Here is a 56,514-nt window from a genome sequence, read left to right as displayed (position 1 = left end):
TCCCGAGTGTTGTTCACTCGTTCGGGTGGCGGGGTGGATGTTGCACGCCTCCCTCCCCGGGGCGCTGGAAGGGTCGAAGGCTCCCACCGGGGTGGAAGGTGCTCGGTCCGTGCGTACCGGAGGTACCAGTCGTCACCTCGGCCAGCTGGGCGATGAAACTGGGCGGACGAAAGCAAGGATGCGAGCACCGGTGCAGAACAGGCGGCCTCGGGGCGGCAGCAGGAGCGGGACCGGGAAGAGCCGGACGAACCCTGCCGGGGACACGGGCGCGCCCGGTTCGCCGGAGTCCGGCCCCCTCCCGGCGTCCGGCCCCCCGCAGTCCGGTCCCGTCGGTCCCGGCTCCGGTGCCGACGCCGGGCCCGCCCCCGTCGGCAAGAAGGGCCGGGCCAAGCGGGTCCGCAACCGCCTGGTCGCCTCCGTCGCCGCCGTCGGGGTCCTCGTCCTCGCGGCCGGGGCCCCGTCCCTGCTCACCGCCTCCGACGAGCTGACCAGTACCCAGCGCCTCCTCGACCTCGCCGAGCTCAACAAGCAGACCGTCGCCCTCGCCCACTCCCTGGCCGACGAGCGCGACGACGTCACCGCCCGCAAGGCCGCCCGGGGCGCGAAGAGCCGCGACAAGGGAGGCGCGGCCGGCGCGGCCGGTGCGAACACCTCCCGCGTCGACCGCCAAGTCGCCGAGATCACCGCGCTGGGCGCGGCCGGCACCGAGCTCCCCGCGAGCCTGCGCGCCGCCCTCGGCAAGGTCTCCGGCCTGCGCGCGGACGCCGCGGACCCCGCGGTGGCGCCGCTCGCGCTGCACCGCTCCTACACCGCCGCCCTCGACGAGCTGCGCTCCCTCGCCCGCGACCTGGCACGCCGGACCCCGCCCCGCGCGGGCGGCTCCGGCACCGCCCCGGCCGCCCTGGGCAACGCCGTCGAGCAGGCCGCCGCCACCCGCGGTCTCCTCCTCGCCGCCCTCTCCGTGCCGCGCGGTGAGGGCGCCGGCACGGTGGACCCCGTCACCGGGCTCCCGGTGCGGGCGGAGAGCAGTGACGCCAAGCGGACGCGCGACGGGCTCTCCGCCGCCGCCCAGCAGGCCCGCCACCGCGAGCAGGCCGCCCTCGCCGACTTCGCGCTGGCCGCGCCCGCCGAGGACCGCGACTCGGTGTCCGCCACCGTCACCGGGCCCGAGGTCACCGCCGCCGAGCGCTACCTCAAGGCCCTCACCGACGAGCCCACCTTCTCCGCCGCCGACCGCAGGCTCGGCGCCGAGCAGGTCGGGGCCGCGCTCACGGCCCGTGTCGACCGGATGCGCGGCGCCGAGGCGGCCCTGGCCTCCGCGCAGGCCGGGAACCTCGCCGCCCTGCGCGACGACGACGTCACCGCCATGGAGTGGCGGGTCGGACTGCTCGCCGCCCTCTTCCTGCTGGCCGTCGGCATCTCCACCGCCGTCGCCCGCACCCTCACCCAGCCCCTCGCGGTGCTGCGGCTCGGCGCGGCCCGGCTGGCCGGCGACCCCCGGTCCGAGGAGCCGGTGCGCTACACCGGCCGCAACGACGAGTTCGCCCAGGCCGTCCGGTCCCTCAACACCCTGCACGGCAAGTACGTGGAGCTGGCCGCCCGCACCGAGGAACTCGCGGGCGACCGCGGCCACCTGATCGGCCAGCGCGAGTCCCTCGACGCCCAGCGCCGCACCCTCGCCGTGGAGAACAGCCGGCTCGCCGCCGAACAGGCCGAGCTGCTGGCCCGGGCCCAGGACACCACCGCACGCCTGGAAGAGCTGCGCTCCACCGTCCACTCCTCGTTCGTCAAGCTCTCGCTGCGCACGCTCGGCATCGTCGAACGCCAGCTCGCCGTGATCGAGACCCTGGAGGAGCGCGAGCAGGACCCCGACCGCCTCGCCACCCTCTTCAAGCTCGACCACATGGCGACCGTGATACGCCGCCACGGCGAGAACCTCCTGGTCCTCGCGGGCACCGACCACGGCGTCGCCCACACCGGGCCCGTGCCGCTCGTGGACGTGCTGCGCGCCGCGATCAGCGAGATCGAGCGGTACGAGCGGGTCACCCTCCAGGCCCTGCCGCCGCACGCCCAGGTCGCCGGGTACGTCGCCGACGACCTCAGCCACCTCCTCGCCGAACTCCTGGAGAACGGCACCTCGTTCTCGCCGCCCGACGCCCACGTCAAGCTCTCCGGCTGGCTGCTGGAGAGCGGCGAGGTCATGCTCTCCGTGCAGGACGAGGGCATCGGCATGACGCCCGAGCGCCTCGCCGACCTCAACGACCGCCTCGCCGACCCCGCGACGTACACCCCGCACGACGACAGCGACGGCCTCGGCCTCCAGGTCGCCGCCCTGCTCGCGGCCCGGCACGGCGTCCGTATCGAGGTCCGCGCGCAGGACCGGGGCGGCGTCACCGCCGTCGTCGTCCTGCCCAGGGCGCTCCTCCCGGCGGGGCCGCCCGCCGTGCCGGCCGGGACCGAGACCCCGCACGCGCTGCCGGGTTCCGTCGCCGAGGCCAACTCCAACGTCCTGCCCGGCCGGGGCGCCGGGCGCGCCCCGGACCAGGACCCGCTGATAGCCGTCGCGGAGAAGGCCGTCCAGGACGCGCAGGCCGTGCCCGAGGAGCGCGAGCCCGAAGAGGCGGAAGCCGCGGAGCCCGAGGCCGCGGAGCCCGAGCCCGAGTCCGAGCCCGCGGAGCGTGAGCCGCAGGCCGTCGGGGAAACCCCCGAGCAGGACCAGCCCACCCGCGAGTTCCGCCTGCCCGGCCCCGCCCCGGAGCCCGGGCCGCAGCCGCAGCCGCGTTCCGAGGCGGAGCCCGCCCCGTCGCCCCTGACCGCCAAGGGCCTCCCCAAGCGCACCCCCAAGTTCGTCAAGCCGACGACCCCCGCCGCGCCCCCGCGCGCCGGCGGCGTCGACGCCGAGGCCCTGCGCCGTCGCCTGGGCGGATTCCAGCGCGGCGCGCTCAGCGGCCGGCGCGACGTCGAGGCGGAGATCGCCAACAGTGATAACAACGGGACGCAAGGGGTAGGCGGGGCACCCGGGGAACCCCATGCCCGGTCCGCGACCGACCACCGGACCACCGGGCACGACCAGACCGACACCGAGGGGGACACCGTCGAGGAGGCACGCAGTTGACCGCGCCGATCACATACGGGCTGAGCACCGAAGCCCGTAATCTGCACTGGCTGTTGAGCAATCTGGTCGAGGAGGTGCCCGGCCTCGTCTCGGTCGCCGTCGTGTCCTCCGACGGACTGCTCCTGCTGTCCTCGGACCCCGACCACATGCTCCCGGACACCACGCCGCGCCTGGTCAGCCCCAAGGGCTCCACCGCGGACCTCGCCACCATCGTCTCCGGCCTGGGCTCCCTCACCGTCGGGGCGGCCGGCCTGATGGAGGGCGGCGGAGTCAAGCAGACGATGGTCGCCATGGAGTACGGCAGCCTGTTCGTGATGTCGATCAGCGACGGCTCGCTGCTCGGCGTGCACGCGGCGCCCGACTGCGACATGGGCGTCGTCGCGTACCACATGGCGCTCTTCGTGGGCCGTGCCGGACACGTCCTGACCCCCGAACTCCGCAGCGAGCTGCGCCAGTCGCTGGAGAGTGCCGACCGATGAGCAAACCCGCAGCGCCCGCGCACCGGCTTCCGATACGCGGCGAGGGCCGCCGTCCCGCGCGCGTGCGCCCGTACTCCCTGACCGGGGGCCGGACGCGCTTCACGCACGCGCTCCTGGTGGAGACCTTCGTGGCGGCCCTCGAAGCACCCCCGCAGAGGCCGGAGCTGCTGGGACGCCGCTCGACGGGCCGGGTCGGCCCCGAGATGCAGGCCATCGTGGAGCTCTGCCGCCGGATGCGGACCGTCGCGGAGATCGCCGCCCTGCTGAAGATGCCGCTGGGTGTGGTCCGGGTCCTGCTCAGCGACCTGGCCGACCAGGGAAAGATCCGCGTGTACGGAACCGGCCACGGAGCCGGACGCCCCGATCGCGCACTGCTGGAAAGGGTCCTGGATGGGCTCCGTCGCCTCTGAGGCACCAATCGTCACCGAGCAGCCCGCTGCCGAACCCGCCGTGCCCGCGTGGCAGTTGGACCGCACCCGGGCCCCCACCGCCGTGAAGGTCGTGGTCGCGGGCGGCTTCGGCGTGGGCAAGACCACCTTCGTCGGCTCGGTCTCCGAGATCACCCCCCTGAAGACCGAGGCGGTCATGACGACCGCGAGCGAGGACACCGACGACCTGTCCGGCACCCCGGACAAGACGACCACCACGGTCGCCATGGACTTCGGCCGCGTCACCCTCGACGACGACCTCGTCCTGTACGTGTTCGGCACGCCCGGCCAGCAGCGGTTCTGGTTCATGTGGGACGACCTGGCGCGCGGCGCGATCGGCGCCGTCGTGCTCGCCGACACCCGCCGCCTCACCGACTGCTTCCCCGCGCTCGACTACTTCGAGAGCTGCGGCCTTCCCTACCTCGTGGCCGTCAACCACTTCGAGGGCACCGACCGCTACGCGAGCGAGGACGTCCGGGAGGCGCTCAGCGTGCCCCCGCACGTGCCCGTCCTGGTGATGGACGCCCGCAGCCGGGTCTCGGTCGTGGAGACCCTCCTCGGCCTGGTCGGCCACGCCCTCGACGCCACCCCCGCCTAATTCCAGCTTCTTCTTGAGAGAGCCACCCACCCCATGCGGAAGATCCTCATAGTCGGCGCCGGCCAGTCCGGTCTCCAGCTCGCCCTCGGCCTCCAGGCGAAGGGCTACGAAGTCACCCTGATGTCGAACCGGACCTCCGACGAGATCCGCTCCGGCAAGGTCATGTCGACGCAGTGCATGTTCCACACCGCCCTGACGCACGAGCGCGACCTCCGGCTCAACTTCTGGGAGTCCCAGGCCCCCCGCATCGAGGGCCTCGGCGTCTCCGTCGCCGCCCCCGACGGTTCCCCGAGCTCTCAGCTGCGTTCGAGCAGGGGATACCCCACCCGGGCCGTCGACTGGGTGGGCAAGCTCGACGGATACGCCCAGTCCATCGACCAGCGCGTGAAGATGGCCGGCTGGATGGACACCTTCGCCCAGCGCGGCGGGCAGCTCGTCATCCACGGCGCCGCCGTCTCCGACCTGGACTTCTTCTCCCGTACGTACGACCTGGTCCTGGTGGCTGCGGGCAAGGGCGAACTGGTCCAGCTCTTCGGCCGCGACGCCTCCCGCTCCCCGTACGACGCCCCGCAGCGCGCGCTGGCCGTCGCCTACGTGCACGGCCTGGGCCCGCGCCCCGAGCATCCCGAGTTCGACGCGGTGCGCTGCAACCTGGTCCCCGGCGTCGGCGAGCTCTTCGTCATGCCGACCCTGACCGTCTCGGGCCGCGCCGACATCCTCTTCTGGGAGGGCGTCCCCGGCGGCCCGGTCGACGCCTTCAAGGGTGTCAAGGACCCGGCCGACCACCTCTCCCTCACCCTGGAGCTGATGGAGAAGTTCCTGCCCTGGGAGTACGCCCGCGCCACCAAGGTCGAGCTGACCGACGCCAACGGCACCCTCGCCGGCCGCTACGCGCCCACCGTCCGCCACCCGGTCGGCCGCCTCCCCGGCGGCGGCGCGGTCCTGGGCGTCGCGGACGTCGTCGTCGCCAACGACCCGATCACCGGCCAGGGCTCCAACTCGGCGTCCAAGTGCGCCGCCGCCTACCTCGACTCGATCGTCGCCCACGGCGAGGCGGAGTTCGACGAGACCTGGATGCAGCAGACCTTCGACCGCTACTGGGACACCGCCCAGCACGTCACCAAGTGGACCAACGCCATGCTGGGCGTCCCGCCGGAGCACGTCCTGAACCTCATCGGCGCGGCCGGACAGCTCCAGCCCGTCGCCGACCGCTTCGCCAACGGCTTCAACGACCCGTCCGACTTCGAGAACTTCTTCTACGAGCCGGAGAAGACGAACGCGTATCTGGCGTCGGTCTCCGGCTGAGCATTCACGGGGCGCGCTTCACCGTGCGTCCGGTGCGTGCGCCGCCGAGTACCCGGCGTCCGATTCGTTTCCCTCCACCGTGTGTCCCGCCGGCAGGTCCGGCGGGGTGTAGGAGGGGAGGGAGGCGAGCGCCGGGTCGGGGCGGACCGCCCCCAGGACCGGGTTCGAGGCGATCGGCGACACCTTCACGTGCGCACCGGGCCGCGGGGCCTGTACGACCTGCCCGTTGCCGAGGTAGATCGCCACATGGGTGGCCTTCGGGAAGTAGACCACCAGGTCGCCGGGGCGCAGCGCGGACAGCGGGACGCGCGGCAGGTGCTTCCACTGGTCCTGGCTGGTGCGCGGGATGGTCCGCCCCGCCGCCGCCCACGCCTGCTGGGTGAGCCCGGAGCAGTCGAAGGACGCCGGCCCCTCCGCGCCCCACACGTACGGCTTCCCGAGCTGCCGGACGGCGTAGTCGAGCGCCCGGGCCCCCTCCCGCGAGGGGGTGCGCGAGGCCCGCACCCCGCCGGGGCCGAGGGCCCCGGACCCGATGAGGGCCCGCTGGGCCCGTTCGGTCGTACGGTTCTCCAGCGCGGCCAGCGAGGCGAGGTCGTCGGCGGTGAGGTCCGCGAGGAGGGCCTCGACCTGCTTGAGCCGGGCCCGCACGGTGTCCCGCTCCTTCTTCTGCCGCGCGGCCAGGGTCTGCTGGGCGTCCAGCGCGGCCCGTGCCCTCGTGGCCAGGTCGTCGGCGCGCTTCTCGTCGCTCTGCAGCCGCGCCACCTTCACCGCCCGGGACGCCGCCGCCCTGCGCAGGGCGTGCCCCCGCATGAGCGCGTGCTCGGGGTCGGAGGAGGTCAGGAGGTGGACGAAGGAGGAGTACGCATGGTCGCCGCGCCCCTTGTACTGCTCCCGGGCGAGCATCCCGGCGGCCCGCCTGCCGTCGGCCAGACCGGCCCGTACCGTACCCAACTCCTTCGTCACGCGGGCCAGTTCCGCCTTCCGGAGTCCGAGCTTCTCCTCCGTGGCGTTGAAGGCCTCGGACGCCTCCTCGGCCTGCCGGTAGAGCCGCTGGAGGTCGGTGAGGAGCTGCCCGACACCCCCGGGGTCGCCGGGTGCGGCCAAGGCGCTCCCGGTCGTCGCCAGTACCGTCGTCGCCACTGCCAGTGCCACCGCGGTCGCGATCCTCGACACACCATCACCTCCGGTACGCAGCCGGGAGGTCGACCCGGCTCCAGGCGATGGTGCGCCGTCTCACCCCGGTCGACCCGGCGGGTGGGCCCCGCGGCGCAGCGCGGTCACTCGTACCGGGCGAAGTCCGGCCGCCGTCGGCGTGGCGACTGGACGCGCCGGACGTGCCCGGCGCACCGGACGCGCCGGACTCAGGGCGCGGGCTTGGTCCACGGCCACTTCGGCGACCAGGGGGCGCGCCCCTCGGGGACGTACACGTACTTCCAGCCCCGCTGGAGGCCGAGCCGCTTGCCGTACCCGGCGGCCTGCCGCTCGTACGCGTGCACCGTGGGCGGGCCGTCCTCGGACGGCACCGGCACCTCGTACCACTTGGGCGGGTTGCCGGTGGGGCCGGTCAGGACGTCGAGGGCCTGCCCGTCCAGGGGGCCGCCGACGAAGGGGGTCTTCTCGCTTCTCACCCCACCAGTGTCACAGCAGGTGGACGGCTCCGGAGAGCACCGGTGCCACCCGGCGGGCCAGCACCCCGGCCGCCCCGTCGGAGGACTCCAGGGCGAGGGCCGCACGGGTGACGTCCGCGGTCTGGGGGTCGGTGGCGGCGGTGACGGCGAGCAGGGCGACGAAGTGGTCGACCATCCAGTCCCGCAGCTCGGGCAGCGGCGGTTGCTTGCCCTCGTCGAGCCAGATCAGCGAGGCGGCCTCGACGGCGGAGATCCAGGTGCGCACCGTCATCCGCAGCCGGGGGCCCGCGGTGTCGGTCACGCCCAGGTGCAGCAGGATCTGCTCGGCGGCCTCGCGGCGCACCCCGTCGACGGTGGCGGAGGTGCGGGAGGTCTCGACGACGCTGCCGCCCTGCAGGAGGGCGCTGAACCCGGTGTCGTGGGTGTCCACGAAGCCCAGGTAGCGGTCGAGGGCGCTGGCCAGGCGGCGGGTGAGCGGGCCGGTCTGCGGTTCGGCGAAGCACAGTTTGAGCTCGTCGGCCGCCGAGCCGAGCGCCACCTCGTACAACTGGACCTTCCCGCCGGGGAAGTAGCGGTAGACCAGCGGCCGCGACACCCCGGCGGCCTCGGCCACGTCGTCGAGGGAGACGTCCTCGGGGGCGCGGTGGGCGAACAGGGACAGTGCCGCGTCGATGAGCTGGAGACGGCGCTGTTCGACGCTGAGGCGGCGGTAGGCGGGGCTGGACGCGGCGGTGGTCATGCCGGGAAGCGTAATCGGGCGTCCGCGGGCCGCGGGCGGATTCCTCAGCCGTCCCGGTCGCCCGCCGGCAGTCCCAGGCCGCAGGCGCCGGTTTCGGAGACGCCGTCCGGGCCGGTCAGCCGCACGGTGGCCAGGCCCGCCCGGTCCCGGCTGTAGGCGGCCGTGCAGATCAACTGGCGCAGTGCCGTCCCGTCGAGCCCGGCGGGCGAGAAGGGGAGCGTCAGCGCGATCTCGTCGGAGGTGGCGCTCTCGCGGAGTTCGACGCGGCCGGCGGTCCGGGGCAGGGCCGTGCCGAGGCCGGCCGCCCGCTCGGCCTTCGACGGGCCGCCGAGCAGCGCGGACATCACCCGCTCCGTCGACGCGGGACGGGACCTGAAGCCGTTGTCGGCGTCCGCGTGCGTCCCCAGGGGGCGGGCCGCGGGAGCCAGCGCGCCGTGCGGCAGCCGGAAGAACAGCAGCGCGTCGACGCTCGCGTCGGAGAGGTAGTCCACGGTGGCCGGTCCGCCCGCCTCGATGACGTCGGTCTCCCGGATGCCGCACCCGGTGAGCACCAGGGCGGCCAGCGGCCCCGCGGCCCGGGCCCAGCGGCGTCCGCGTCCGTGCCTCATGCCGGGTCCCCCTCCGTGAACAGCGGTATCTCCACGGTGAAGACGGCGCCCCCCTCCGGCCGGTTGCCCGCGCGGATCTTTCCGCCGTGCAGCCGGACGTTCTCCACGGCGATCGCCAGCCCCAGCCCGCTGCCCGCCGAACGGGTCCGGGCGGCGTCCGCCTTGTAGAAGCGGTCGAAGATGTGCGGCAGCACGTCCGCGTCGATGCCGGGACCGCTGTCGGCGACCTCGGTGACCAGCACCGGCGTCCCGTCGGAGCCCGTCTCGCTGCGCAGCCGTACGGTGACGGGCGCGGCGCCGTGCCGCAGCGCGTTGCCGACGAGGTTGGCGACGACGACGTCGAAACGGCGCGGGTCGAGCCGCACCCGGATGCCCGCGGGCAGTTCGGCGTGGATCCGGGCGTCCGTCCAGTGCCGGTTGGCCAGCGACTTGCGGACGGCCTCGGCCGCGTCGAGTTCGTCGGTGTTCAGCTCGGCGGCGCGCGCGTCGAAGCGGGAGATCTCGATCAGGTCCTCCACCAGGACGGCGAGCTTCCCGGTCTCGGCGCTGATCAGCCGCACCGCCCTGGCGGTGTCGCTGTCCAGGTGGTCGGCGTCCTCGTCGAGGACCTCGGTCACCGCGAGCATGCCGGCGAGCGGGGTGCGCAGCTCGTGCGAGACGTCGGAGGCGAACCTGCGGGCGCGGGCCTCGGCCCGGCGCAGTTCCCGCACCGAGTGCTCCAGGTTGGCGGCGGACTCGTTGAAGGTGTGGGCGAGGTCGGCCAGTTCGTCCCTGCCGCGCACCTCGATACGGGTGTCGAGCTTGCCGCTGCCCATGCCGAGGGCGCCCCGGTGCAGCTCGCGCACCGGGCGCAGCACGCTGCGGGCGGCCAGCAGTCCGGGCAGCAGGGCGACGGCCAGGCCCGGCAGGGCGCCGTCGCGGGCGGCGGCCAGGAGGGCCTCCACGTTGATCTGCTCGTCGCTCATCCGCATCACCGCGTACACGACGAGTCCGGTGGGCAGTGCCCGCTCCGGGCCGGTCCTGAAGACGGTCGGCATGGCGATGGTCAGGTACGGCACCCCGTCCTTGACGACCCGTTCGAAGCTGCCGCGCGGGTTGGCGAGGGCGGCCCGGCGCAGCCCGGGGGTGATGACGCCGGAGACGGGGCTGGTGCCGGAGGAGGCGCGGAGCGTGCCGTACTCGGCGAAGACGATCCAGGGACGCGGTTTGCCCCGGCGGGCGATGTCGCGCAGGTTCGACTCCAGGTTCCCGGCCTGGGTCGGGACGTAGAAGCCGCTCAGCGTGACCTGCTCACGGAACGAGGCGACGGCCGTGTCCTGCGCGGTCTTCAGCAGGGCGGTCCGCGCCTCCCGGTAGGTCAGGGCGGCCGTGGTCCCCGCACTCACGGCCGCGACCAGCAGGAACGCCAGTACCAGCCGGGTGCGCAGGCCGAACGCCCGCACCCGGCGGGCGGGTTCCCCGCGGCGGCGCACCCGGGGTCTGCCGCTCACAGCGGCCCGAAGCGGTAGCCGAAACCGCGCAGGGTCTGGACGTAACGGGGTGCGCCGCTGTCGTCCTCGATCTTGTGGCGCAGGCGGCGCACGCACGCGTCGACCAGGCGCGCGTCGGCGTGGTAGCTGTGCTCCCAGACGTGCTCCAGGAGTTGCTGGCGGCTGAAGACCTGGTCGGGGGCGGCCGTCAGGTGCAGCAGGAGCTTCAGCTCGGAGGGGGCCAGCGCGATCCGCTGCCCGGCCTTGGTGACGGTCAGCCCGGCCCGGTCGACGGTGAGGTCGCCGTGGGTCTCGACGGCCGGCCGGTCGGTGACGTTGACCTCGATGCGGCGCAGGACGGCCCGGATGCGGGCCTCGATCACGTCCGGGCGGGCGGGCTTGACGATGTAGTCGTCGGCCCCGGCCTCCAGGCCCACGATCATGTCGAAGTCGTCGCCGCGCGCGGTGAGCATGATGATGGGCAGCTGGCTGTCCTGGCGGACCCGGCGGCAGACCTGGACGCCGTTCATGCCGGGCAGCATCAGGTCGAGCAGCAGCAGGTCGGGGCGGAAGTCGGCCAGCGCGGCGAGCCCGGCCTCCCCGGTGGCGGCCGACCGTACGTCGTGGCCGCGGCGGCGCAGGCCGAGTTCGACGCCCTCCCGCACGGCGGGGTCGTCCTCGATGAGCAGTACGCGGGGCATCGGCGGGTTCTCCGTGTTCTCGGGGTTCTCCGGGTTCTCCGGGTTCTCAGGGTTCTCCGGGGCGTCAGCGCCGGGTGCGGCGGCGGCGCGGAACCGCCCGACGACGTGCACCGGCCAGCAGGGAGTCGAGCTCGGCCAGCCGCAACGGCCTGGCCAGCAGCGCGAAGACCAGCACGACGACGGCGGCGCCGGCGGCGCCCGCGACCGCGGCGCCCGCCGGGCCCGCCCGGACCGTCGTGAGGTACGCCAGCGCGGTGGCGGGCACGGCGGCGGCCAGCAGCCGCGCGCACGCCCCGGCGGCAGTCGAGCGCCACGCCCCGGCCGTGCCGAGGCGACGGCTCAGCACCAGCCCCGTCACCAGCCAGCCCACGAACAGGGCGAGGGAGTACGCCGCCGCCATCCCGGTGACCGCCCAGCGGGCGGGCAGCACCTGGAACGCGGTGAAGGACAGACTCGCGTTGAGGACCACGATCACCAGGTTGAGCAGGAACGGCGTCCTGGTGTCGCCGAGCGCGTAGAAGGTCCGCGACAGCACGTACTGCCCCGACATGGCGAGGAGTCCAGGCGCGAACGCCATCAGGATCGCGGCCATGGCGGCGGTGTCGCCCGCGCTCGTCCTGCCGTGGCCGTAGACCAGCGACATGATCGGCTGCGCGAGGGCGAACAGCGCACAGGCCGCCGGGACGACGACGGCGGAGGAGGACCGCAGCGCGTGCGAGACGTCCCGCCGCAGCGCCGCGTGGTCCCGGTCGGCGGCCGCCGCGCTCATCCGCGGCATCAGCGCGGTCAGCAGGGAGACCGTCACGATGCCGTGCGGGACGACCCACAGGACGTAGGCGTTGTTGTACGCGCCGTACCCAGGGCCGCCTTCGAGGCCCGCGGTGGTGGCGAGCCGGGTGGTGACCCAGAACGCGGCCTGGTTGGCCAGGACGAGCAGCACCAGCCAGCCCGCCGCGCGCAGCGGGCGGGTCAGCCCGCTGCCCCGCCAGTCGAACCGGGGCCGCCAGCGGAACCGGGCGGCGCGCAGCGCGGGCAGCAGCGCGAGGGCCTGGACGGCGATCCCGGCGGTGGTGCCCCAGCCCAGCAGCGCGGTCCCGGACGGGGTGAGGGTGCCGGAGCCGTCCAGCGACAGGCCCAGGAACAGGCCGAACACCCCGATGACGACGACGTTGTTCAGGACCGGCGCCCACATCATCGCGCCGAACCGGCCGCGCGCGTTGAGCACCTGCCCCAGCAGCGTGAAGACGCCCAGGAAGAAGATCTGCGGCAGGCAGTAGCGGGCGAAGGCGGTCGTCATCGTCGCCTGCTCGCCGGTGTAGTCGGTGTAGACGCCGATGATCGCGGGCGCCGCCCACACCCCGCCCGCGGTGATCACCAGCAGGGCCAGGACGCAGAGCGTGATGAGCCGGTCGGTGTACGCGGCCCCGCCGTCGGTGTGCTCCTTCGCGGCCCTGACCAGCTCCGGCACGAAGACGGCGTTCAGCGCGCCGCCGAGCAGCAGCATGTAGACGATGGTGGGCAGCGCGTTGCCGACCGCGTAGCCGTCGGGGACGGCCCCGATGGTGCCGATCGCGGCGGCGATCACGGCGGACCGCACGAAGCCGGTGGCCCGGGACACCAGGGAGCCCGCCGCCATCACGGCGCTGCTGCGGGCGGTGGACGCCGGCGCGGGGGAGCGCGGCCCGGGGGCGGCGGGCCCGGCGGGCGCGGGCCGGCGGCCGGCCTGTGCGGCGGCGGCCTCCGGGGCGGCCTCGGGGGGAAGCGCCTGGTGCGCGGAGGTGCTCACCGGCGGTTCAGGTACGCCTGGAAGGCGCGGTGCAGCGTCCGGTTGGTCGTGCCGCCCAAGGCCTTCTCCCATTCCCCCAACGTCTCGACGACCTGTCCTCCGGTGCCGAGCTTCCACCGCAGGAGGCCGTACGAACGTTCGCCTGGGTCGAGAGTGGAGGGTACCCCGCGCATGTCGTACACGTCGGCGCCGGTCGCGTGGGCGTCCAGCAGCAGGTGCCACTGGAGGGCGTTGGACGGGCGGACCTCGCGGCGGTGGTCGGCGGAGGCGCCGGTCTGGTACCAGGTCCTGCGTCCTGCGGTGATCAGCGTGTGCGCGGCGAGGATCTCCCCCCGGTGCCGGGCCAGGTACAGCTTCATCCGGCCCGGCTCCTCGGCGTTGAGCGCCGCGAACTGCCGCTCGTAGTACGAGGAGGGCCGGCCCAGCCGGAACCCGTCCCGTTCCTCGGTGACGCGCAGCAGGCGGTGGAACTCGGGCAGTTCGGCGGCGCTGCCCACCACCACCTCCACGCCCTCCTTGCGGGCCCGCCGCACGTTGCGCCGCCACTCCTGGTTGAGCCCGGCCCACAGGTCCTCGGTGCTGCGTCCGGCGAGCGGCACCCGGAAGACGTGCCGCGGCTGGGCGTCCCCGTCGCCGCCCCGGGAGTCGTCGCCGCAGCGCTGCCAGCCCCGGGCGCGCAGCCGCTCGCCCACCGCCGCGCCGAGCGGATCGACCTCGCTGGCCAGCACGTCGCCGAGGCGTCGGCCAGGGCCGGCGGCCGACTTCAGCAGGGCGGCGTCCCAGCGCCGGTAGGCGGGGGAGGGCCCGATGCGCACGGCGAACGCGCCGGCGGTGCGCAGGTGCTCCAGCAGGGGGTCGAGCCAGCGGTCGACGTCCGGGTCCGCCCAGTCGACGACCGGCCCTTCCGGGAGGTACGCGAAGTACTTGCGCGTGCCGGGCAGTTGCCGCAGCAGCACCAGCGCCACCCCGGTCAGCCGCCCCGCCTCCGGACCGGGCCCCCACCCGAGCAGCAGGGAACGCCAGCCGTCCTTGACGTCCGCCCAGGACGGGCACTGGAGGAACGACGCCCCGAGGGCGCTGCCGCCCCGGGAGGCGAGGAAGGCCCGGTAGGCCTCGGCGGTGACCGGCCCCAGGACGAGCGCGTCCCCGCCCGGGGACCCCTGGCGGGGAGCCTCCGGGGCGGACGACGAGGACGAGGGCGGAACGAGCAGCGCTGTCACGGTCTTGGCCTCTCCATCTCCCCGGCCCGGCGCGGGGTCTTCCCCCGGGTCCGGCGCGGCGGGGCTTCTCCCCGGGCTCTCCGCGGGGTCGCCGCAGATGCTCACAGCCGGCCATGACCGCTCCGTACGGCGAATGTGACCGGACCATGACCGTTCCTCACCAGTCGCCGTCACATGGCTCCGACGCCGCTGACCTGCCCTTGTGCGGTCCTAGAGTCACAACTCGGGCGGCCTTCGGCGTACTTGCCGACTTCCGCGCCCGCCCTTCCCGCCCCGGAGGTCCCGTTGCCCCGCACCCGCGTCCGCGCCCACCACCCGATACGCACCGTCCTCGCCGCAGCCCTGCTCGTACCGCTGTCGGCCGCCTGCACCTCGGAACCCGCACCGGCCCCGGCGGCGGCCGGCACGGGCGAGGGCGCTCCCGCGAAGAACGCCGAAGGACCCGTCACGGTGCAGGTCACCCCCACCGGCAAGCAGGTCCTGGCGGGGCAGCCGGTGCGCGTCACCGCGTCCGGCGGCCGCCTCACCTCGGTGACGGTGACCGACGCCAGGGGAGGCGGCCTCCCGGGCAGGGCCGCCCCCGACGGCCGCACCTGGACCTCGTCCCGCAAGGCCGCCCCGGGCACGGCGTACGCGGTGACGGCCGAGACCCGCACCCGGGGCGGCACCGCCACCACCAACCGCTCCTTCTTCACCACGGCCCCCGCCGCCAAGGTCAACAAGGTCGACTGGCGGCCGGGCGCCGGCACCACCGTCGGCGTCGCCCAGCCCGTCTCCCTGGTCTTCGACCACCCGGTCAGGAACCGCGCCGAGGTCGAGAAGCAGTTGAAGATCACCACCTCGAACCCCACCGAGGGCTCCTGGGGCTGGCTGCGGGACTACGCGGGCAACGACCGCGTCGACTGGCGGCCCAAGGACTACTGGAAACCGGGCACCCGGGTCACGGTGACCGCCGAACTGAACGGCACCGCCTCCTCCGAGGACCGCTGGTTCGTCCGCGACTACACCACCTCCTTCACCATCGGCCCCCGGCAGATCGTGAAGGTCGACCTCGACGCCCACCGCCTGACCCTGCTGCGCGACGGCGCGACGGTCCGCCGCATCCCCGTCTCCGGCGGCACCCCCGGCGGCGACAAGCGCTCCTGGCGGGGGACGGCCGTCCTGATGGCGAAGGAGGGCACGATCAACATGAACTCCGAGACGGTGGGCCTCGGGAACGCCTACGACAAGGACGTCGCCTACTCGATGCGCCTGACCTGGTCGGGCATGTACGCCCACGCCGCGCCCTGGAACACCCGCTTCTTCGGCAACTCCAACCAGAGCTCCGGCTGCATCGGCATGAGCGACGCCGACGCGTCCTGGTTCTACGCCCAGGTCCGCCCGGGCGACCCCTTCGAGATCACCGGCAAGGACACCAAGGGCACGGTCGCCCCGAACAACGGCTTCGGCCAGTGGAATCTGTCCTGGCCCGACTGGCGGAGCAGGAGCGCCCTGCGCTGAGCGGGGACGGGGCCCGGCCCGCCGGGCTCAGCCGCCGCACCCGCACCCGCCGCAGCCGCCACCGCAGCCGCCGCAGGAGGTGGAGCTGTGCTTGTCGCGGTCGTCGTCCTGACCGGGCTGCCAGGCCGCGGTGCCCAGGACCGCGCCGCCCGCGGCCCAACTCGCCGCGCGGGGCGCGCCGTCGGGGTACAGGGCGCGCCTCCTGCGGAGCCTCTTGACGACGGCGTTCACGGCCAGCACGAGCACTGCCGCGAGCACTGCGATCCAGATCCCCGACACCGGCCTCACCGTCCCTCTGGCCCCGCCACGAGGGGGCCGCACCCCGACGGTCCCAGAGGGCGAGGGGGCGCGTCCAGGGCACGGCACGCCCCGGCCCCGCCCCCTGTACGGAACCTCAGCGCGCCAGCAGCCCCGAGCTCACCCACAGCCGGCGCCCCGCGCCCCGCAGCACGCCGATGTCGTCCAGGAAGTCGGTCAGCCGGCGCGCCCCGTTCTGCATGACCTCGGTGCGGTGCCCGCTCGCCTTCACCTGGGCGATCGCCTCGCGCCGGTCGAGGCCCACGTTCTCGTACACCTGCGGATTGATGAAGCAGGTGGCGAAGACCCGCGCCGCCTCGCCGCAGCTCAGCCGGGTGAACTCCTGCTCCCAGCGCGGGGCGGTCACCATCTGGCGGCGCAACTCCTCGCGGGCGTACCGGACATGGCGGGCCTCCTCGATGACGTGGATGCGGGTCACGCCCCGCACCAGGGTCTGGATGCGCTCGTCCGGGAAGGTCAGGCGCTGCATCCAGTCGAGGATCTCCTCGCCGAGGAGGGTGGCCGCGAACGAACCGGGGGTGGTGGAGACGGTCTTCAGGACGCGCGCGAGGTTGTGGTAGACCCGCGGGATCGGGTAGCTCGGGGCCCCGCCCTTCTGGATCATCTTCGCGAACATCATCGAGTGCCGGCACTCGTCCGCGATCTCGGTGAGGGCGTACCGCACGTGGTTGCTGGTCACGGGCTTGTCGTAGATGTGGCGCACCAGTAGCTGCATCAGGATGATCTCGAACCAGATGCCGAGCGAGGCGATGGCGGCGGCCTCGTGCCGGGCCAGCTCCATCCGCTGCTCCTCGCCCATCTTCTTCCACAGCGGGGTGTCGTACAGGGACACCAGCTCGGGGGGCCAGTACCACTTGCCCTCGTCGGCGGGGGCGTCCCAGTCGAGTTCCGTGTCCGGGTCGAAGGAGTGCCTGGCCGACGATTCGAGCAGCCGCTCGGCGACCTGCTCGCGGTCCTTGAGCCACCCGAGCGCGTCGCGCAGTGCGGTGAAGTCCGTCTCGGTGGGCTCGGTGTTCCTTGCCGGGGCGGTCGTCATGGTCGGAGCACCTCGTGGTTGGGGTTACCGGGGGTCACCCCTTATGAGACTCCTTGTCAGCAAGGGCGTCAATCCCCTCGGCGGCACTTGTTCGTCCCGTACCGGCAGGCTTGTTGACCGTGCGTCCACCCGCGTGTGAGCCTGCGACGTGAGCGATCGCACAGCTCTGTCGGAGATGCGAAGGGGCCGTCCATGTCGACGCACGAGCTCTACACCAACCCCCCGGCCGAGCCGCTCTGGCAGGTGCCGGCCACCGGTGCGGCCCGTTTCTCCTGGGCGTACGACGAGGGCCGCGAACGCCTCCTCGCCCTCTACCAGAAGGGCAAGGACAAGCAGTGGGACGGCGCCACCCGCATCGACTGGTCGCTGGAGGTCGACCCGATGGACCCCCTCGGCACCCCCGACGAGGCCCTCAACCTCTACGGCACCCGCCACTGGGACCGGATGACCGACAAGGACAAGGGCGACCTGCGCCGCCACTACACGGCCTGGCAGTTCAGCCAGTTCCTGCACGGCGAGCAGGGCGCGATGGTCTGCGCCGCCCGCATCGTGGAGTCCGTGCCCGACCTGGACGCGAAGTTCTACTCCGCCACCCAGACCATGGACGAGGCCCGCCACGCCGAGATCTACTCCCGCTTCCTGCACGAGAAGATCGGCATGCTCTACCCCGTCAACGACAGCCTCCAGGGCCTCCTCGGCGACACCCTGCGCGACTCCCGCTGGGACATGCCCTACCTCGGCATGCAGGTCCTCATCGAAGGGCTCGCCCTCGCCGCCTTCGGCATGATCCGCGACACCACGAACAAGCCCCTGCCCAAGCAGATCCTCGCGTACGTCATGCAGGACGAGGCCCGGCACGTCGCCTTCGGGCGGATGGCCCTGCGCGACTACTACAAGCAGCTCTCCGACGCCGAACGCAAGGAGCGCGAGGAGTTCGTCATCGAGGGCTGCTACCTGATGCGCGACCGCCTGCGCGGCGTCGAGGTCCTGGAGAACTTCGGCATCCCCCGCCGGGAGGCCCACGAACTCACCGAACAGTCCGAGTTCCTGCACCTCTTCCGCAAGCTGCTCTTCTCCCGCATCGTCCCGTGCGTCAAGGACATCGGCCTGTGGGGCGAGCGCCTCCAGAAGGCGTACGTCGACATGGGCGTCTTCGAACTCGGCGACTCCAACCTCGATCTCCTGATGACCCAGGACGAGGAGATCGCCGAACAACTGGACCGCGAACGCTTCGCGGCGGAGGAGGCGGAACGGGTGGCGGAGGTCGGAGACGCGATCGCGGACGGCGCGTCCCAGTAGCCCCGGCACAGCCACCGGGACCGGGGAGGCGAACCCCGTTCCGGCCCGGGAGGCGCACCCCGCCCAGGCCCGGGAGGCGCACCCTTTCCCGGCCCGGGAGGCGAACCCCGTTCCGGCCCGGGAGGCGCGCCCCGGTCAGACCCGCGAGGTGAACTCCGTGATGAGCCCGGCGACCGCCCTCGGCTCCTCCAGCGTCATCGCGTGCGTGGCGTCGATCCCCCGCACGGTGACGGTGTCCGGCCGGTCCGCGGTCAGATCGGCGAGGGCCCGGGTCAGCTCCACCCGGTACCCGGCGAGGAAGTCGTCGAACCACTCCATCCCGGGCGGGGCCGCCGGGTCCGACCGCTCGGCGCGCACCAGCAGCAGCGGGCACGCCGCCCTGCGGAACAGGGCGAAGAGGTCGAGCGCGTCCAGCGCGTCGAACATCGCGAGGGCGGTGTCCCGCAGCGGCAGCGTCTGCCACCCTCCGTCCGGCAGCTCCCGGGCCGCGGCCCGCGCCGAACGCTCGGCCACCCCGGGATCGATCCCCAGCCCGGCCGCGTAGGCCGCCTGCTGGTCGAGGTGGGCGGGGTTGACGGCGCCCGCCCCGGCCCGCACCACCGCACCGATCCGCGCCCGGGCCTCGGCGTCGCCCGAGGCCCCCCACCAGAACCCGTCGAGGTTGACGGCCGCCCGGACGCCGGGACGGGTCGCGGCGAGGTGCGCGGCGAGCATGCCGCCGAGCGAGTGCCCGACGGGCAGGGCGTCGTGGGCGGCCAGGAGGTCCTCCAGCGCCTCGGCGGTCTCCTCGAAGGACCAGCCGCCGGACGCGGGCGGGTCGGAGAGCCCGTGCCCGGGCAGGTCGACGGCGAGGACGCGGTGGTGGGGGAGGAGGTGCGGGGCGACGGAGTCCCAGTCGGCGTGCGAACGCCCGGCGCCGTGCAGCAGGAGGAGGGCGGGCCCTTCGCCGCCGTGGTCGCGGACGTGCAGGTGGTTGCGGTTCATGGGCTCAACAGTAGGGACCTGTGAGCCCGTTGAGGATCATCCGCCCGGACGACGGAACCGGCCCGCTCCCCGGACGACAATGGAGGGGGCGGTTCGCGGCCCGTACCACGATGTCCCTCCCCGGCCCGCCCGCACCCGCCCGGCGCCCGCCACGCCTGCCGCCCGCGGAACCCTCCACGGCCGGCTCGGCCTCTCCGCCCCCCTTCCCGACCGGCGTCGACCCGACCGCGGTCAACCGCCGCCGCTGACCCGGGGCGGCGGCGGCCCCGGCTCCACCCCCGCCGCCACCCCCGCCAGCACCCCCTCCGCACCGAAGTCCGCCACCAACTGCAACCCCACCGGGCAGCCGTCCTCCGTGAACCCCGCCGGAACACTCATCGCCGGATGCCCGCTCACGTTGAACGCCCACGTCAGCGCGGTGGAGAAGCGCCCGCCCGGCCCCTCGTGCCCGTGCGGGCGGAAGGGGGTGGCCGGAGTCGCCAGCACCCGCACCCCGGAGAAGAGTTCGGCCAGCCGCGCCGCGTTCTCCCGCGCCACCGCTCCCGGCGCGCCACCGCCCCGTATCGCCGACCACTCCTCCTTCGGGTCCAGGAGGGCGAAGTCCGCGCGGTCCTCCAGCGGGAACAGCCGCTCCGCCGCCCGCCGCGCGATCCCCACCACCTCCGCGTCCAGCTCCGGGCCGGCCGCGAACCCCAGGTCCGCCGACCACACCGCCCGCGCCGGCAGGGCGTCCGCAGGGGCGTACCCCTCCACCACGCACCCCAGGTACGCCTGGAGCTCCGCCGCCGACCTGCCCAGCACCCCCGCCGTCGCCAGCCCCGTACGGTCCGGCGACGGCAGCAGGCCCCGGGTCGTCCGCAGCCCGAACACCCCGCACCACGCCGCCGGAATCCGCACCGACCCCGCCCCGTCGCTCCCCGTGGCCAGCGGCACCATCCCCGCCGCGACCGCCACCGCCGACCCCGCCGAGGACCCCCCGGGCGTGAGGTCGGGGCGGTACGGATTCAGGGTCCGGCCCCGCGCCCCCAGCCCCCAGGTCTGCCAGTACGTCCCCGGGCCCGGCACCGACGTCGCCCCGACCGGCACCGCGCCCGCCGCGATCAGCCGGCGCGCCGCGTACGACCGCAGCCCCGCGCGGCCCTTCACGGCGAACGGCATCCCGTACAAGGGGAGTCCGGCGCCGCCCGTCTCGGGGGCGGCGTCCTCCCACACCTCCAGGAACGCGCACAGGCGCGGGTCCGCCTCCGCGATCCGCGCCAACGACCGGCCCACATCCATGCCGGTCAGTCTCCCAGCACCGCCGCCATCACCGCCCGCGCGATCGGCGCCGCCAGCCCGCCGCCCGTGACGTCCCCGCGCCGCGCCGCCGCGTCCTCCACCACCACGGCCACCGCCACCCCCGGCACCCCCGTCCCGTCCTTCTGCGCCCAGGAGATGAACCAGGCGTACGGCACACCGGAGTTGCCCACCCCGTGCTGCGCCGTGCCCGTCTTGCCGCCGACCGTCACGCCCGGGATGGCCGCGTTGCCGCCCGTGCCGCTCTCGACGACGTCGACCATCATCCGCTGGAGCTGCAACGCCGTCGCCGGATTCATCGCCTGCTGGTAGGAGCGGGTCGCCGTCTGCGAGACCACGCCGCCGCCGCGGGTCGTCGTGGCGTCCACCAGGCGCGGCCGGTTCAGGTCGCCGCCGTTCGCCACCGCCGCCGCGACCATCGCCATCTGCAGGGGCGTCGCCCGTGTGTCGAACTGCCCGATGGAGGACAGCGCGAGCTGGTCGTCGCTCATCCGCCTGTCGAAGTTGCTCGCCACGACCGGCGAGGGAATCCGGATGCCGCGGTCGTTGAAACCGAACCGCTCCACCGTGTCCAGCATCGACTTCAGTCCCGTCTTCACCCCCAGGTTCGCCAGCACCGAGTTGCACGACACCCGGATCGCGTGCGCCAGCGAAGCCCGCTCGCAGCCCTTCGCCTCGTTGGGCAGCGAGGTGCGCGTGCCGGGCAGGAGGTACGGGTCCGGGGTGTCCGTCGGCGCGTCCGCGTCGAGCACCGTCCCCGCGTCGAGCGCCGCCGCCGCGGTGACGATCTTGAAGGTGGAGCCCGGCGGGTACGTCTGCCGGATCGCCCGGTTCAGCATCGGCTGACTCCTGGAGGCGTTCAGCCGCGCCCAGGCGCCGGTGACCGCCCGGCCCGTCCCCGACAGCAGCCCCGGATCGTACGAAGGGCTGCTGACCAGCGCGAGAACCCGCCCGGTCGCGGGCTCGAGGGCGGCGACCGCGCCGCGCCGGCCGCCCAGTCCCTCGTACGCGGCCCGCTGGGCGGCGGCCCGGATCGTGGTCACCACGTTCCCGCCGGGCCGCTGCCCCCGGGTCAGCCCGGTGAGGAGGGGAAACGGGGCGAGCAGCGGATCGGTGCCGGAGAGGACGCCGTCCTCGGCGGCCTCCACGAAGGCCGTCCCGTACGTCTGCGAGGCGTACCCGGTGACCGGTGCGTACAGCGGGCCCTGCGCGTAGGTGCGCTCCCAGCGCAACTGCTCGCCGGTGTCCTTGGAGCCGGTGACGGACTTGCCGTCGACCAGGATGTTCCCGCGCCGCTGCTCGTAACGCTCGATGTTCTTGCGGCGGTTGGCCGGGTTGTCGTCGAGCGCGCCGGCCTGGAAGACCTGCACGCGGGCCGCGTTGAGCAGGAGGGCGACCAGCAGGACCAGGCAGCACCCGGCGGCCCGGCGGATGTAACGGATCACCGCCGCCGTCCCTTCTCCAACTTCTCCTGTACGTCACCGAGTTGGACGAGCTCCCGCTCCACCACCGCGGCGATCTGGCCGGTGTCGGCGGCGGTCGGGCGCGGGCTGCGGGCCGAGTCGCTGACCCGGATCAGCAGCGCCACGATGATCCAGTTGGTGACCACCGATGAACCGCCCTGGGCGAGGAACGGCATCGCCATGCCGGTCAGCGGGATCAGCCCCGTCACTCCGCCCGCGATGACGAAGACCTGCAACGCGACGATCGAGGCCAGCCCGATGGCGAGCAGCCGCCCGAACGGGTCGCGCAGGGCGAGGCCCGCCCGGTAGCCCCGGGCGACGAGCAGCGCGTACAGGAGGAAGAGCGCGGTCAGACCGGCCAGGCCGAGTTCCTCGCCCGCCGTGGCGAGGATGAAGTCGGACTTCGCGGCGAACCCGATGAGGATCGAGTGGCCGAGCCCGAGACCGGTGCCGAGCATCCCGCCCGCCGCGAACGCGAAGAGCGACTGCGCGAGTTGGCCGGGGCCGTGGCCCGCCTCGACGGAGGCGAAGGGATGCAGCCAGTCGGCGACCCGGCCGTGCACGTGCGGTTCGACGGAGCCCACCGCGTACGCGCCCACGGCCGCCAGCAGCAGCCCCACCGCGATCCAGCCGGTCCGGCCGGTGGCGACGTACAGCATGATCACGAAGAGGCCGAAGAAGAGGAGCGAGGTGCCCAGGTCCCGTTCCAGGACCAGGACGCCCACGCTCAGCAGCCAGATGGCGACGATGGGGCCGAGCACCCGGCCGGTCGGCAGTTGGAGGCGCTTGAAGAGGAAGGTGCGGCCGGTGTACGCGAGGGCGTTGCGGTTGGCGGCCAGGTAGGCGGCGAAGAAGACGGCGAGCAGGATCTTGGCGAACTCGCCGGGCTGGAAGGACAGCCCGGCGAACCGGATCCAGATCTTCGCCCCGTTGATCGCGGGGAAGAAGATCGGGACCGCCATCAGGACCAGGGCCGCGGCGCACGAGAGGTACGCGTACCGCGACAGCACCCGGTGGTCGCGCAGCAGCACCACGACCGCGATGAACAGCCCCACCCCCAGCGTCGACCAGGTCAACTGGGTGAACGCCGCCTGGTCGTCGGGGGTTTCCAGGTCGAGCCGGTAGATGAGGACCAGCCCGACGCCGTTGAGGAGGACGGCGATGGGCAGGAACAGGGGGTCGGCGTACGGCGCGCGCACACGCACCGCGAAGTGCGCGACCAGGGCGAGGACGCCGAGGCCCGCGCCGTGCCTCAGGGCGTCGGGCGGGGCGGAGCCGGTCCTGCCCAGGCCGGTCGCGCAGTAGCCGAGCACCGCGATCAGGACGGCTCCGACGAGGAGGCAGAGCTCGACGCCGCGCCGCTTGGGGAGGCGGGGCTGGAGCGAGGGAGCGTCGGTCACCCCGGAAACGTAACAAGTGACTGTGCTGAATGTCCGTATATGTCATCGAGGGGGCGGGGCGTCACGCCCGGGTGCCGGCCGCCCCCTCCGTGACGGCGAGGCTCAGCACCAGCGGGGGGAGTGGCCGCCCTTCGGCACGATGTACCGGGCGGAGCCCCAGGCCCAGGTCCCGTCGGTGAGCAGGTACCAGTGGTCGTTGCCCTCGACGTGGTCCCCGGTGGTCCTGCAGAAGATGTGGACGGTCGCGCCGTACGGCTCGGTGCGGATGATCCGGCTGCTGCGGGTCGGCTTGTCGCGCAGTTTCAGGCCGGACCTGGCGACGACGCGGCCCTCGGTGTGCCGGGGGTGGGCGGCGGCGGGGGCCGTGTCCGGGGCGGCCTGCTCGGCGAGCGCCGGCGTGGCGGTGAGAGCAGCGGCGGACAGTGCGCCGGCGGCGGCGTACAGGGCGAACTTCTGGGGGGTGAGCATGTTGCCTCCTAGGGAGGAGTGGCGGTGCCCCATGGCGGGACACGGCCCTCAACTCGCTTGCTTCACCCTAGAATCGTCACTTATTGATCGCAAAGTATCACTTTGCGTCACTGGGTGGGTTTTCTGATATCTCTTCGTGCGCGGGCAGTACGAGCCGCGCGACCGCCCCGCCGTCCGGCGCGTTGGCGAACGTCAACCGCGCCCCGATCACCTCCGCCTGGCCCGCCGCGATGGTCAGACCGAGCCCGTGCCCGCCCTTCGGACCGCCCGCCTCCGTACGGAAGCGCTGCGGCCCGTGCTCCACCAGGTACGCCGGATAACCGGCTCCGTGGTCACGTACGGTGATCACCGGCCCGTCCACGGTCAGCTCCACCGGCGTCCGGCCGTGCCGGTGCGCGTTGGAGACGAGGTTGCCCAGCACCCGCTCCAGACGGCGCCGGTCGGTCTCCACCCCGACGTCGCGCACGATCCGGACGCCGGTCGGGGCGGGGACCGCCCGCGCCGCGCGCTCGGCGAGCGGGCCCAGCCGGTGCAGGTCCAGCTCCACCTGCTCGCTGCCCGAGTCGAGCCGGGAGATTTCGAGCAGGTCCTCGGTCAGGCGGCGCATCGCCGCCACCCGCTCCTGCACCATCTCCGACGGGCGGCCGGGCGGCAGCAGCCCGGCCGCCGCCGTCAGTCCGGTCAGCGGGGTGCGCAGCTCGTGCGCGACGTCGGCGGTGAAGCGCTGCTCGCTCAGCAGCTTGGACTGCAACGTCCCGGCCATGGTGTCCAGTGCGCCCGACACGATGGCGACCTCGTCCTGGTGGCGGTCCGGATCCTGGTTGCGGGGGTCGTGCACCCGGGCGTCCAGGTCGCCCGCCCCGATCCGGCGGGCCACCCGCGCGGTCTGGTGCAGCCGGCGGGTGACCCGGGTGACGGCGAACGCGCCGACCAGCAGGGTCGCGCCGATGGCCAGCACCGAGGAGCCGATGATGGCGCGGTCCAGGCCCGTGATGGTGTCGACGCCGGCCTGGTAGTCGAGCGCGACCGCGAGGGACCGCCGGTCGGCGGCGCGGGCCGCCCACATGCGGGGGCGGCCGTCGAGGTCGTTCCCGACGACGGTGCCCTGCTCGCCCTTGCGGTTCAGCGCCCGCAGCGATTCCGGCAGCCCCGGCAGGTCGAGGCCGGCGCCGGGCGGCAGCGGCTCGCCCGCCTCGTACGCCTCGGCGGCCCGGCCCAGGCGGTCGAGGGCCTTCTCGCGGGCCTGCTCGACGGTCTGGTGCGTGACGGAGACGTGCACGAGGGCGCCGAGGAAGAAGGCCAGCAGGCAGCAGATCACGGTGAGGAAGGCGAGGGCCTTCCAGGTCAGCGAGGCGGTCCAGGCGGGAAACCGCAGACGGGCCCGGCTCATCCGAGGGGGCTCGCGGGGCGGGCGGGGGCGGGGGCCGCGCCGACGCTGCCGAGCGTGCGACGGGCCGAGCGGCTCGTGCGGGGCTCCGTGCCGTCCGTCCCGGCATCCGCCCCGTCCGCCCCGGGGTCCGCGAGGCCGTCCGTGCGGGAGTCCGTGTGCTGGGGGGAACGGGGACCCCTGCCCGCCCCCGGGCCGCCGCCCGCACCGGTGTCGAGGTCGGCGCCCCCTCCCGTGCCGGGGCCGGTCCCCGGACCCGTTCCGGTGCCCGTGCCCGCGCCGGACCTGCGGGGGTGCGGGCCGCGGCCGACGTGGACGATCTGGTCCTGCGTGGCCAGCATCGCGTGCTGGCGGGCGTCCCAGGACCACGCCGTGCGGTACTCGTATCCGGCGATCCCCGCGGGCACCCGCAGCACCAGGTCACGGCCCGCGAAGGCCACGCTGATCACGGCGTCCGACGTGCCCATGATCCGGGTCAGCCCGCCCTTCTCGGCGAGGTAGGCGCGGATCGCCAGTTGGCCCCGCGGCATCGTGATCCCGAGGATCAGCTCGTCCTTCCCGTCACCGGTGAGGTCGCGGTAGTACGGCGGGAGGACCGGGCACTGCTTCGGCCGCTCCCCGCACCGGCCCAGCCGCTCCACCGTCTCCGCGTACAGGCCGTCGGGCCCGCTGTAGGTGTCCGGATGCGCGGCCACCTCCGCCCGTACGACCGCCACCGGGTCCACCTTGTGCACGTTGCCGCCCGGAACCCTGAGGCCCTCGGCGGTCTCCGTCTCGGCCACGCCGTAGTCCTCGGCCGGGGCGGTGGCGGGCGGCAGCCCGGGCCACAGCCGCACCGGGCCGGCCGCCGTGGGCGCCGGGCCCGCGCTCTTCAGCTCGCCCGCCTGGACACAGCCCGTGCCCCCGGCGCAGACCACCCCCGCCAGCACGGCGGCCGCCACGGCGGAACGCCGTCGACGGGACGTCGGCGACGTGCGCAGCGAGGGCGGCGGCGACGCCGACGCTCCCCGGGCTGCCGGGGACGGCGTGCGGGCACGGCCGAGGAGCACCGGTCGGCCGACCGGTGCTCCTCGGCCGTCGGGGCGGCGACGGAGGAACAAGAACTCCCCTCCCTGCCGGCCCCTACTTCACGAGGTCGGCGAAGAAGATGATGTTGTCAGAGCGGTGTCCGTCCCGGATCGGCCCCCCGCACGTGATGAGGCGCAGTTCCGGGCCTGCGGTCGTCCCGTAGACCTTATTCGTAGGGAAGTCCTTTTTGTCCACCTGTTGAATTTCGCGGATCCTGAACTTGGCGGTGCTGCCGTCCGCCCGCCCGACCTCGATCACGTCATTGATCTTCATCTTGGCGACGTCGCGCAGCAGGGCCGGCCCCTTGGCGGTGTCGTAGTGGGCGACCAGGATCGCGGCGCCCCTCTCGCCCGGGGTGACCGCGCCGGTGTACCAGCCGGGCTTCTCGGCGTCCGCGACCGACGGCACCTCCAGCTCGTGGTTCTCGTCCAGGCCGAGGTCGAGCATGGTGTCGGTGCGCACGCCGGCGGAGGGGATGGTCAGGCCGGTGGGCCTGGCGGCCTTGAGGGGTGCGGCCTGCCCGTCCTGGACCTGGGGCCGGGCCGCGGGCCGGGAGGCGGCGTTCGTGACGGTGACGTCGGGGGCGAGGGCCGCGGAGGCGCCGCCCTGGCCGCAGGCGACGAGCCCGCCGCCCAGGGCGGCCACGAGAACGGACGCGGCCACGAGCCCGGCCGTGCGGGGCTGCTGCGTGCTGGGCTTGGTCGTCGTACTCATGTGATGAATTCTAAATGTCCGCCATTGCGGAGATTCATCGCTCTTGTCACACCCGCCCGACGGCGGACGCCGGAGCGGCCCGTCGCGGCCCGGCTCCCGCGCCTACGGCGTCGCCCCGGCTACCGCTGGTACGGGTTCTGCTGCTGCGGTATGCCCCCGGGGGCCTGCTGGAAGCCCTGCGCGGGCCCGCCGCCCTGGGCCTGGAGGCGCTCCGCCTCGTCCCGCTCCAGCCGCCGTTCGGCCCCGCAGAAGGTGCACTGGGTGACGTACTTCGTGGACACCGGGAACAGCGGCACGAAGAAGAGGGTGAACTTCGTGACCCGTTTGCGCAGGGCGTGCGCGGAGGGATTTCCGCACTGCCCGCACACCAGGGTCAGCATCGCGAGCTGGTAGAGGTAGCCCTTGGTGCCGAAGATGATCATGATTGCCCCCGCTTCGCCGCGCCCGCGCGATCGTCCTGCTCCGTACTGCTTCAACGCACGGCGGACAGCGGTGGTTCCCGGCCCCGGAACCTTCCCGGACCCGGACCCGGACCCGGACCCGGACCCGGACCCGGACCCGGAACCGGGCCCGGACCCGGAACCTTCCCGACCCCGGACCCGGAGCGGCCGCCCGCGCCGCTTCCGCACCGCCCCCCGGGTGCCCCCGATCAACTCCCCCTCTCCCGTGCACAGTTGTTGCCCCGGAGGGCCGCCTGCTGTTCCCATGGCAGGGGGTGATGCACCATGAAGCCACTGCGCGTCACACCGGCCCACGGCCGCGGCGGCGCCCGTCTCTACGTCGCGCTCCCCTCCGGCCGCACCCTCGCCTGGTACGACCGGGACACCGGCCGGGTGAGCCTGCTCGCCGAGGGGCGCCGCGAGGAGGTGCTCACCGCTCTCGCGCCGTACGTGACCGGGCCGCTCACCGTCGGGCCGCCGCCGGTGCCGTCCGCGGCCGACCTGGCGCGGCTGGCGCTCCACCCGGACGACGACCTGGCCCCGAACCGGCCGGGGGAGGCGTTGCACGCGGAGCTGGACGGGGCCCCGGCGCCGTGGCGCCTCCGGGCCGATCCACGGCGCGAGGCGCTGATCGCGCTCCAGCGGACGGGAGAGGAACTGGACGGGCTGGAGAGGACGGGCTGGCGGGTGCTGCACTGCGTGCCCCTGGCCGGGGGAAGGCGGCCGGACTTCCTCGACCACGTGCTGATCGGGCCCGCGGGGGTGCTGACGGTACGGACGGTCCCTTCGCGGAACCGCCGCTTCCGGCTGGATGCGGCGGCCTCCGTCGTACGCCGGGCAGTACACGACGCCGAGCGGGCCTCGCAGGCGCTGGCGACGGGGGCACGCGCGTGCCTGGCGGTCGTCGGGGCCACGCGGGTCGACGGAGCCGCCCCGAACGATCTTCTGCTCCTGCGGGACGGGACGGCGGCGACGGTCCTCGCCGGGCTGGAGGGCCTGCTCAAGCCCGCCGATGTCGAGTCGCTGTACGCGTCGGCCCGCGACCGCCACACCTGGCTCCGCGTGCCCTAGCCTCCCGGCAGCAACCCCGCCCGGTACGGGTTCAGGAGAGAGCCCAGCACATCCCCGTGCTCGGCCAGGCGGACAACGCCCATCACCCCGCCACCTGCGCGCTACCGGGCAGCCGCGCCCGTGCCGCCACCCTGCCGCATCCCGGCCGACTGCTGGGCGACACCCGGCAGATCGGCCCCCGGCGCACCTGGGGGACGGACTGACGGCCGTCACCCGTGAGCCGGGCTCACGGCACAAAAAAATCGGGCGCCCGTACCGAAGTACGGACACCCGATCTCGACACTCGCCAGACGCGAACAGGGCATGAAACCCGTTCCCGTCCTTCAAGTGCCCCCGGCAGGATTCGAACCTGCGCACCCGGCTCCGGAGGCCGATGCTCTATCCCCTGAGCTACGGGGGCGTGTCGCCGGTGTGTCGGCGACGTGGTGAACCTTACCAGCTCCCGGAGCGTGCCCGTGAACCGAATTTCCGCGGCCCGCGCACGTCAGCCTCCCGCAAGCGCTTCGTCCGCGCGGGACCGAAGTGGGCAAAACCCGGACGCGGTGCGGGAGCGCGACCTACCCTCGAAGAGTGCCAGGCGCGTTCGGCCGGGTCCTTGTCGTCGACGACAACAAGGCCATCCGCCAACTGATCACGGTCAATCTCGAACTGGAGGGCTTCGAGGTCGTGACCGCGTCCGACGGTGCCGAATGCCTGGAGATCGTGCACCGGACCTGCCCCGACGTGATCACGCTCGACGTCGTCATGCCCCGCCTCGACGGCATCAGCACCGCCGCCCGGCTCCGGGCCGACCCGCGCACCAGCGGGCTGCCGCTCGCCATCGTCAGCGCCTGCACCCAGTACGAAGTGGAGAGCGGCCTCGCCGCCGGAGTGGACGCCTTCCTCGCCAAGCCCTTCGAGCCCGCCGAACTGGTCCGGCTCGTGCGCAGGCTGGCGGGTCAGGAGGAGCCGCCGTCAGCCGACGGCGGCCATGCCGGTGAGTGCGTCCGCCCCGCGGGGGGATGCCGGCCCGCCCCGTGAGGCCCCCGCCCGGCTCCGCCCGCATGCTGAAACCGGTTGGCGGGGGAGCCCCCCTCCTCGCCTAGGCTGGCCCCGTGACCCCCGCAGAGCTCTCCCGTACCGTGCTGCGCGCCGTGCGCCGCGCCGTCGAGGAGGACGCCTTGAGCGCTCCGGTGCCCGAACGGGCCGCCGTCGAGCGCACCCGCCCCGGGGGCACCGGCGACTGGGCCAGCAACGTCGCGCTCCGGCTCGCCAAGCAGGCCGGCAAGACCCCCCGCGAGGTCGCCGACGTGCTCAGGGCCCGGCTCGCGGACACCCCCGGGATCGCCGCCGTCGACGTCACCGGCCCCGGATTCCTCAGCTTCACCCTCGCGGACGAGGCCCAGGACCATGTCGTACGCGAGCTGCTGGAGCGCGGTCTGGTCCCCGACCCCCGCCTGCCCGCCCCCGAGCCCGAGGCCGCCGACGTCGCCCGGCTCGGGCGCGACGCCGCCGTCTGGGCGGCCCTGCTCCCCGGCCCCGACCTCCTCGCCCAGCACGAGCGCAATCCGCTCTTCCGGGTGCGGTACGCCCACTCCCGGACCAGGGCACTGCGCCGGAACGCCGCCGACCTGGGGTTCTCCAGCGCGTACGACAGCACGGTCGACGCCCCCGAGCTCATCGGCCTCCTCGGCGGTTACCCCGTCGAGCTCGACGCCGCCGTGCGGCTTGCCGCCCCCGAGCGGCTCGCCCGGCACCTCGTCGCCGTCGCCGACGCCTTCTTCCGCTTCCACGACACCCACCGGGTGCTGCCGCTCGGCGACGAGAAACCCTCGGCCGCCCACCGCTCCCGGCTGGCAGTCGCCGAAGCCGCCGGGACGGTGCTGGCCGGCGGCCTGTCCCAGCTCGGCGTCAGCGCACCAGACCACCTGTGAGTGAGAGAGAACCATGAGCCGTTCCGCCCACCCCGCCGGGCCCCGCCACGCCGACGTCTTCCCCGAGGGCCACTACACCGCCCCCGCCGACGACCTCAACGCCCTCGACGAGAAGGTCTGGGCGCGGACCGTCGAGCGTGCCGAGGACAGCGGTGTCGTACGCGTCGGAGGCATCGAAGTCACCCGCCTGGCCGAGGAGTTCGGGACCCCGGCGTACTTTCTCGACGAGGCCGACTTCCGGGCCCGCTGCCGTGCCTGGGCCGACGCCTTCGGCACCGAGGCCGACGTCTTCTACGCCGGCAAGGCCTTCCTCTCGCGGGCGGTCGTGCGCTGGCTGAAGGAGGAGGGCCTGAACCTCGACGTGTGCTCCGGCGGCGAGCTGACCACCGCGCTCGACGCCGGAATGCCCGCCGAGCGCATCGCCTTCCACGGCAACAACAAGAGCGAGAGCGAGATCCGCCGGGCCGTCGGGGCGGGGGTGGGGCGCATCGTGCTCGACTCCTTCCAGGAGATCGTCCGCGTCGCGCACATCGCCCAGGAGCTGGGCACGCGCCAGCGGGTGCAGATCCGGGTCACCGTCGGCGTCGAGGCCCACACCCACGAGTTCATCGCCACCGCCCACGAGGACCAGAAGTTCGGCATCGCGCTCGCCGGGGGGCAGGCCGCGGAGGCCGTGCGCCGGGCGCTCAAGCTGGACGGGCTCGAACTGATCGGCATCCACTCCCACATCGGGTCGCAGATCTTCGACATGGCGGGCTTCGAGGTCTCCGCCCGCCGGGTCGTGCAGCTCCTCGCCGAGGTGCGGGACGAGCACGGCGTCGAGCTGCCCGAGATCGACCTCGGCGGCGGCCTCGGCATCGCGTACACCTCCGAGGACGACCCCCGCGAGCCCCACCACATCGCCAAGTCGCTCACCGAGATCGTCACTCGCGAATGCGAGGCGGCGAAGCTCAGGACCCCCCGGATCTCGGTCGAGCCCGGCCGCGCCATCGTCGGCCCCACCGCCTTCACGCTGTACGAGGTCGGGACCGTCAAGCCGCTGGAGGGCCTGCGGACGTACGTCAGCGTCGACGGCGGCATGTCCGACAACATCCGCACCGCGCTGTACGACGCCGACTACACGGTCGCGCTCGTCTCGCGCCGCTCCGACGCGGAGCCGATGCTGGTGCGCGTCGTCGGCAAGCACTGCGAGAGCGGCGACATCGTCGTACGGGACGCCTTCCTGCCCGCGGACACCGCCCCCGGCGACCTGCTCGCCGTGCCCGCCACCGGGGCGTACTGCCGCTCCATGGCCAGCAACTACAACCACGCGCTGCGCCCGCCGGTCGTCGCCGTCAAGGACGGCGCGGCACGGGTGATCGTCCGGCGCGAGACCGAGGAAGATCTCCTGCGGCTCGATGTCGGCTGATGAAATACACGTCTCACCTGCTGGACGGGGGGCAGAAACTCCCGTCCGGTGGGTGAGACTGGTCAATACCGTAAGAAGTATGAGGAGTGAGGTCGGATGATGCGTACGCGTCCACTGAAGGTGGCGCTGCTGGGCTGTGGTGTGGTCGGCTCGGAAGTCGCGCGCATCATGACGACGCACGCCGACGACCTCACGGCCCGCATCGGCGCCCCCGTCGAGCTCGTGGGCGTCGCCGTACGGCAGCCCTCCAAGGTCCGCGCGGGCATCGACCCCGCGCTGATCACCACCGACGCGACCGCCCTGGTCAAACGGGGCGACGTCGACGTCGTGATCGAGGTCATCGGCGGCATCGAGCCCGCCCGCGCCCTGATCACCGCCGCCTTCGAGCACGGCGCGTCCGTGGTCTCCGCGAACAAGGCGCTCCTCGCCGAGGACGGCGCGGCCCTGCACGCCGCCGCCGAGGAGCACGGCCGCGACCTGTACTACGAGGCGGCCGTCGCGGGCGCGATCCCGCTCGTACGGCCGCTGCGCGAGTCCCTCGCCGGCGACAAGGTCAACCGGGTGCTCGGCATCGTCAACGGCACCACCAACTTCATCCTCGACAAGATGGACTCCTCCGGCGCCGGATACTCCGAGGCGCTCGACGAGGCCACCGCCCTCGGGTACGCCGAGGCCGACCCGACTGCCGACGTCGAGGGCTTCGACGCCGCCGCCAAGGCCGCCATCCTCGCCGGGATCGCCTTCCACACCCGGGTGAGGATCGGCGACGTGCACCGCGAGGGGCTCACCGAGGTCACCGCCGCGGACATCGCCTCCGCGAAGCGGATGGGCTGCACCGTCAAGCTCCTCGCCATCTGCGAGCGCGCCGCCGACGGCAGGTCCGTCACCGCCCGCGTGCACCCCGCGATGATCCCGCTGACCCACCCGCTGGCCTCCGTGCGCGAGGCGTACAACGCGGTCTTCGTGGAGGCGGAGGCGGCCGGCCAGCTCATGTTCTACGGGCCGGGCGCGGGCGGCTCGCCCACCGCGTCCGCCGTCCTCGGCGACCTGGTGGCGGTCTGCCGCAACAAGCTCAGCGGGACCACCGGACCCGGCGAGTCCGCCTACACGCGGCTGCCCGTCAGCCCCATGGGCGAGGTCGTCACCCGGTACCACATCAGCCTCGACGTGGCCGACAAGCCGGGCGTGCTCGCCCAGGTCGCGACGGTCTTCGCCGAACACGACGTGTCGATCGACACCGTCCGCCAGTCGGGGAAGGACGGCGAGGCCTCCCTCGTCGTCGTCACCCACCGCGCGCCCGACGCCGCCCTCTCCGGGACCGTCGAAGCGCTGCGCAAGCTCGACACCGTCAGAGGTGTCGCCAGCATCATGCGTGTTGAAGGGGAGTAAGGACCCATGACCATCCAGGGCACCCACCAGTGGCGCGGCATCATCGAGGAGTACCGGGACCGGCTCCCGGTGACGGCCACGACGCCGGTCGTCTCGCTCGGCGAGGGCGGCACGCCGCTCGTCCGCGCACAGGTCCTCTCCGAGCGCACCGGCTGCGAGGTGTACCTCAAGGTCGAGGGCGCCAACCCGACCGGGTCCTTCAAGGACCGCGGCATGACCATGGCGATCACGCGGGCCAAGGAGGAGGGCGCGAAGGCCGTCATCTGCGCCTCCACCGGCAACACCTCCGCCTCCGCCGCCGCCTACGCGGTCCGCGCGGGCATGGTCTGCGCGGTCCTCGTGCCGCAGGGCAAGATCGCCCTCGGCAAGATGGGCCAGGCGCTCGTCCACGGCGCGAAGATCCTCCAGGTCGACGGAAACTTCGACGACTGCCTGACGCTGGCCCGCTCGCTCTCCGACAACTACCCGGTGGCGCTGGTCAATTCGGTCAACCCGGTACGCATCGAGGGCCAGAAGACGGCGGCCTTCGAGATCGTCGACGCGCTCGGCGACGCGCCCGACATCCACGTCCTGCCGGTCGGCAACGCGGGCAACATCACCGCGTACTGGAAGGGCTACACGGAGTACGCGGCCGACTCGCTCGCCACGCACACCCCCCGCATGTGGGGCTACCAGGCCTCCGGCTCTGCGCCGATCGTGCGCGGCGAGGTCGTCAAGGACCCGGCCACGATCGCCACCGCCATCCGGATCGGCAACCCGGCCTCCTGGAACTTCGCCCTCGCCGCACGCGACGAGTCCGGCGGGCGCATCGACGAGGTGACGGACCGTCAGATCCTCGCCGCCTACCGCCTGTTGGCGTCGCAGGAGGGCGTCTTCGTGGAGCCCGCCTCGGCCGCTTCGGTCGCCGGTCTCCTCAAGGCCGCCGAAGAGGGCAAGGTCGACAGGGGCCAGCGCATCGTCTGCACGGTCACCGGCAACGGCCTCAAGGACCCGGAGTGGGCCACCGCCGGCGCGCCCCCGGCGACGGCCGTCCCGGTCGACGCGGCCATCGCCGCCGAGAAGCTCGGCCTGGCCTGAGCCCCCGCGAGGGCGCGGGGCCGCGGTCGATCCGCGGCCCCGCCGCCCGGGGGCCCGCCCCCGCCCGGGTTCCGGGCCGCCCGGCGGCCCGCCCCGCCCGGGCACGCCCTCCGGGGCGCACCCGGGGGCGCGCGGAACCGCGCGACCAGCCACGACGAACCCACAGCCCCCCACCCGCCCCCGGCGGGCCCCGGGCCCCGGGCCCCGCCCCGGGCGTCCCGCGCACCCGGCACGGGTGAGCGAGCCCCGCTCCTCCGCCCCGCGCCCAAGCGACACGTGCGCCCTATGTCGCCGGGGAACCTTCCTTCGATAGGCTGTACCGAACCCGCCACGCCGCATATGCGCGGTGTCGTTGCCGTACAGGCCCCGGGCATCCGGTAGCCCGGAGCGGAGTTCACCCAGCACCTCGCCAGCACCCCCGCCACCCAAGGAGATCGTCGAGCGATGGCCGGTCCCGCTTTCCGAGCCGCCGCCGTGCGCGTGCGCGTCCCCGCCAGCAGCGCCAACCTCGGCCCGGGCTTCGACGCCTTCGGCCTCGCGGTCGGGCTGTACGACGACGTGGTCGTCCGTGTGGCCGACTCCGGCCTGCACGTCGACATCGCGGGCGAGGGCGCCGCCACCCTGCCCCGCGACGAGCGGCACCTTCTCGTACGGTCCCTGCGCACCGCCTTCGACGCGCTCGGCGGGCAGCCCCGCGGCCTGGAGATCGTCTGCGCCAACCGCATCCCGCACGGCCGCGGCCTCGGCTCCTCCTCCGCCGCCATCTGCGCCGGCATCATGGCCGCCCGCGCGGTGACCATAGGCGGCGACGCCAAGCTGGACGACGCGGCCCTGCTGGAGCTCGCCACCGAGATCGAGGGGCACCCCGACAACGTCGCCGCCTGCCTCCTGGGCGGCTTCACGCTCGCCTGGATGGACTCCGGCGCGGCCCGCGCCATCAGGATGGACCCCGCCGATTCCCTCGTCCCGGTGGTCTTCGTCCCCGCCACGCCGGTCCTCACCGAGGCCGCCCGCGGCCTTCTTCCCCGTACGGTCCCCCATGTGGACGCAAGCGTGAACGCGGGCCGCGCGGCCCTGCTCGTCGAGGCCCTGACCAGGCGCCCCGAGCTGCTGATGCCCGCCACCGAGGACCGCCTCCACCAGGACTACCGGACCCCCGCGATGCCCGAGAGCCTCGCGCTGGTGGCCCGGCTGCGCGCGGACGGCGTTCCCGCCGTCATCTCCGGCGCCGGGCCCACGGTCCTGGCGCTCACCGAGGACCACGCGGCCGACAAGGTCGTGCGGCTGGCGGGCGAGGGCTGGGCCGCGGCACGGCTCGACTTCGACGCCGCCGGTGCGAGCGTGCTTCCGCTCGCACCGCAGGACGTGTCCGAATAGGACCGCGGGCGATTGCCGGCGGAAGAGAGGGGGAATGTTTGTTGGAGCCGGTAGTGTTAATCTCAAGTCTGCATCCGACGCCCTTGCGGCGCGGTGCATCGTGTCCCCTTCGGGACCATCTTCCTCCGGGAGCCTCCCCAAACTGCCTGAGCAGCCTGCCTGAGCAGTTCTGAGCACGCTCCGGAACCGGCACGACACCCCGTGTTCTTCCCAGAGGGGGCAACTGGGGACTTCGGGTCGGAACCCCACGCACGTTCATCTCTCCGCCACATCCGGCGGACCACCGCCCCGGCACGGTTCTCCAGAGGGAGCCGCCGGCACAGCACAACCGGTCGCCGAGCCAGACAGGCCGACGTCCGCTCCAGGGAAGGACCCTTCGTGAGCGACACCACCGATCTGATGGGCGTGACTGCCGACAAGAATGTCGACAACGCGTCCGACGCAGGTGCTGCCACCGGCAGTGCCCCACGGCGCCGCCGCTCCGGCACCGGCCTGGACGGCATGGTCCTGGCCGAGCTGCAGCAGGTCGCGTCCGGCCTCGGGATCAAGGGCACCGCGCGCATGCGCAAGGGCCAGCTGATCGAGGTCATCAAGGAGACGCAGGCGGGCGGCGGCTCCGCCCCGGCCAAGAGCGCCGCCCCCGCCGAGGCCGAGGCCAAGCCCAAGCGCCGCACCACCGCCAAGGCGCGCGGTGAGGCGAACGCGCCGGCCGAAACGGCCCCCGAGGCCGAGTCCGCGCCGAAGGCCGAGAAGAAGGCCGTCGCCCAGCAGCAGATCGACATCCCGGGCCAGCCCGCCAGCGACGACCAGCCGGCCGGCGAGCGCCGCCGCCGTCGCGCCACCGCGGCAGCCGGAAGCCCCGAACAGGCCGCCTCCGCAAGCGAGGTGACGGACCGCCAGAAGTCCGAGCCGAAGGGCGACCTCAAGACCGAGGTGAAGACCGAGGTCAAGACCGAGGCGCAGACGGACACCAGGACGGACGCCAGGACCGACCAGGCGGTCGACAACGCCGAGGGCCGCCGCGAGCGCGGCAACCGCGGCGACCGCCAGGGCCGCGGCGACCGCCAGGACCGCCAGAGCCGCCGCGACCGTGACCGCGACCGCGGCAACAAGGGTGGCGACGACCAGGGCCGCCAGCAGCGCCAGGGCCAGGGCCAGGGCGGAAACCAGGGCAGCCAGGGCCAGGCGGGCGGCGGCAACCAGGGCAACCAGGGCCGCGACCGGGACCGTGACCGCGACCGCGACAATGGTCCTCAGGACGACGACGACTTCGAGGGCGGCCGTCGCGGCCGTCGCGGCCGCTACCGCGACCGCCGTGGCCGCCGCGGCCGCGACGAGTTCGGCCAGGACGCTCCGCCGCAGGTCAACGACGACGACGTGCTGATCCCCGTCGCCGGCATCCTGGACATCCTCGACAACTACGCGTTCATCCGTACGTCCGGCTACCTGCCGGGCCCGAACGACGTGTACGTCTCCCTCGCCCAGGTCCGCAAGAACGGCCTGCGCAAGGGCGACCACACCACGGGCGCGGTCCGCCAGCCCAAGGACGGCGAGCGCCGCGAGAAGTTCAACGCGCTGGTGCGCCTGGACTCCGTCAACGGCATGGCGCCGGAGAGCGGCCGCGGCCGCCCCGAGTTCCAGAAGCTCACCCCCCTGTACCCGCAGGACCGGATGCGCCTGGAGACCGACCCGGGCATCCTGACGACCCGGATCATCGACCTCGTCGCCCCGATCGGCAAGGGCCAGCGCGGTCTGATCGTCGCGCCGCCGAAGACCGGCAAGACGATGATCATGCAGGCCATCGCCAACGCGATCACGATCAACAACCCCGAGTGCCACCTGATGGTCGTCCTGGTCGACGAGCGTCCGGAAGAGGTCACCGACATGCAGCGGTCGGTGAAGGGCGAGGTCATCTCCTCGACCTTCGACCGCCCCGCCGAGGACCACACCACCGTCGCCGAGCTCGCCATCGAGCGCGCGAAGCGCCTGGTGGAGCTGGGCCACGACGTGGTCGTGCTCCTCGACTCCATCACCCGCCTGGGCCGTGCGTACAACCTGGCGGCCCCGGCCTCCGGGCGCATCCTCTCCGGCGGTGTCGACTCGACCGCGCTCTACCCGCCGAAGCGCTTCTTCGGTGCGGCGCGCAACATCGAGGACGGCGGCTCGCTGACCATCCTGGCCACCGCGCTGGTCGACACCGGCTCGCGGATGGACGAGGTGATCTTCGAGGAGTTCAAGGGCACCGGCAACATGGAGCTCAAGCTCGACCGCAAGCTCTCCGACAAGCGCATCTTCCCCGCGGTGGACGTCGACGCGTCCTCCACCCGCAAGGAGGAGATCCTCCTCAACGCGGAGGAGCTGGCGATCGTGTGGAAGCTGCGCCGGGTGCTGCACGCGCTGGACTCGCAGCAGGCGATCGAGCTGCTCCTCGACAAGATGAAGCAGACCAAGTCGAACGCCGAGTTCCTGATGCAGATCGCCAAGACGACGCCGTCCGGCAACGGCAACGGCAACGACTAGTCCCTGACGGGTCCTGTTCGTACGAGCCCGGGCGCGGGTCACCGGAAAGGTGACCGGCGCCCGGGCTCGCCCCGTTTCCGGGCGGGCGCGCCGCGGCCGGCCGCGCGGTTCCCCGCGCCCCTGTGCACGCCCGCCTCCGGCGGCACGCCGAGACGTACGCCACATCCGCCGCCCGGGCCCCGCGCCCGCGGGCCCCGCCCACGTGTCCGGGAAGTCCCAGCTCAGCGCGGATAAGAACGGCTCTTAGACGCCTTCGGCAGAGTGCCCACCACCCCCGCCGCACCCGGAGCGCCCAGCCCCCTGTGCAACCCTTCTGGGTGATTCAACGTCTGACAAGTGTCGACAAACCGTGCCTGATCCACCACGGCAGGGGGTACGCGGGCATCCACGGAGGACTGAGGAGCGCATGACCGACCAGGGCAGGGGCGGCCGAATACGGGCCACCGGCAAACGCCGCGCAGCACGCAAGCGCCGCAAGGGCACCACCCTGGCCTGGGTGGCCGCGGGCGTCGTGCTGGTCGGCGGCGGCGGCCTCGGCGCGGTCTACTTCAAGCTCGACGGCAACCTCAAGGGCGTCGACATCAACGGCGCCCTCGGCACCGACCGCCCCGACGAGGTCGACAACGGCTCGCAGGACATCCTCGTCCTGGGCTCCGACTCCCGGCACGGCGACAACGCCAAGTACGGAACCGACGAGGGCGGCGCCCGCTCGGACACGGCGATGATCCTGCACGTGTACGAGGGCCACCGGAAGGCCGCCCTCGTCTCCCTGCCGCGCGACACCCTGATATCCCGCCCGGAGTGCGTCTCCGACAAGGACGGGAAGACGGTCGTCCCGGCGGCCGGGCGCCAGATGTTCAACACGGCGTACGAGGTCGGCGGCCCGGCCTGCGCGGTGAAGACCGTCGAGCAGATGTCCGGCATCCGCATGGACCACTACGTCGAGGTCGACTTCACCGGCTTCAAGAAGCTCATCGACGAGCTCGGCGGCGTCCCGGTCACCACCCACAGGGCGATCAAGGACACCAAGAGCCACCTCGACCTCCCGCCCGGCACCCACCGGCTCGACGGCGAACAGGCCCTCGGCCTGGTCCGCACCCGCAAGAGCATCGGCGACGGCTCCGACCTCGGCCGCATCCAGCTCCAGCAGGCCTTCATGAAGGCCCTGCTGGCACAGGTCAAGGAGGTCGGGGTGTTCACCAACCCGAAGAAGCTGTACGACCTCGGGGACGCCGCCACCAAGGCCGTCACCACCGACAGCGACCTGGCCTCCGTCTCCAGCCTGGTGTCCTTCGCCAACGGGCTCAAGGGCATCGGCGCCGGCGACATGAAGATGGTCACCCTGCCCGTCAGGTACGACCCCCGCGACCCCAACCGCGTCGTCCCGCTGGACCGGCAGTCCCAGGAGCTGTGGACGGCGCTGCGCGGCGACCGGCCGGTCCCCGCGTCCGTCACCGAGGGGTCGGCGGGCGACAAGGGCGACGCCGGGAAGATCGTCGGCGGCGGCTGAGGCCGGCCCGGGGGAGTGGCCGGAAACCGCCGCCCGTCCGTGGCGCGGAATACCTCGGGGCCCGCCCCCGTTGAGATGATTACCTTCGAATTTTGAAGCGCGGGCCAGCCCTGGCAGACTGGTCCGTCGGCCCCGGTTCACGTATCCCGCAAATCCGCGGATGCGACCCGGCGCCCTCCGAAACTCTAGGAGTCACCTTGAAGCGCGATGTTCACCCCGAGTACGTCGAGACCCAGGTCAGCTGCACCTGTGGCGCGTCGTTCACCACCCGTAGCACCCTGACGGACGGCACCATCCGTGCCGAGGTCTGCTCCGAGTGCCACCCGTTCTACACGGGCAAGCAGAAGATCCTCGACACCGGTGGCCGCGTGGCCCGCTTCGAGGCCCGCTTCGGCAAGGCCGGCTCCGCCGCGAAGTAGCGAGTCATCGCGCCGGTCCTTTACCGCTCCCCACCGGAGCGGGGGAGGACCGGCGCTTTGTCGTGACGCAGGCACTCACCCTTCACTACTGAGCGAAATCAGCGAACCAGGAGCCCGAAGATGTTCGAGGCGGTCGAGGACCTGATCGGCGAGCATGCCGATCTCGAGAAGAAGCTGGCCGACCCGTCGGTCCACGCCGACCAGGCGAACGCGCGCAGGCTCAACAAGCGCTACGCCGAGCTGACCCCGATCATCGGCACCTACCGGGCCTGGAAGCAGACCGGCGAGGACATCGAGACCGCCCGCGGGTTCATCGCGGACGACCCCGACTTCGCCGCCGAGGTCAAGGACCTGGAGAAGCAGCGCGAGGAGATCACCGAGAAGCTGCGGCTCCTCCTCGTGCCCCGGGACCCCAACGACGACAAGGACGTCATCCTGGAGGTCAAGGCGGGCGCGGGCGGCGACGAGTCCGCCCTGTTCGCCGGCGACCTGCTGCGCATGTACCTCCGCTACGCCGAGCGCGTCGGCTGGAAGACCGAGATCATCGACGCCACCGAGTCCGAGCTCGGCGGCTACAAGGACGTCCAGGTCGCCGTCAAGACCAAGGGCGGCAACGGCGCCACCGAGCCCGGCCAGGGAGTCTGGGCCCGCCTCAAGTACGAGGGCGGCGTGCATCGCGTGCAGCGCGTGCCCTCCACCGAGTCGCAGGGCCGCATCCACACCTCCGCCGCGGGCGTGCTCGTCACCCCGGAGGCCGAGGAGGTCGAGGTCGAGATCAACGCGAACGACCTGCGCATCGACGTCTACCGCTCCTCGGGCCCCGGCGGCCAGTCCGTCAACACCACCGACTCCGCGGTGCGCATCACGCACCTGCCGACCGGTGTCGTCGCCTCCTGCCAGAACGAGAAGAGCCAGCTCCAGAACAAGGAGCAGGCCATGCGCATCCTGCGCTCCCGGCTGCTGGCCGCCGCCCAGGAGGCCGCCGAGCGCGAGGCCTCCGACGTGCGCCGCAGCCAGGTGCGCACGGTCGACCGCTCCGAGAAGATCCGGACGTACAACTTCCCGGAGAACCGGATCTCCGACCACCGGGTGAACTTCAAGGCGTACAACCTGGACCAGGTGCTCGACGGCGACCTCACCGCCGTCATCCAGGCCCTCGTCGACGCCGACTCCGCGGCCAAGCTCGCCGCCGCGCAGTAGCGGCAGCGTCGGCCAGTCCCGCTCAACCCCTGCAAGCCGGAGGAACCGGATGAATCTGCTGCTCGCCGAGGTGGCGCAGGCCACCCAGCGGCTGGCCGACGCCGGCGTGCCCTCACCGCGCTTCGACGCGGAGGAGCTCGCCTCGTTCGTCCACGGCGTCAAGCGGGGAGAGCTGCACCGGGTCCCCGACAGCGACTTCGACGCCCGCTACTGGGAGGCCATCGCCCGCCGCGAGGCCCGCGAACCCCTTCAGCACATCACCGGCCGCGCCTTCTTCCGCTACCTGGAACTCCAGGTCGGGCCGGGCGTGTTCGTGCCGCGCCCGGAGACCGAGTCGGTGGTGAGCTGGGCCATAGACGCCGTACGCGCCATGGACGTCGTCGAGCCGCTCATCATCGACCTGTGCACCGGCTCCGGCGCCATCGCGCTGGCCCTGGCCCAGGAGGTGCCGCGCTCCCGCGTGCACGCCGTGGAACTGGACGAGGGCGCCCTGAAGTGGACCCGCAAGAACGTCGACGGGTCCCGCGTCGTCCTGCACCACGGGGACGCGCGCACCGCGCTGCCCGAGCTGGACGGCCAGGTCGACCTCGTCATCTCCAACCCGCCGTACATCCCGCTCACCGAGTGGGAGTACGTCGCCCCCGAGGCCCGGGACCACGACCCCGAGCTGGCGCTGTTCTCCGGCGAGGACGGCCTCGACCTCATCCGCGGCATCGAGCGCACCGCGCACCGCCTGCTGCGCCCCGGCGGCGTCGTCGTCATCGAGCACGCCGACACCCAGGGCGGCCAGGTCCCGTGGATCTTCACCGAGGAGCGGGGCTGGGCGGACGCCGCCGACCACCCGGACCTCAACAACCGGCCGCGCTTCGCCACCGCCCGCAAGGCGATGCCGTGACCAGTGCTCCGTACGTCCCGATTGCTCCCAGCATTGCGCACAGCCCGAAGTTCCTGCCCGAGGGGGTCCGTTAAATGGCACGGCGATACGACTGCAACGACGCGACCGACCGCAAGACCGGTCTGCGCGAAGCCGCCTCGGCAGTGCGCCGCGGCGAGCTGGTCGTCCTGCCCACCGACACCGTGTACGGGATCGGCGCGGACGCCTTCAGCAGCGAGGCCGTCGGCGACCTGCTGGAGGCCAAGGGCCGCGGCCGCAACATGCCGAGCCCCGTCCTCATCGGCTCCCCGAACACCCTGCACGGCCTGGTCACCGACTTCTCCGAGCAGGCCTGGGAGCTCGTCGACGCGTTCTGGCCGGGCGGGCTGACCCTGGTCGCCAAGCACCAGCCGTCCCTCCAGTGGGACCTCGGCGACACCCGCGGCACCGTCGCCGTCCGGATGCCGCTGCACCCCATCGCGATCGAGCTGCTCACCGAGGTCGGCCCGATGGCCGTCTCCTCCGGCAACCTCACCGGGCACCCGTCCCCCGAGACCTGCGACGCCGCCCTGGACATGCTGGGCGACTCCGTCTCGGTGTACCTGGACGGCGGCCCCACCCCCGGCAACCTGCCGTCCTCCATCGTGGACGTGACCGGCCCCGTGCCGGTGCTGCTGCGCGCCGGAGTGCTCAGTGCGGAGGAGCTCCGCAAGGTCGTGCCCGATCTTGAGGTGGCGAGTTGACCGCCCTTGACGGGCGTGGCACAGCAGAAGGCATATCGGGGACCACCTTCCGTATCCTCCACGTCAGCACCGGCAACGTGTGCCGCTCACCGATCACCGAGCGGCTGACCCGGCACGCCCTGGAGGAGCGCCTGGGCGACCCGCACTTCGGCGGACTCGTCGTCGAGAGCGCCGGCACCTGGGGCCACGAGGGCGCCCCCATGGAGGCCAACGCCGCCGCCGTCCTCGCGGACTTCGGCGCGGACGCCTCCGGCTTCACCGGCCGCGAGCTGCTGGACGAGCACGTCATCCGGGCCGACCTGGTGCTGACCGCCACCCGCGACCACCGGGCGCAGGTCATCTCCATGGGGCACTCGGCCGGGCTGCGCACCTTCACGCTGAAGGAGTTCAACCGGCTGGTGCGGGCCATAGACCCGCTGACGCTGCCCGACGCGGCCGAGCACGGCGTCGTGGAGCGGGCCCGCGCCCTGGTGCGGGCTGCGGCCGCGCTGCGGGGCTGGCTGCTGGCGCCCACCGAGGAGGCGGACGAGGTCTACGACCCGTACGGGGCGCCCATCACCTTCTTCCGCTCCGTCGGCGAGGAGATCCAGCTTGCCCTGGACCCGGTCGTCACCGCCCTGACGGGCATCCCCGGCAAGGACTGAGGAACCACGCCGGGCGTCATCGGCGTACCGGGCCTACATTGGGGGACACGCCCCTTACGGTCCCCCACCGCAGGCCCGGAGCCCGAGATGCCCGTCGTCGACGCGTCACCGACCGCCCCCGCGCACCCGGGCGCGGATTTCGGCACCCTGGAACGGCTCGACCCCGAGATCGCCGCCGTCGTACGCGGCGAGGCCGAGCGCGAGGCGGCCGGCCTCCAGCTCGTCGCCGCCGAGAACTTCACCTCGCCCGCCGTGCTGGCCGCGCTCGGCTCGGTACTCGCGAACAAGTACGCGGAGGGCTACCCGGGCGCCCGGCACCACGGCGGCTGCGAGGTCGTCGACGAGGCCGAGCGCCTCGCCGTGGACCGGGCGAAGGGGCTGTTCGGCGCCGCGCACGCCAACGTGCAGCCGCACTCCGGGTCGGCCGCCGTGCTGGCCGCGTACGCCGCCCTGCTCAAGCCGGGGGACACCCTGCTGGCCATGGGCCTCCCGTCCGGCGGGCACCTCACGCACGGCGCGCCCGGCAACTTCTCCGGCCGGTGGTTCGACGTCGTCGGCTACGGGGTCGACGCGCGAAGCGGGCTGCTCGACTACGCGCAGGTGCGGGAGCTGGCGCGCACGCACCGGCCGCGGGCGATCGTCGTCGGGTCGATCTCGTATCCGCGCCACCCCGACTACGCGGCCTTCCGGGAGATCGCCGACGAGGTCGGCGCGTACCTCGTCGCCGACGCCGCGCATCCGATCGGTCTGGTGGCCGGGGGAGCGGCGCCCAGCCCCGTGCCGTACGCCGACGTGGTGTGCGCGACCACGCACAAGGTGCTGCGCGGGCCGCGCGGCGGCATGCTGCTGTGCGGCGAGGAGCTGGCCGAGCGGATCGACCGGGCGGTGTTCCCGTTCACCCAGGGCGGCGCGCAGATGCACACGATCGCGGCGAAGGCGGTCGCGTTCGGCGAGGCGGCGCGGCCCGCCTTCACCACGTACGCCCATCAGGTGGTTTCCAACGCGCGCGTGCTGGGCGAGGGCCTGGCGGCCGAGGGCCTCGCGCTGACCACCGGCGGCACGGACACGCACCTGCTGACCGTCGACCCGGCACCGCTGGGACTGGACGGGCGGGAGGCCAGGGCGCGGCTGGCGGCGGCCGGGATCGTCCTGGACACGTGCGCGCTGCCGTACGGGGAGGGGCGCGGGCTGCGGCTGGGCACCGCGGCCGTGACCACGCAGGGCATGGGCGAGGCGCAGATGGCGCGCGTGGCGGCGCTGTTCGCGCTCGCGCTGCGGGGGGAACGGCGTGCCGCGGGCGGGGTGCGCGAGCTGGCGAGGCGGTTTCCGCCGTACCCGGACGCCCCGTTCCGGGGGTGAAACCGTTCCTCCTTACCGGGGACGGACGGGCGGTGTGCAACCGTCCGGGGCACCCGAGTGTCCTCAACCCCGTGGCCGCGAAGCTAGGGTGTGGGGCTGAGAAGGCCAGCGACAACTGTGGGGCAGCCCGTGCGTGAATACCTGTTGACGCTCTGCGTCACGGCCGCGGTGACCTATCTGCTGACGGGGCCGGTGCGGAAGTTCGCCATCGCCTCCGGAGCGATGCCGGAGATCCGCGCCCGCGACGTCCACCGGGAACCGACACCGCGGCTCGGCGGCATCGCCATGTTCGGCGGTCTGTGCGCGGGGCTGCTGGTGGCGGACCACCTGGAGAGCCTCAACGGCGTCTTCGACCTGTCGAACGAACCACGGGCACTGCTCTCCGGGGCCGCCGTGATCTGGCTGATCGGCGTCCTGGACGACAAGTTCGAGATCGACGCGCTGATCAAGCTGGGCGGGCAGTTCATCGCCGCCGGCGTGATGGTGATGCAGGGCCTCACCGTGCTGTACCTGCCGGTCCCCGGCGTCGGCGCGGTCTCGCTGACCGGCTGGCAGGGCAATCTGCTCACCGTCGCGCTCGTCGTCATCACCATCAACGCGGTGAACTTCGTCGACGGCCTGGACGGCCTCGCGGCCGGCATGGTGTGCATCGCGGCCACCGCGTTCTTCCTGTACGCCTACCGGATGTGGTTCCGGTACGGGATCGAGGAGGCGGCCCCCGCGACGCTGTTCGCGGCGATCCTGGTCGGCATGTGCATCGGCTTCCTGCCGCACAACATGCATCCGGCCCGCATCTTCATGGGCGACTCCGGCTCGATGCTGATCGGCCTGGTGCTGGCGGCGGGCGCCATCTCGATCACGGGCCAGGTGGACTCGGACGCGCTGAGGCTCTTCATCGGCGGCGAGCGGGCGGCCACGCACGCGATGCTGCCGGTGTTCATCCCGCTGCTGCTGCCGCTGACGATCATCGCGATCCCGTTCGCGGACCTGATGCTGGCGATCGTGCGCAGGACCTGGCAGGGCAAGTCGCCGTTCGCGGCGGACCGCGGGCATCTGCACCACCGGCTGCTGGAGATCGGGCACTCGCACAGCCGGGCGGTGCTGATCATGTACTTCTGGTCGGCGCTCATCGCGTTCGGGATGGTCGCGTACTCGGTGAACTCGGCCAGCATGTGGATCGTGCTGGTGATCGTCGGCCTGAGCGCGCTGGGCCTGGTCCTGCTGCTCCTGCCGCGCTTCACGCCGCGGGCCCCGCGGTGGATGGAGGCGTTCGTGCCGCCCCGCTACCGGCGCGGCCGCACCCAGGTGGTCGCGTCGTCCGCGGCGGCCTCCACGGGGGCCCAGGAGGCCGCCGAGGCGTCGCCCGAAGAGGGCGACAACAGCGACGAAGGGGACCGTTCGCCCGTGGCGGCGGGCGTCAACGGAGCGACCGCGGTGGGCCCCCGTTCGCGTTTCAACTGAGCCTCCCGCATTGACGATTGCCCCAGCGAAGCCCAATACCAGACAAAGCGACGGAGTGCAGCGCACACACGGGCGCTGTCACTCTCATGTGTGACAGCAACCACACTTTCTGGGTAAAGACTGCATCAAATAGTTTGTGATACGGTTCACGAGACCCGGCGACAGAGCCGCGGGACCGCGGTGCGACGGTCCGGCGGCCCGAGGACCCTTCTCGATCCGGGCTTACGCTCGTCCATGACGACACCCACTGCCCCCACCAAGCAAAGCGGAGCTGCCGCCATGCCGTCCAACGACGCCCGGACACTCCTTCGAACCGCCGTACCCGCTGCTGCCGTCGGCGCTGTCGCCGTCCTGGTCGCCGCGCTGGTCGGCGGCGGCGAAGGGGCGCTCGGGGCACTCGTGGGCACGGGGGTGTCGCTCGCTTTCATGGGGGGTGGGCTGGTGGCACTCCAGCGCACCGCGAAGCGGCTGCCGCAGCTCTTCCAGGCCATGGGGCTCCTGCTCTATGTGCTCCAACTGCTGCTGCTGTTCGTCTTCCTGGCAGTGTTCAAGGGCACAGAGCTGTTCGACTTCAAGGCGTTCGGTTTCACACTGCTCGCCGTCACCATCATGTGGATCGCCGCCCAGGCGCGCGCCTACATGAAGGCAAAGATCCTTTACGTCGACCCCGACTCGTCCGAGGCCCAGAAGCCTCAGAAGACCGGGTCCCCGACGTGAAGGGTAGGGCCGGGATAAATGGCCGTTCGAGATGCTGCTATCGTCCGGTGCCAACTGCGGCACTGCGGGCGCGGGCATTCGAGCTGACGCCTGTCCCAGCGCGAGGCTCGATGCCGAACCGCCCCGCCCAGCTTTCCAAGACCACCAGTCCAGTGCCGACCCGCGGCTTCCTGCCGCGCCGACACAACGAGGTTGCCGTACCTATGCGCCACGCTGAAGGAGCCCGCGGTGAGTGCTGACACAACGCTTGCCTTTGATGCGAGCTGCCACATTTTCTCCGGATGCGGGTTCCCGGCTCCGGGCCTCCACACCTTCCTGTACAAGCCGATGTTCGAGGTGGCGGGCTTCGAGTTCACGAAGCCCATGCTGCTCGCGCTGCTCAGCACGCTCGTGATCGTCGCCTTCTTCTGGGCGGCCTTCAACAAGCCGAAGCTGGTGCCCGGCAAGGTCCAGATGATCGGTGAGGCCGGGTACGACTTCGTCCGCCGCGGCATCGTCTACGAGATCATCGGCAAGAAGGACGGCGAGAAGTACGTCCCGCTGATGGTGTCGCTCTTCTTCTTCGTCTGGATCATGAACGTCTGGTCGATCATCCCGGTCGCCCAGTTCCCGGTCCCGTCGCTGATCGCCTTCCCGGCCGGCCTCGCGCTGATCGTGTACGTGCTCTGGGTCTCGCTGACCTTCAAGAAGCACGGCTTCGTCGGCGGCTGGAAGAACATCACCGGTTACGACAAGTCGCTGGGCTGGGTCCTGCCGCTCGTCGTGGTCATCGAGTTCTTCTCGAACCTGGTCATCCGGCCCTTCACGCACGCGGTGCGACTGTTCGCGAACATGTTCGCCGGCCACCTGCTCATCGTGATGTTCACCCTGGCCTCCTGGTACCTCATGAACGGCATCGGAATCGCCTACGGCACCGTGTCCTTCGTCATGGTCCTGGTGATGACCGTCTTCGAGCTCTTCATCCAGGCCGTCCAGGCTTACGTCTTCGTGCTCCTGGCCTCCAGCTACGTCCAGGGCGCACTCGCCAAGGGCCACTGAGCCAGCACGACCGGGCCGGCGCGCAGCGCGGGCCTCGCCCCCCAGAACCAACAGACGTCCGGTGGCCAACCCCCACCGGTCCGTGAAAGAGAAGGAAGTAACGGCATGTCCGCTGCTCTCGAGCTTGTCAACCTCGCTGCCGGTGCCAAGGAGAACGTCGTCGGCAACGTCGCCTCCATCGGCTACGGCCTCGCCGCGATCGGCCCCGGCGTCGGCGTCGGCATCATCTTCGGTAACGGCACCCAGGCCCTCGCGCGTCAGCCCGAGGCCGCCGGCCTGATCCGCACCAACCAGATCATGGGCTTCGCCTTCTGTGAGGCTCTCGCCCTCATCGGCATCGTCATGGGCTTCGTCTACCAGTAAGCCCGGACCGACAGCCAACTACCTTTCACGGAAGGCACTGATGTGAACGCTCTGTTCCTTGCGGCGGCGGAGGAGCCTCAGAATCCTCTGATCCCGCATCTCGACGAGCTGGTCATCGGTCTGATCGCCTTCGTCATCGTCTTCGGCTTCCTCGCCAAGAAGCTCCTCCCGAACATCAACAAGGTTCTGGAAGAGCGCCGCGAGGCCATCGAAGGCGGTATCGAGAAGGCCGATGAGGCCCGGATCGAAGCCGAGAGCGTCCTGGAGCAGTACAAGGCTCAGCTCGCCGAGGCCCGCCACGAGGCCGCGCGCCTGCGCCAGGAGGCGCTGGAGCAGGGCACTGCGCTCAAGGAAGACCTGCGCGCAGAGGGCCAGCGGCAGCGCGAGGAGATCATCGCTGCCGGTCACGCCCAGATCGAGGCCGACCGCAAGCAGGCTGCTCTGACGCTGCGTCAGGACGTCGGCAAGCTCGCCACCGACCTGGCCGGCAAGCTGGTCGGCGAGTCCCTCGAGGACCACGCCCGCCAGAGCCGCACCATCGACCGTTTCCTCAACGAGCTTGAGGAGAAGGCCGAGGCCGCCCGATGAACGGCGCGAGCCGTGAGGCCCTGGGCAACGCCCGGAGCAGCCTCGACGCGCTGACGGACACCCCGTCCGTCGACGCGACGAAGCTGGCCGGCGACCTGGCCGCCGTCACCGCGCTGCTTGACCGCGAGGTCTCGCTGCGCCGGGTCCTGACCGACCCGTCGCAGCCCGGCGAGGCCAAGGCGGAGCTGGCCGGGCGCCTGCTCACCGGTCAGGTGGACGGCGCGGCCGTCGACCTGGTCAAGGGCATGGTCCGCTCGCGCTGGTCGCAGTCGCGCGACCTGGTCGACGCGACGGAGGAGCTGGCGAACACCGCCGACCTCACCGCCGCTCAGCAGGCCGGCTCCCTCGACAACGTCGAGGACGAGCTGTTCCGCTTCGGCCGGATCGTCTCGTCGGACGCCGCGCTCCGTTCCGCGCTCACCGACAAGGCGGCCACCGCCGCCGCCAAGAGCTCGCTGCTCCGCAGCCTGCTCGGGGGTCGGGCCGAGCAGGTCACCGAGCGTCTGGTCGTCCGTCTTGTGACGCAGCCCCGTGGACGTAGCCTGGAAGCGGGACTCGAGTCCCTCTCCAAGCTCGCCGCGGAGCGCCGCAGCCGGATGGTCGCGGAGGTCACCTCCGCGGTGCCCCTCACCGACCAGCAGAAGCAGCGCCTCGGCGCCGCCCTCGCCAAGATCTACGGTCGCGAGATGCACCTGAACCTCGACGTGGACCCCGCGGTCCTCGGCGGAATCCAGGTCCGCGTCGGCGACGAGTTCATCAACGGCACGGTCGCGGAGCGCCTCGACGAGGTCTCCCGGCGCATGGCCGGCTGACGCCGGTACCCGTATCACGTACGCAGCACCACGCATTGCCAGCGGCCCGGTTGGGCCGCAGAGGATTCCTGGGGGCCGACCCCAGACCCCTAGAAAACTTCGGGCCCAACAAGGAGAGCAGGGAACCCAGATGGCGGAGCTCACGATCCGGCCGGAGGAGATCCGGGACGCACTGGAGAACTTCGTCCAGTCGTACAAGCCGGACGCGGCCTCGCGCGAGGAGGTCGGAACTGTCAGCGTTGCCGGCGACGGCATCGCGAAGATCGAGGGACTTCCCTCGGCCATGGCGAACGAGCTGCTGAAGTTCGAGGACGGAACCCTCGGTCTCGCCCTCAACCTCGAAGAGCGCGAGATCGGCGCGATCGTCCTCGGCGAGTTCAGCGGAATCGAGGAGGGCCAGCCGGTGCAGCGCACCGGTGAGGTGCTCTCCGTCGGCGTCGGCGAGGGCTACCTCGGCCGCGTCGTCGACCCGCTCGGCAACCCGATCGACGGCCTCGGCGAGATCGAGACCGAGGGCCGCCGCGCCCTGGAGCTGCAGGCTCCGGGCGTCATGGTCCGCAAGTCCGTGCACGAGCCGATGCAGACCGGCTACAAGGCCGTCGACTCGATGGTGCCGATCGGCCGCGGTCAGCGTCAGCTGATCATCGGCGACCGCCAGACCGGCAAGACCGCGCTGGCCGTCGACACGATCATCAACCAGCGTGACAACTGGCGCTCGGGCGACCCGAAGAAGCAGGTCCGCTGCATCTACGTCGCCATCGGCCAGAAGGGCTCCACCATCGCCTCCGTGCGTGGTGCGCTCCAGGAGGCCGGCGCGCTCGAGTACACGACGATCGTCGCCGCCCCCGCGTCCGACCCGGCCGGCTTCAAGTACCTGGCCCCGTACACCGGTTCGGCCATCGGCCAGCACTGGATGTACGACGGCAAGCACGTCCTCATCATCTTCGACGACCTGTCGAAGCAGGCCGACGCCTACCGCGCCGTGTCGCTGCTGCTGCGCCGTCCGCCGGGCCGCGAGGCCTACCCGGGCGACGTCTTCTACCTGCACTCGCGTCTCCTCGAGCGTTGCGCGAAGCTGTCGGACGACCTGGGCGCCGGCTCGATGACGGGTCTGCCCATCGTCGAGACCAAGGCGAACGACGTGTCGGCGTTCATCCCGACCAACGTCATCTCCATCACCGACGGCCAGTGCTTCCTGGAGTCGGACCTCTTCAACGCCAACCAGCGTCCGGCGCTCAACGTCGGTATCTCGGTCTCGCGTGTCGGTGGTTCCGCCCAGCACAAGGCGATGCGTCAGGTCTCCGGCCGACTGCGTCTGGACCTCGCCCAGTACCGCGAGCTGGAGGCGTTCGCCGCCTTCGGTTCCGACCTGGACGCGGCCTCCAAGTCGTCGCTGGAGCGCGGCAAGCGCCTGGTCGAGCTGCTGAAGCAGGGCCAGTACCAGCCGATGCCCGTCGAGGAGCAGGTCGTCTCCGTCTGGGCCGGCACCACCGGCAAGATGGACGACGTCCCGGTCAACGACATCCGCCGCTTCGAGAGCGAGCTGCTGGACTACCTGCGCCGCGAGCGCAAGGAGCTCCTCACCTCGATCGCCGAGGGCGCGAAGATGTCCGACGACACCCTGCAGTCCATCGCCGAGGCGATCACCACGTTCAAGGGACGGTTCGAGACCTCGGACGGCAAGTCCCTGGGCGAGGACGCACCGGCCGTCAACGTCTCCAAGTGACGACGGAAGGGACCTGACTCATGGGAGCGCAGCTCCGGGTCTACAAGCGTCGCATCCGATCCGTCACCGCGACCAAGAAGATCACCAAGGCGATGGAGATGATCGCCGCCTCTCGCATCGTCAAGGCTCAGCGCCAGGTTGCGGCTTCCACGCCGTACGCCAGCGAGCTGAACCGCGCGGTGACGGCGGTGGCGACCGGCTCCAACACCAAGCACCCGCTGACCACCGAGGCCGACGCCCCGGCCCGCGCCGCGGTCCTGCTCCTCACGAGCGACCGCGGTCTGGCCGGCGGCTACTCCTCCAACGCCATCAAGGCCGCGGAGCGGCTCACCGAGCGGCTGCGCGGCGAGGGCAAGGAGGTCGACACCTACATCGTCGGCCGCAAGGGCGTCGCCTACTACGGGTTCCGTGAGCGCAAGGTCGCGGACTCGTGGACCGGCTTCACCGACAGCCCGACCTACGCGGACGCCAAGCGCGTGGCCGGCCCCCTCATCGAGGCCGTCACCACCGAGACGGCCGAGGGCGGCGTCGACGAACTGCACATCGTCTTCACGGAATTCGTGTCGATGATGACGCAGACCCCGGTCGAGAACCGGATGCTGCCGCTCAGCCTCGACAAGGTCGAGAAGGAGGAGGGCGCGAAGGACGAGATCCTTCCGCTCTTCGACTTCGAGCCGTCGGCGGAGGACGTTCTCGACGCCCTGCTGCCGCGCTACGTCGAGAGCCGTATCTACAACGCACTGCTGCAGGCCGCCGCTTCCGAGCACGCCGCCCGTCGTCGTGCGATGAAGTCGGCGACCGACAACGCCGGGGATCTCATCAAGAGCCTCTCCCGGCTTGCCAACGCGGCCCGCCAGGCCGAAATCACCCAGGAAATCAGCGAGATCGTCGGTGGCGCCAGCGCCCTGGCCGACGCGACCGCGGGGAGTGACAAGTAAGTGACGACGAACACTGAGACCGCAGTGGCGGCCGTTGCCACGGGCCGCGTCGCCCGGGTCATCGGCCCGGTCGTCGACGTGGAGTTCCCCGTCGACGCCATGCCGGAGATCTACAACGCCCTCAAGGTCCAGGTCGCAGACCCGGCCGAGGACGGCGCCCTGAAGACGCTGACCCTGGAAGTCGCCCTGCACCTGGGCGACGGCCTGGTCCGTGCGATCTCGATGCAGCCCACCGACGGCCTGGTCCGCCAGGCCCCGGTGACCGACACCGGCGAGGGCATCACCGTCCCCGTCGGCGAGATCACCAAGGGCAAGGTGTTCAACACCCTCGGCGAGATCCTGAACAAGCCGGAGGCCAACGCCGAGGTGACCGAGCGGTGGCCCATCCACCGCAAGGCCCCGTCGTTCGACCAGCTCGAGTCGAAGACCGAGATGTTCGAGACCGGCATCAAGGTCATCGACCTTCTCACCCCGTACGTCAAGGGTGGAAAGATCGGTCTGTTCGGTGGCGCCGGTGTCGGCAAGACCGTGCTGATCCAGGAAATGATCTACCGCGTGGCCAACAACCACGACGGTGTGTCGGTGTTCGCCGGTGTCGGTGAGCGCACCCGTGAGGGCAACGACCTCATCGAGGAAATGGCCGACTCGGGCGTCATCGACAAGACGGCCCTCGTCTTCGGCCAGATGGACGAGCCGCCGGGCACGCGTCTTCGCGTCGCGCTCTCGGGTCTGACCATGGCGGAGTACTTCCGCGATGTGCAGAAGCAGGACGTGCTCTTCTTCATCGACAACATCTTCCGCTACACGCAGGCGGGTTCCGAGGTCTCCACGCTCCTCGGCCGCATGCCGTCCGCGGTGGGTTACCAGCCGAACCTGGCCGACGAGATGGGTCTCCTCCAGGAGCGCATCACCTCGACCCGCGGTCACTCGATCACCTCGATGCAGGCGATCTACGTCCCCGCGGACGACCTGACCGACCCGGCGCCGGCCACCACCTTCGCCCACCTGGACGCGACGACCGTGCTGTCGCGCCCGATCTCGGAGAAGGGCATCTACCCTGCGGTGGACCCGCTCGACTCCACGTCGCGCATCCTGGACCCCCGCTACATCGCGGCGGACCACTACGCGACCGCGATGCGCGTCAAGGCGATCCTGCAGAAGTACAAGGACCTCCAGGACATCATCGCGATCCTCGGTATCGACGAGCTGGGCGAAGAGGACAAGCTGGTCGTCCACCGCGCCCGTCGTGTCGAGCGCTTCCTGTCGCAGAACACCCACGTCGCCAAGCAGTTCACCGGCGTGGACGGTTCGGACGTTCCGCTCGACGAGTCGATCACCGCGTTCAACGCCATCTGCGACGGTGACTACGACCACTTCCCCGAGCAGGCGTTCTTCCTGTGCGGTGGCATTGAGGACCTCAAGGCCAACGCCAAGGAGCTCGGCGTCAGCTGACGTCAGGCCCCACCTGTAGTGCAGTGCCGTACGCGTGAGAGGGGCGGGCCCGCCCCGCCCCTCTCTCCGTACACCCCCTAGACTTTGACCCAACACCCGGCAGCCACTGCCGGGTGGTGACCCGAGGAGCCACCCTTGGCTGCTGAGCTGCACGTCGAGCTGGTCGCAGCGGACCGCAACGTCTGGTCCGGCGAGGCCACCCTGGTCGTCGCGCGCACCACGTCCGGCGACATCGGCGTCATGCCCGGTCACCAGCCGCTTCTGGGTGTGCTGGAATCGGGCCCGGTGACCATCCGTACGAGCGAGGGCGGCACCGTCGTCGCCGCCGTCCACGGCGGTTTCATCTCGTTCGCCGACAACAAGCTGTCGCTGCTCGCGGAGATCGCCGAGCTGGCCGACGAGATCGACACGGCGCGCGCCGAGCGGGCGCTGGAAGCGGCGAAGGCGGCGGACGACTCCGCCGCCGAGCGTCGCGCCGACGTCCGTCTGCGCGCGGTGGCGGGACACTGAGTCCTGCCTCACCCCACGTGATCCGCCCTCAGCCGCGGCTCGTACTGGATACTTCCAGGACGGGTCGCGGCTGACGCGGATGCGGAAGCGGACGCCGTCGCGTGGTGTTGTAGTGCTGAAGTGCTTTTCCGTAGCGGTACTGGATGAGGCGAGGAGGTCGTAGGAGATGATCCTCGCTCTGCTTGTGTGCGGCTCTGTCGTCCTGCTGGTGCTGGTGGGGCTGTTCGTCTTCGGGTTGCGCCGGAGGCTGATCCAGCGCTCCGGCGGCACCTTCGACTGCTCGCTGCGCTGGGACACCCCCGAGGAGTCGGACCGGTCCGGCAAGGGCTGGGTGTACGGCGTGGCCCGCTACAGCGGTGACCGGATCGCCTGGTTCCGGGTCTTCAGCTACGCCCCCAAGCCCCGCCGCGTCCTGGAGCGTTCGGCCATCGAGGTCGTCGCGCGCCGGGCCCCGGAGGGCGAGGAGGAGCTGGCGCTGCTGTCCGACGCGCACATCCTGGGCTGCGTCCACCGCGGTACGCGCCTGGAGCTGGCGATGAGCGAGGACGCGCTCACCGGGTTCCTGGCGTGGCTGGAGGCGGCGCCGCCGGGGCAACGAGTCAATGTGGCGTAGACCGGGCGAGGTACTTCGTACGGACGAAAGCCGGGGGAGACGGGGAGCGGTCCCGTCTCCCCCGGCTTTTCCCATGGGGGGAGTCCTTCGTCGTGCCCTGCGGGCTACTTCAGGCCGGAGTCGATCGCCGAGACCAGCTCGCCGTTGGCGGTGTCACCGCTGAACTCCCAGAAGAAGGCGCCGCCCAGGCCCTGTGCCTTGGACCAGGCCATCTTCGAGGTGATGGTCGCCGGGGTGTCGTAGCTCCACCAGTTGGTGCCGCAGTGGGCGTAGGCCGTGCCGGCGACGGTGCCGTTCGAGGGGCAGCTCGCCTTGAGGACCTTGTAGTCCTCGATGCCCTGCTCGTACGTTCCGGCGGCCGGGCCGGTGGCGGTGCCGCCCGGCTCCTTCTGGGTGACGCCGGTCCAGCCGCGGCCGTAGAAGCCGATGCCGAGCAGCAGCTTCTTGGCGGGGACGCCCTTGGCCTTGAGCTTGGCGATGGCCTCGGCGGAGGTGTAACCCGCCTTCGGGATGCCGGTGTACGAGGTCAGCGGGGAGTGCGGGGCGGTCGGGCCCTTCGCGTCCCAGGCGCCGAAGAAGTCGTACGTCATCACGTTGTACCAGTCGAAGGACTTGGCGGCGGTTCCGTAGTCGGCGAGGTCGAGCTTGCCGCCGTCCGAGCCGTCGGCGGAGATGGCCGCGGTGACCAGGTTGCTCGCGCCGAACTTGGTGCGCAGCGCGGAGGCCAGGTTGCCGAGGGCGGCCGGGCCGCTGGTGTCACAGGTGAGACCGCAGGCGTTCGGGTACTCCCAGTCGATGTCGATGCCGTCGAAGACGTCCGCCCAGCGCGGGTCCTCGACCAGCTTGTAGCAGGAGTCCGCGAAGGCGGCCGGGTTCTTGGCCGCGTCACCGAAGCCGCCGGACCAGGTCCAGCCGCCGAACGACCAGATCACCTTGATGTGCGGGTACTTGGCCTTCAGCTTGCGCAACTGGTTGAAGTTGCCGCGCAGCGGCTGGTCCCAGGTGTCGGCGACGCCGTCGACCGACTGGTCGGCGGTGTACGCCTTGTCGTAGTCCGCGAAGGCGTCGCCGATGGTGCACTTGCCGCCCTGGACGTTGCCGAAGGCGTAGTTGATGTGCGTGATCTTGGCGGCGGAGCCGGACGTCACCAGGTTCTTGACGTGGTAGTTGCGGCCGTAGACGCCCCAGTTGGTGAAGTAGCCCAGCTTGACCTGGTCACCGGGCTGGGGGCCGGGGCCGCCGTCGTCGCCGGTGGTCTTCACCGTGACCGATCCGCTGGCCGGACCGGTCTGGTCGGCGGTGTCGCGGGCCTGGACGGCGTAGGAGTAACTGGTGCCCTTGGC

The 56,514-nt window shown here is 72.3% G+C and carries 54 protein-coding genes and 1 tRNA gene (1 of these 55 only partly in view); 34 read left to right on the top strand and 21 right to left on the bottom strand.

The window, feature by feature from the left end; translation table 11 throughout:
- Positions 1–178 precede the first annotated feature (178 nt).
- Genes ACZ56L_RS30950 through ACZ56L_RS30930 form a run of 5 tightly spaced genes read left to right on the top strand, consistent with a single transcriptional unit; the run spans position 179 to position 5,925 of the window.
- Entirely contained in the window at positions 179–3,115 is a 2,937-nt protein-coding gene (locus ACZ56L_RS30950) for a sensor histidine kinase (RefSeq protein ID WP_471067769.1), read from the top strand.
- Positions 3,112–3,594, top strand: coding sequence for a roadblock/LC7 domain-containing protein (locus ACZ56L_RS30945; RefSeq protein ID WP_401755956.1), 483 nt, complete (start codon positions 3,112–3,114; stop codon positions 3,592–3,594). The genes ACZ56L_RS30950 and ACZ56L_RS30945 overlap by 4 nt, the downstream gene beginning before the upstream one ends.
- Entirely contained in the window at positions 3,591–4,004 is a 414-nt protein-coding gene (locus tag ACZ56L_RS30940) for a DUF742 domain-containing protein (protein ID WP_345228441.1), read from the top strand. The genes ACZ56L_RS30945 and ACZ56L_RS30940 overlap by 4 nt, the downstream gene beginning before the upstream one ends.
- On the top strand, positions 3,985–4,620 hold the full coding sequence (locus ACZ56L_RS30935) for a GTP-binding protein (RefSeq protein ID WP_345228440.1): 636 nt from the start codon (positions 3,985–3,987) through the stop codon (positions 4,618–4,620). The genes ACZ56L_RS30940 and ACZ56L_RS30935 overlap by 20 nt, the downstream gene beginning before the upstream one ends.
- A 33-nt stretch (positions 4,621–4,653) precedes the next feature.
- Complete coding sequence (locus ACZ56L_RS30930) at positions 4,654–5,925, top strand: styrene monooxygenase/indole monooxygenase family protein (protein ID WP_471067764.1); 1,272 nt, start codon at positions 4,654–4,656, stop codon at positions 5,923–5,925.
- 18 nt (positions 5,926–5,943) lie between these two features.
- Here the strand turns inward: ACZ56L_RS30930 and ACZ56L_RS30925 are convergent, their stop codons facing one another.
- The 8 genes from ACZ56L_RS30925 to ACZ56L_RS30890 all read right to left on the bottom strand — a co-directional run bounded on the left by ACZ56L_RS30925 (position 5,944) and on the right by ACZ56L_RS30890 (position 14,076).
- The gene (locus ACZ56L_RS30925; RefSeq protein WP_446697199.1) at positions 5,944–7,089 is read right to left on the bottom strand and encodes a C40 family peptidase; all 1,146 of its coding nucleotides are present in this window, start codon (positions 7,087–7,089) and stop codon (positions 5,944–5,946) included.
- Between the two features lie 197 nt (positions 7,090–7,286).
- The gene (locus tag ACZ56L_RS30920; protein WP_345228438.1) at positions 7,287–7,553 is read right to left on the bottom strand and encodes a hypothetical protein; all 267 of its coding nucleotides are present in this window, start codon (positions 7,551–7,553) and stop codon (positions 7,287–7,289) included.
- 10 nt (positions 7,554–7,563) lie between these two features.
- Complete coding sequence (locus ACZ56L_RS30915) at positions 7,564–8,292, bottom strand: TetR/AcrR family transcriptional regulator (protein ID WP_345228437.1); 729 nt, start codon at positions 8,290–8,292, stop codon at positions 7,564–7,566.
- Positions 8,293–8,336: 44 nt separating this feature from the next.
- Positions 8,337–8,900 (bottom strand): hypothetical protein, encoded by a 564-nt coding sequence (locus tag ACZ56L_RS30910; RefSeq protein WP_468690217.1) that lies wholly within the window; start codon positions 8,898–8,900, stop codon positions 8,337–8,339.
- Complete coding sequence (locus ACZ56L_RS30905) at positions 8,897–10,390, bottom strand: HAMP domain-containing sensor histidine kinase (protein WP_345228435.1); 1,494 nt, start codon at positions 10,388–10,390, stop codon at positions 8,897–8,899. The genes ACZ56L_RS30910 and ACZ56L_RS30905 overlap by 4 nt, the downstream gene beginning before the upstream one ends.
- On the bottom strand, positions 10,387–11,070 hold the full coding sequence (locus tag ACZ56L_RS30900) for a response regulator transcription factor (RefSeq protein ID WP_345229144.1): 684 nt from the start codon (positions 11,068–11,070) through the stop codon (positions 10,387–10,389). The genes ACZ56L_RS30905 and ACZ56L_RS30900 overlap by 4 nt, the downstream gene beginning before the upstream one ends.
- A gap of 64 nt (positions 11,071–11,134) precedes the next feature.
- Positions 11,135–12,928, bottom strand: a complete 1,794-nt coding sequence (murJ, locus tag ACZ56L_RS30895; protein WP_471067759.1) for a murein biosynthesis integral membrane protein MurJ — start codon at positions 12,926–12,928, stop codon at positions 11,135–11,137.
- Positions 12,853–14,076: a lipid II:glycine glycyltransferase FemX gene (locus ACZ56L_RS30890; RefSeq protein WP_471067756.1), complete on the bottom strand. Its 1,224-nt coding sequence runs from the start codon at positions 14,074–14,076 to the stop codon at positions 12,853–12,855. The genes murJ and ACZ56L_RS30890 overlap by 76 nt, the downstream gene beginning before the upstream one ends.
- Positions 14,077–14,361: 285 nt before the next feature.
- Between ACZ56L_RS30890 and ACZ56L_RS30885 the strand changes: the two genes are divergently transcribed.
- Entirely contained in the window at positions 14,362–15,576 is a 1,215-nt protein-coding gene (locus ACZ56L_RS30885; protein ID WP_471067753.1) for a L,D-transpeptidase, read from the top strand.
- A 27-nt stretch (positions 15,577–15,603) separates the two neighbouring features.
- On the opposite strand, the gene ACZ56L_RS30880 is transcribed toward ACZ56L_RS30885, so the two are convergent.
- Both ACZ56L_RS30880 and ACZ56L_RS30875 read right to left on the bottom strand, forming a co-directional pair.
- The gene (locus tag ACZ56L_RS30880) at positions 15,604–15,855 is read right to left on the bottom strand and encodes a hypothetical protein (protein ID WP_345228432.1); all 252 of its coding nucleotides are present in this window, start codon (positions 15,853–15,855) and stop codon (positions 15,604–15,606) included.
- Positions 15,856–15,970: 115 nt separating this feature from the next.
- A complete protein-coding gene (locus ACZ56L_RS30875) occupies positions 15,971–16,930 on the bottom strand; it encodes an AurF N-oxygenase family protein (RefSeq protein WP_345228431.1) in 960 nt (319 codons plus the stop codon).
- A 192-nt stretch (positions 16,931–17,122) separates the two neighbouring features.
- On the opposite strand from ACZ56L_RS30875, the gene ACZ56L_RS30870 reads away from it, so the two are divergent.
- On the top strand, positions 17,123–18,229 hold the full coding sequence (locus tag ACZ56L_RS30870; RefSeq protein ID WP_401755939.1) for a ferritin-like domain-containing protein: 1,107 nt from the start codon (positions 17,123–17,125) through the stop codon (positions 18,227–18,229).
- A gap of 135 nt (positions 18,230–18,364) precedes the next feature.
- Here the strand turns inward: ACZ56L_RS30870 and ACZ56L_RS30865 are convergent, their stop codons facing one another.
- From ACZ56L_RS30865 to ACZ56L_RS30825, 9 genes are all read right to left on the bottom strand, one after another.
- On the bottom strand, positions 18,365–19,213 hold the full coding sequence (locus ACZ56L_RS30865; protein WP_401755936.1) for an alpha/beta fold hydrolase: 849 nt from the start codon (positions 19,211–19,213) through the stop codon (positions 18,365–18,367).
- A gap of 231 nt (positions 19,214–19,444) precedes the next feature.
- Positions 19,445–20,491, bottom strand: a complete 1,047-nt coding sequence (locus ACZ56L_RS30860) for an amidase family protein (RefSeq protein WP_471067749.1) — start codon at positions 20,489–20,491, stop codon at positions 19,445–19,447.
- 5 nt (positions 20,492–20,496) lie between these two features.
- Positions 20,497–21,954 carry a penicillin-binding transpeptidase domain-containing protein gene (locus ACZ56L_RS30855; protein WP_345228427.1) on the bottom strand — a complete coding sequence of 486 codons (1,458 nt, stop codon included), beginning with the start codon at positions 21,952–21,954 and terminating at the stop codon, positions 20,497–20,499.
- The gene (locus ACZ56L_RS30850) at positions 21,951–23,372 is read right to left on the bottom strand and encodes an FtsW/RodA/SpoVE family cell cycle protein (protein ID WP_468690231.1); all 1,422 of its coding nucleotides are present in this window, start codon (positions 23,370–23,372) and stop codon (positions 21,951–21,953) included. The genes ACZ56L_RS30855 and ACZ56L_RS30850 overlap by 4 nt, the downstream gene beginning before the upstream one ends.
- 102 nt (positions 23,373–23,474) lie before the next feature.
- Entirely contained in the window at positions 23,475–23,840 is a 366-nt protein-coding gene (locus tag ACZ56L_RS30845) for an SH3 domain-containing protein (RefSeq protein ID WP_345228425.1), read from the bottom strand.
- Between the two features lie 97 nt (positions 23,841–23,937).
- Entirely contained in the window at positions 23,938–25,230 is a 1,293-nt protein-coding gene (locus ACZ56L_RS30840) for a HAMP domain-containing sensor histidine kinase (RefSeq protein WP_345228424.1), read from the bottom strand.
- Positions 25,227–26,168 (bottom strand): hypothetical protein, encoded by a 942-nt coding sequence (locus tag ACZ56L_RS30835; RefSeq protein ID WP_471067745.1) that lies wholly within the window; start codon positions 26,166–26,168, stop codon positions 25,227–25,229. Before ACZ56L_RS30835 ends, ACZ56L_RS30840 begins: the two co-directional genes overlap by 4 nt.
- A 181-nt stretch (positions 26,169–26,349) precedes the next feature.
- Positions 26,350–27,009, bottom strand: coding sequence for a class F sortase (locus ACZ56L_RS30830; RefSeq protein WP_345228422.1), 660 nt, complete (start codon positions 27,007–27,009; stop codon positions 26,350–26,352).
- 119 nt (positions 27,010–27,128) lie between these two features.
- Positions 27,129–27,431, bottom strand: coding sequence for a zinc-ribbon domain-containing protein (locus ACZ56L_RS30825; RefSeq protein ID WP_471067742.1), 303 nt, complete (start codon positions 27,429–27,431; stop codon positions 27,129–27,131).
- Positions 27,432–27,734: 303 nt separating this feature from the next.
- On the opposite strand from ACZ56L_RS30825, the gene ACZ56L_RS30820 reads away from it, so the two are divergent.
- Together ACZ56L_RS30820 and ACZ56L_RS30815 are read left to right on the top strand one after the other, a co-directional pair.
- The gene (locus ACZ56L_RS30820) at positions 27,735–28,520 is read left to right on the top strand and encodes a nuclease-related domain-containing protein (protein WP_468690243.1); all 786 of its coding nucleotides are present in this window, start codon (positions 27,735–27,737) and stop codon (positions 28,518–28,520) included.
- A gap of 56 nt (positions 28,521–28,576) precedes the next feature.
- A complete protein-coding gene (locus tag ACZ56L_RS30815) occupies positions 28,577–28,723 on the top strand; it encodes a hypothetical protein (protein WP_471067739.1) in 147 nt (48 codons plus the stop codon).
- Positions 28,724–28,848: 125 nt separating this feature from the next.
- Here ACZ56L_RS30815 and ACZ56L_RS30810 read toward each other — a convergent pair.
- Positions 28,849–28,920, bottom strand: a tRNA-Arg gene (locus tag ACZ56L_RS30810).
- Between the two features lie 122 nt (positions 28,921–29,042).
- Between ACZ56L_RS30810 and ACZ56L_RS30805 the strand changes: the two genes are divergently transcribed.
- The 25 genes from ACZ56L_RS30805 (at position 29,043) to ACZ56L_RS30685 (ending at position 55,171) form a co-directional block, all read left to right on the top strand.
- Positions 29,043–29,540 carry a response regulator gene (locus tag ACZ56L_RS30805; protein WP_468690244.1) on the top strand — a complete coding sequence of 166 codons (498 nt, stop codon included), beginning with the start codon at positions 29,043–29,045 and terminating at the stop codon, positions 29,538–29,540.
- 74 nt (positions 29,541–29,614) lie between these two features.
- On the top strand, positions 29,615–30,433 hold the full coding sequence (gene nrtL / locus ACZ56L_RS30800) for an ArgS-related anticodon-binding protein NrtL (RefSeq protein WP_401755904.1): 819 nt from the start codon (positions 29,615–29,617) through the stop codon (positions 30,431–30,433).
- Positions 30,434–30,446: 13 nt separating this feature from the next.
- Positions 30,447–31,841: a diaminopimelate decarboxylase gene (lysA, locus tag ACZ56L_RS30795; protein ID WP_345228417.1), complete on the top strand. Its 1,395-nt coding sequence runs from the start codon at positions 30,447–30,449 to the stop codon at positions 31,839–31,841.
- Positions 31,842–31,940: 99 nt separating this feature from the next.
- The gene (locus ACZ56L_RS30790; RefSeq protein ID WP_345228416.1) at positions 31,941–33,230 is read left to right on the top strand and encodes a homoserine dehydrogenase; all 1,290 of its coding nucleotides are present in this window, start codon (positions 31,941–31,943) and stop codon (positions 33,228–33,230) included.
- A gap of 6 nt (positions 33,231–33,236) precedes the next feature.
- The gene (thrC, locus tag ACZ56L_RS30785) at positions 33,237–34,307 is read left to right on the top strand and encodes a threonine synthase (RefSeq protein WP_468690249.1); all 1,071 of its coding nucleotides are present in this window, start codon (positions 33,237–33,239) and stop codon (positions 34,305–34,307) included.
- A gap of 444 nt (positions 34,308–34,751) precedes the next feature.
- Positions 34,752–35,684, top strand: a complete 933-nt coding sequence (gene thrB / locus ACZ56L_RS30780; RefSeq protein ID WP_468690251.1) for a homoserine kinase — start codon at positions 34,752–34,754, stop codon at positions 35,682–35,684.
- A 378-nt stretch (positions 35,685–36,062) separates the two neighbouring features.
- A complete protein-coding gene (rho, locus tag ACZ56L_RS30775) occupies positions 36,063–38,204 on the top strand; it encodes a transcription termination factor Rho (RefSeq protein ID WP_471067734.1) in 2,142 nt (713 codons plus the stop codon).
- Between the two features lie 406 nt (positions 38,205–38,610).
- Positions 38,611–39,714, top strand: coding sequence for an LCP family protein (locus ACZ56L_RS30770; protein ID WP_471067731.1), 1,104 nt, complete (start codon positions 38,611–38,613; stop codon positions 39,712–39,714).
- A gap of 197 nt (positions 39,715–39,911) precedes the next feature.
- A complete protein-coding gene (gene rpmE, locus ACZ56L_RS30765; RefSeq protein ID WP_345228411.1) occupies positions 39,912–40,133 on the top strand; it encodes a 50S ribosomal protein L31 in 222 nt (73 codons plus the stop codon).
- A 120-nt stretch (positions 40,134–40,253) separates the two neighbouring features.
- Positions 40,254–41,333 (top strand): peptide chain release factor 1, encoded by a 1,080-nt coding sequence (gene prfA / locus ACZ56L_RS30760; RefSeq protein WP_345228410.1) that lies wholly within the window; start codon positions 40,254–40,256, stop codon positions 41,331–41,333.
- Positions 41,334–41,382: 49 nt separating this feature from the next.
- Positions 41,383–42,228, top strand: coding sequence for a peptide chain release factor N(5)-glutamine methyltransferase (prmC, locus tag ACZ56L_RS30755; RefSeq protein WP_345228409.1), 846 nt, complete (start codon positions 41,383–41,385; stop codon positions 42,226–42,228).
- A gap of 74 nt (positions 42,229–42,302) precedes the next feature.
- Positions 42,303–42,950: an L-threonylcarbamoyladenylate synthase gene (locus tag ACZ56L_RS30750; protein WP_345228408.1), complete on the top strand. Its 648-nt coding sequence runs from the start codon at positions 42,303–42,305 to the stop codon at positions 42,948–42,950.
- Entirely contained in the window at positions 42,947–43,594 is a 648-nt protein-coding gene (locus ACZ56L_RS30745) for an arsenate reductase/protein-tyrosine-phosphatase family protein (protein ID WP_345228407.1), read from the top strand. Before ACZ56L_RS30750 ends, ACZ56L_RS30745 begins: the two co-directional genes overlap by 4 nt.
- 87 nt (positions 43,595–43,681) lie before the next feature.
- A complete protein-coding gene (locus tag ACZ56L_RS30740; RefSeq protein WP_468690257.1) occupies positions 43,682–44,953 on the top strand; it encodes a serine hydroxymethyltransferase in 1,272 nt (423 codons plus the stop codon).
- 129 nt (positions 44,954–45,082) lie between these two features.
- Entirely contained in the window at positions 45,083–46,414 is a 1,332-nt protein-coding gene (locus ACZ56L_RS30735) for an MraY family glycosyltransferase (RefSeq protein ID WP_471067724.1), read from the top strand.
- A gap of 279 nt (positions 46,415–46,693) precedes the next feature.
- Positions 46,694–47,131: a hypothetical protein gene (locus ACZ56L_RS30730; RefSeq protein WP_345229142.1), complete on the top strand. Its 438-nt coding sequence runs from the start codon at positions 46,694–46,696 to the stop codon at positions 47,129–47,131.
- A 228-nt stretch (positions 47,132–47,359) separates the two neighbouring features.
- Positions 47,360–48,169: a F0F1 ATP synthase subunit A gene (gene atpB, locus ACZ56L_RS30725; RefSeq protein ID WP_401755879.1), complete on the top strand. Its 810-nt coding sequence runs from the start codon at positions 47,360–47,362 to the stop codon at positions 48,167–48,169.
- Between the two features lie 105 nt (positions 48,170–48,274).
- Complete coding sequence (gene atpE, locus ACZ56L_RS30720; protein ID WP_189826685.1) at positions 48,275–48,532, top strand: ATP synthase F0 subunit C; 258 nt, start codon at positions 48,275–48,277, stop codon at positions 48,530–48,532.
- Positions 48,533–48,574: 42 nt separating this feature from the next.
- Positions 48,575–49,120: a F0F1 ATP synthase subunit B gene (locus ACZ56L_RS30715; protein WP_345228402.1), complete on the top strand. Its 546-nt coding sequence runs from the start codon at positions 48,575–48,577 to the stop codon at positions 49,118–49,120.
- The gene (locus ACZ56L_RS30710; RefSeq protein ID WP_345228401.1) at positions 49,117–49,932 is read left to right on the top strand and encodes a F0F1 ATP synthase subunit delta; all 816 of its coding nucleotides are present in this window, start codon (positions 49,117–49,119) and stop codon (positions 49,930–49,932) included. The genes ACZ56L_RS30715 and ACZ56L_RS30710 overlap by 4 nt, the downstream gene beginning before the upstream one ends.
- A gap of 130 nt (positions 49,933–50,062) precedes the next feature.
- The gene (atpA, locus tag ACZ56L_RS30705) at positions 50,063–51,658 is read left to right on the top strand and encodes a F0F1 ATP synthase subunit alpha (protein ID WP_345228400.1); all 1,596 of its coding nucleotides are present in this window, start codon (positions 50,063–50,065) and stop codon (positions 51,656–51,658) included.
- A gap of 20 nt (positions 51,659–51,678) precedes the next feature.
- The gene (locus ACZ56L_RS30700) at positions 51,679–52,596 is read left to right on the top strand and encodes a F0F1 ATP synthase subunit gamma (protein ID WP_345228399.1); all 918 of its coding nucleotides are present in this window, start codon (positions 51,679–51,681) and stop codon (positions 52,594–52,596) included.
- Positions 52,597–54,048: a F0F1 ATP synthase subunit beta gene (gene atpD / locus ACZ56L_RS30695; protein ID WP_345228398.1), complete on the top strand. Its 1,452-nt coding sequence runs from the start codon at positions 52,597–52,599 to the stop codon at positions 54,046–54,048. It begins immediately after the preceding gene.
- A 135-nt stretch (positions 54,049–54,183) separates the two neighbouring features.
- The gene (locus ACZ56L_RS30690; RefSeq protein WP_345228397.1) at positions 54,184–54,558 is read left to right on the top strand and encodes a F0F1 ATP synthase subunit epsilon; all 375 of its coding nucleotides are present in this window, start codon (positions 54,184–54,186) and stop codon (positions 54,556–54,558) included.
- Between the two features lie 166 nt (positions 54,559–54,724).
- Positions 54,725–55,171, top strand: coding sequence for a DUF2550 domain-containing protein (locus ACZ56L_RS30685; protein WP_345228396.1), 447 nt, complete (start codon positions 54,725–54,727; stop codon positions 55,169–55,171).
- A gap of 104 nt (positions 55,172–55,275) precedes the next feature.
- On the opposite strand, the gene ACZ56L_RS30680 is transcribed toward ACZ56L_RS30685, so the two are convergent.
- Positions 55,276–56,514, bottom strand: partial view of a glycosyl hydrolase family 18 protein gene (locus tag ACZ56L_RS30680; protein ID WP_401755871.1) — the 3' portion only. 612 nt of this gene lie beyond the right edge of the window; 1,239 of the gene's 1,851 nt are visible here — the last part of the coding sequence; its start codon lies off the right edge, out of view; it ends in the stop codon at positions 55,276–55,278.

Source organism: Streptomyces sp. NPDC039736 (genome assembly GCF_055596485.1).
This window is presented reverse-complemented; position numbering and strand designations above follow the sequence as displayed.

What these genes read in the sequence shown, in the direction of transcription:
- ACZ56L_RS30950 (WP_471067769.1), top strand. Translation starts at nt 179, where the DNA reads ATGCGAGCACCGGTGCAGAACAGGCGGCCTCGGGGCGGCAGCAGGAGC.
- ACZ56L_RS30940 (WP_345228441.1), top strand. Translation starts at nt 3,591, where the DNA reads ATGAGCAAACCCGCAGCGCCCGCGCACCGGCTTCCGATACGCGGCGAG.
- ACZ56L_RS30935 (WP_345228440.1), top strand. Translation starts at nt 3,985, where the DNA reads ATGGGCTCCGTCGCCTCTGAGGCACCAATCGTCACCGAGCAGCCCGCT.
- ACZ56L_RS30930 (WP_471067764.1), top strand. Translation starts at nt 4,654, where the DNA reads ATGCGGAAGATCCTCATAGTCGGCGCCGGCCAGTCCGGTCTCCAGCTC.
- ACZ56L_RS30915 (WP_345228437.1), bottom strand. Translation starts at nt 8,292, where the DNA reads ATGACCACCGCCGCGTCCAGCCCCGCCTACCGCCGCCTCAGCGTCGAA.
- ACZ56L_RS30910 (WP_468690217.1), bottom strand. Translation starts at nt 8,900, where the DNA reads ATGAGGCACGGACGCGGACGCCGCTGGGCCCGGGCCGCGGGGCCGCTG.
- ACZ56L_RS30900 (WP_345229144.1), bottom strand. Translation starts at nt 11,070, where the DNA reads ATGCCCCGCGTACTGCTCATCGAGGACGACCCCGCCGTGCGGGAGGGC.
- murJ (WP_471067759.1), bottom strand. Translation starts at nt 12,928, where the DNA reads ATGGGAGAAGGCCTTGGGCGGCACGACCAACCGGACGCTGCACCGCGC.
- ACZ56L_RS30875 (WP_345228431.1), bottom strand. Translation starts at nt 16,930, where the DNA reads ATGACGACCGCCCCGGCAAGGAACACCGAGCCCACCGAGACGGACTTC.
- ACZ56L_RS30870 (WP_401755939.1), top strand. Translation starts at nt 17,123, where the DNA reads ATGTCGACGCACGAGCTCTACACCAACCCCCCGGCCGAGCCGCTCTGG.
- ACZ56L_RS30865 (WP_401755936.1), bottom strand. Translation starts at nt 19,213, where the DNA reads ATGAACCGCAACCACCTGCACGTCCGCGACCACGGCGGCGAAGGGCCC.
- ACZ56L_RS30860 (WP_471067749.1), bottom strand. Translation starts at nt 20,491, where the DNA reads ATGGATGTGGGCCGGTCGTTGGCGCGGATCGCGGAGGCGGACCCGCGC.
- ACZ56L_RS30845 (WP_345228425.1), bottom strand. Translation starts at nt 23,840, where the DNA reads ATGCTCACCCCCCAGAAGTTCGCCCTGTACGCCGCCGCCGGCGCACTG.
- ACZ56L_RS30840 (WP_345228424.1), bottom strand. Translation starts at nt 25,230, where the DNA reads ATGAGCCGGGCCCGTCTGCGGTTTCCCGCCTGGACCGCCTCGCTGACC.
- ACZ56L_RS30830 (WP_345228422.1), bottom strand. Translation starts at nt 27,009, where the DNA reads ATGAGTACGACGACCAAGCCCAGCACGCAGCAGCCCCGCACGGCCGGG.
- ACZ56L_RS30825 (WP_471067742.1), bottom strand. Translation starts at nt 27,431, where the DNA reads ATGATCATCTTCGGCACCAAGGGCTACCTCTACCAGCTCGCGATGCTG.
- ACZ56L_RS30820 (WP_468690243.1), top strand. Translation starts at nt 27,735, where the DNA reads ATGAAGCCACTGCGCGTCACACCGGCCCACGGCCGCGGCGGCGCCCGT.
- lysA (WP_345228417.1), top strand. Translation starts at nt 30,447, where the DNA reads ATGAGCCGTTCCGCCCACCCCGCCGGGCCCCGCCACGCCGACGTCTTC.
- ACZ56L_RS30790 (WP_345228416.1), top strand. Translation starts at nt 31,941, where the DNA reads ATGCGTACGCGTCCACTGAAGGTGGCGCTGCTGGGCTGTGGTGTGGTC.
- thrC (WP_468690249.1), top strand. Translation starts at nt 33,237, where the DNA reads ATGACCATCCAGGGCACCCACCAGTGGCGCGGCATCATCGAGGAGTAC.
- thrB (WP_468690251.1), top strand. Translation starts at nt 34,752, where the DNA reads ATGGCCGGTCCCGCTTTCCGAGCCGCCGCCGTGCGCGTGCGCGTCCCC.
- ACZ56L_RS30770 (WP_471067731.1), top strand. Translation starts at nt 38,611, where the DNA reads ATGACCGACCAGGGCAGGGGCGGCCGAATACGGGCCACCGGCAAACGC.
- prfA (WP_345228410.1), top strand. Translation starts at nt 40,254, where the DNA reads ATGTTCGAGGCGGTCGAGGACCTGATCGGCGAGCATGCCGATCTCGAG.
- prmC (WP_345228409.1), top strand. Translation starts at nt 41,383, where the DNA reads ATGAATCTGCTGCTCGCCGAGGTGGCGCAGGCCACCCAGCGGCTGGCC.
- ACZ56L_RS30750 (WP_345228408.1), top strand. Translation starts at nt 42,303, where the DNA reads ATGGCACGGCGATACGACTGCAACGACGCGACCGACCGCAAGACCGGT.
- ACZ56L_RS30740 (WP_468690257.1), top strand. Translation starts at nt 43,682, where the DNA reads ATGCCCGTCGTCGACGCGTCACCGACCGCCCCCGCGCACCCGGGCGCG.
- ACZ56L_RS30730 (WP_345229142.1), top strand. Translation starts at nt 46,694, where the DNA reads ATGCCGTCCAACGACGCCCGGACACTCCTTCGAACCGCCGTACCCGCT.
- atpE (WP_189826685.1), top strand. Translation starts at nt 48,275, where the DNA reads ATGTCCGCTGCTCTCGAGCTTGTCAACCTCGCTGCCGGTGCCAAGGAG.
- ACZ56L_RS30710 (WP_345228401.1), top strand. Translation starts at nt 49,117, where the DNA reads ATGAACGGCGCGAGCCGTGAGGCCCTGGGCAACGCCCGGAGCAGCCTC.
- atpA (WP_345228400.1), top strand. Translation starts at nt 50,063, where the DNA reads ATGGCGGAGCTCACGATCCGGCCGGAGGAGATCCGGGACGCACTGGAG.
- ACZ56L_RS30700 (WP_345228399.1), top strand. Translation starts at nt 51,679, where the DNA reads ATGGGAGCGCAGCTCCGGGTCTACAAGCGTCGCATCCGATCCGTCACC.
- ACZ56L_RS30685 (WP_345228396.1), top strand. Translation starts at nt 54,725, where the DNA reads ATGATCCTCGCTCTGCTTGTGTGCGGCTCTGTCGTCCTGCTGGTGCTG.